We start from the raw sequence: 56972 nt of genomic DNA, 5'->3' as shown, positions 1-56972 counted from the left end.
GCCCGCATGCTCGGCGGTCGCGATGTGGCGCTCGTGGACGGGCCGGTGTTCCTGCTCGGCCTGTACTGCGCCGTATCCCCCTGGATACTCCACTACTCGACCAGCCAGCCCTCCCTGATGCCGCACAACCTGATCATCGGGCTCGCGATCTGCGTACTGGGCCTCGGCTTCACCCGGGCCCCCGAACGCATGTACGGCCTGAGCTGGGCGTGCTGCGCGCTGGGCGTGTGGATGATCATCTCGCCGTGGATCGTGGGCAGCAGCCCGGACGCGGGTGTCGTGTGGAACAACATCATCATCGGCGCGCTGGCCCTGATCCTGGGCATGGTCTGCGCCGGTACGGCGATGAAGAGCGCCCCCAGGCCGTGAACCGCCGCCGGAGGAGGCGGCGCGAGGAGCGGTGAGGCCGGTCGTTCGGACCGGCCTCACCACCGTTTTCGCCCCTTCACCCGCTTTGCCCCCGGAGTGGTCCGCGACCTGGCGGGCACCCGCACTCCAGCGGGCGACCCTTCACAAGACCCCGGCAATCGAAGGACTCGAAGGAGCGGACATGGAGATATCGGGCATCATCAGTGCCCTCGTCATCGGCATCGTCATCGGCGTGCTGGGCCGGCTCGTCGTGCCCGGCCGGCAGCGGATCGGGATCCTGTGGACCATCCTGGTCGGCATCGTGGCCGCGCTGATCGGCTCGGCGCTCGCCGCCGCGCTGGGCGTGGGTGACACCGACGGCGTCGACTGGGTGGAATGGCTCATCCAGATCGCCCTGGCCGCGCTGGGTGTGGCCGCCCTCGACCGGTCGAAGGTGGGGCGCTGACGGGCCCCGACGGGCGCTGACGCGGGCCGGCCGCGCGTAGGCTGGCAAGATCACGTCACGTTCGCGTCGCGGAGGAGACTCGTACACCATGGCCGTGAAGGACACCGAACTGCCGTATCTGCGGCGCTGTGTGGAGCTGGCGGAGGCGGCGCTGGAGGCCGGGGACGAGCCCTTCGGGTCGGTGCTGGTCGGCGCGGACGGCACGGTGCTCGCCGAGGACCACAACCGGGTGGCGTCCGGCGACCGCACCCGGCATCCGGAGTTCGAACTGGCCCGCTGGTCGGCGGCCAGGCTGTCGCCCGAGGAGCGGGCGGCGGCGACGGTGTACACCTCCGGCGAACACTGCCCGATGTGCGCGGCCGCGCACGCCTGGGTGGGTCTGGGACGGATCGTGTACGTGGCCTCCTCCGCACAGCTGACCGAGTGGCTGGCGGAGCTGGGGGTGCCCGGGGCGCCGGTGCGGGCGCTGCCCGTTCAGGAGGTGGCGCCCGGGGTGACAGTCGACGGCCCGGTGCCCGAACTGGCGGACGCGGTACGGCGGTTGCATCACCGTTTCCACGGCCGCTGATCCTCAGCCGAGGCGGTCGAGCAGCGCGTCCAGCCCGCCCGGCGGCGCGAGGACGCGGCGGCACCACATGACCCTGAGGCCCTGGGCATCCCTTGACGCAAGGGAACCACTGGCGCAGAGTCGCACATATACGCCGTAAACGTACGGCTTCGACGTACAGCGACTGGGACCGTCCCGACGCGGCGATTCCCTTGCTGCCGGTCGACCCCACGACCGGGCGGGGGCGCCGCACCCAGCGCATGCGGCGCCCCCGCCCGCGGCTCCGCCCGGCACGTCCGTCCGGCGTCCACGCAGGAGCGGTGGAACGGAGGAAGGCCCTGCCCGGCGGCTGCCGGCGGGGCCTTCCGTCGGTGGGGGTGCGGTCAGCGGGCGTTTCCCGGCCTGGCCCTGCGGTAGAGCGCGGCGCCGCCGAGGACGAGGGCCGTCGCGCCGACGGCCGCGGGCAGCATCGCATCGCTGCCCGTCACGGCGAGGGCAGGCGTCGTGGGCTGCTCCGGCGCGTGCGGGGCGGGCCTGGGGACGGGGGTGGTCTCGCCCGTGGGCGGCGACTCGGGCTCGGGGCGCGGCTCGGTGGGCTCTTCGGGAGTGACGGGCGGCTTCGGCTTGCCGGGCGCCTCCGGCTCCTCGCCCGGGGTGTTCACGGACTCGTTGCCGGTGACCGGGTTGCCGACGCCGACCACGTTCACGGAGTTGCCGCTGACGTTGACCGGCAGATCGACGGGGAGCTGCACTCCGTTGCCGGAGATCACCCCGGGCGAGTCCGTCGCGGCGCCTTCCGCGTGCGCCCCGCCGCCGGAGACGCTGGAGGCCTCCTCCGAGGTGCCGCCGCCCTTGTTGGCGCAGCCGTTGCCGACGGCGGGGTTGAGGAGCCCCACCACGTTCACCGTGTTCCCGCACGCGTTGACCGGTACGTGCACCGGGAGCTGGATGGTGTTCCCGGAGATCACCCCGGGCGAGCCGGCCGCGCCGCCGTCGGCCTCGGAGTCGGCGTGCGCCGGCAACGTCAGTGCCATCGCGCCGGACGCGGCGGCGACGGCGAACACACCGTTACGGGTAGCCCGTCTCATGGGTCTCTGCCTTCCAGACATGGTCACGGGCCCTCGCCCGCACCGGATCAGCGGGTGCTCACCCGCAACGGATAAAACGCGGGCGACCCGTCCGGGTTATGGCTTGTCCCCCGTTCACCCCATCGAGTGGGTCCGCGGTCGAACTGGCGACAGGACGTCCGCGCCGGAAGTGAGAGCGGGCGAAGGGTACTCCCTCCCGGCCGCCCGCGCCCGCCCGGAGGCGGCCCTTCCGGCAGCCGCCTATCGTGAGCGAGGGTGCTGGTCACCGGTCCGCGGCCTGGCGCCCGTGGAGGCATCGATGCCGGCAAAGCCGTCGACGTGGCCCGCACTGCGGCGCCGCGCACTCATGGGGGCCGTCTCCGTGTCGTTGCTGTGCGCGGGTCTTCCGGCCGCGGCGGCGGACGACGGCCGGCCCGATCTGTCCCGCTTCTACGACCAGAAGGTCGCGTGGGGCCCGTGCGAGGGCCTGCAGATGCCGCAGGACCTGCAGTGCGGCAAGGTCACGGTCCCCCTCGACTACGCGCGGCCCGAGGCCAAAACCCTCGACCTGGCGCTGGCCCGCTACCGGGCCAGCGGCGACAGACGCGGCTCGGTGGTGCTGAACTTCGGCGGTCCCGGCGGCGCGGGCGTCACCGAACTGGCCCACAGCGGCAAGGAGTTCATGGACCTCACCGACACCTACGACGTGGTGAGCTTCGACCCGCGCGGCGTCGGCCGGTCCTCCCCCGTCAGCTGCGGCGGCTCGTACGCGACGGCCGGCGACGACACCGACGACGTACTGCGCGATCCCCGGGACATGCTGAGCCGGCTGAAGCGGGCGGCCGACGCCTGCGCGGAGCACTCGGGGCCGGTCCTGCCGCACATCGGCACCGTGAACGCCTCCCGCGACCTGGACGTCATCCGGCAGGCGCTGGGCGACAAGAAGCTCAACTACCTCGGCTTCTCCTACGGGACGCGGCTCGGCGCGGTGTACGCGGCACAGTTCCCGGACCGGGTGGGCCGGCTCGCCCTGGACGGCGTGGACACCCTCACGGCACCCCTCACCGAGCAGGGGATCGCGGGGGCCCGGGGCCAGCAGACGGCCCTGGAGGACTTCCTGGACTGGTGTGTCGAGGACATCGCCTGCCCGTTCGGGCAGGACGCGCGCACCGCGCGGGAGGAGGTGCTGCGGCTGGTCCGCTCGCTGGACCAGGATCCGCTGCCGACCGACTTCGGCTACGAGTTCACCGGCCAGGACCTGGTGGGCGCCATCGGACAGGCGCTCTACAGCCGGGAGTTGTGGCCCATGCTGGAGCGGGCGCTGGCCTCGCTGGTCGAGGACGGCGACACCCGCCGCATCGAGGCGTTCGTGACGGGCGGCTACTCGGTGCCGGGCGTCCCGGGTGTGCCGGGCGTCCCGGGTGTGCCAGGTGTACCGGGCATCCCGGGCATCCCGGGTGCCGGGGAGCGCCCGGACGCCGAACGCCCGCGGGAGACCGGACCGGAGACCGACGGGGGCCTGACCGACGAGGAGGACATCCCCCTCGACAACCTCGCCGCGGCGCTGATGGCGATCAACTGCGCGGACGATCCCGATCGCCCCACGGCCGACCAGGTCACCCGTGACCTCGGCCGGCTGCGCGCCGCGTACGAGCAGGCCTCGCCGGTCTTCGGCCGGTACCGGCTCACCGAGGTGCTGCTGTGCTACGGCCGCCCCCGGGGCACCGATTACATCCGCGACGAGGTGAAGGACGTCGACACCCCGAAGCTGCTGCTGGTGGGCACCCGGGGCGACCCGGCGACGCCGTACCGCTGGACCGTGGAGACCGCGGAACGGCTCGGCTCGTCGGCCGTCGTCCTCGACAACAGGGCCGACGGGCACACCGGGTACGGCTCGTCGAAGTGCGTGCACCGCAAGGTCGACGACTTCCTGCGGTACGGCTCGCTGCCCGCGAACGGGAGTTCGTGCGGCGCTGAGGAGCGGCAATGAGCGTTGAATCCTCCCCGAATGCCCGAGATGCCGATCGGTCCTATGGTGCTGTCATGGAGCACGCACTCAGTCCCACGACCCTCGCCGAGCTGCGCCGCCCGCGCCCCTACCCCGCGGTGTCCGTGCTGACCCCGACGCACCGCCGCGAGCCGGAGAAGACCCAGGATCCGGTCCGGCTGCGCAATGTCGTCGCCGAGGCGAAACGGCAGCTGGAGCACGATCCCGCCATCCCCCGCGACCGGCGCGTCGACGTCGAGGCCCAGCTGGACCAGGCGCTCGCCGAGGTCGATCTGACGCACGCCGAGGACGGCTTGGTGATCTTCGCCGCGCCGGGTGAGCACCAGGTGTGGTCGGTGGCACGGAGCGTGCCCGAGCGCGTGGTGCTCTCGGACACCTTCCTGACCCGCAACCTGGTCTCCGCGCAGGCCGCCGAGCGGCCCTTCTGGGTGCTGTCGGTCGCGGCGGACCGCGTCACGCTGTGGAGCGGCGGCGCGGACCGGGTCGTCGAGGAACGTTCGGGCGGCTTCCCGCTGCTGCGCGCCAACCCCAACTTCGACCCCGAGCGGCAGGAACGCCTCGGCGACATGCCGAGCACCTACCGCGACGAGGGCACCCGGCACTTCCTGCGGGAGGCGGACCGGGCGATGGGCGCGGTGCTGCGCGGCAGCCCCCGCCCGCTGTACGTGACCGGCGAGCCCGCGGCGCTGTCCCTGCTCACCGATGTCGGAGAGGCCACCAAGGCCGCGACGCAGGTCCCGCGCGCGGGCCTGGCGCACGCCGGCCCGAACGAGGTCTGGCTGGCAGTGCGGCCGCTGATCGAGGCCGAGGAGGCGCGCGGCGTGGACAGCGTGGCCGACGAGCTCGAAACGGCGCGCGGGCACAAGGAGTTCGTGGCCGGTGTCGACGAGGTGTGGCAGAACGCCATGCAGGCCCGCGTCCGGCTGCTCGCCGTCGAGGAGAACTACCGGGTGACCGTGCGCGACGACGGCGCCCATCTGGTGCCGGCCGACAGCGGCGACCTCGACGCCCGCGAGGACATCGTCGACGAGATCGTGGAGAGGTGCCTGGACACCGGTGCCGAGGTGCGTTTCGTCCCCGACGGCACGCTGGGCGAGGCGGGCGGCATCGCCGGGGTGCTGCGCTACTGACGGCTGCGCCGCTGACCGGGCCCGCGGCCCGACCGTACGCTACGCCGGGAGAGTCGGCGACAAGGGAGTACGGGCGTGGGTGACCTGCTGGGCGTGGCGGTGCTGGGCGCGGGACACATGGGGGCCGATCACGTACGGCGGCTCGACCGGGTGGTGAGCGGCGCCAGGGTCGCCGCGGTGGCGGACCCCGACTCCGACCGTGCGAAGGAGGCGGTGGCCGGGCTGGACGGGGCCACGGCGCACACCGAGACCGAGGCGGCGCTCGACGCGCCCGGGGTGGACGCCGTACTGATCGCCTCGCCGGGCCCGGCGCACGAGGAGGCGCTGCGCGCGGCGTTCGCCCGCGGGCTGCCGGTGCTGTGCGAGAAGCCGACGGTGCCGGAGTCCGAGGGGGCGCTCCGGGTGGTCGAGGCGGAGGCGCGGCTCCGGCGGCGGCTGGCGCAGATCGGGTTCATGCGGCGCTACGACGCCGAGTACCGGCGGCTCAAGTCGGTGCTGGACGGCGGACGGCTGGGGCGGCCGCTGATGCTGCACTGCGTGCACCGCAACGTCTCCTCCCCGCCGGACTTCACCAGCGCGATGCTGGTCGACAGCTCGGTGTCGCACGAGATCGACGCGGCCCGCTGGCTGCTGGGGCAGGAGCTGACGGCCGTGACCGTGCTGCGGCCGCGCGCCTCGGACCTCGCCCCGCGGGGGCTGCAGGACCCGCAGTTCGTGCTGTTCGAGACGGACGCGGGCGCCCTGGTGGACGTGGAGGTGTTCGTCAACTGCGGCTTCGGCTACCAGGTCCGCTGCGAGGCGGTCTGCGAGGCGGGCAGCGCGCGGATCGGCGAGGAGCACACCATGGTCGTCACCTCCGGCGGGGAGGCGCGCGAGGAGGTGCCGCAGGACTATCTCGTGCGGTTCGCGGACGCCTACGACCGCGAGGTGCAGGCATGGGTCGACGCGACCCGGCGGGGGCGGGTCACGGGGCCGAGCGCCTGGGACGGGTACATGGCGTCCGTGGTCGCCGAGGCGGGCGTGCGGTCGCTGGCGGGCGGCGGCCGGGTGACCGTGGAGCCGGCCTCGCGTCCGGCGCTGTACGACGACTGCGGGGGCTGACTCACACCTCGTCGAACAGGCTGCTCAGCCCGCGTTCGACGGCCGCGCCGACGTCCTCCCGGCCGGGTGCCACCACGGCGTGGGTGCGCAGCAGGAAGCGGCGCAGGGCGGCCGTGTCGAACTTCAGCAGCGCGAGCCCGAACGGCGAGTGGAACTCCACGACCGTGTCCTCCTCGCCGCACGGCCACAGCTGCACGTCGCCGCCGCCGGCGGGCCCGCGCAGCCCTTCCTCGAGCAGGGCGCGGGCGAAGGTCCAGGTGACCGGCTCGCCGTCGAGGGCCGCCTGGGGCGGGAAGTCGAAGTACACCGCGAACGGGTCGTCGGCCCGGTACCGGAGGACGGCGGGCACGGGCTTCTCCCGCTCCTCCTCGGTGATCAGACAGGCGCGAGCGGACTGCCGGAGGGTGAGGTCCATGCTCGGTCTCCTTGCGGTGGGCGACTGGTCCGGTGTGCCAGTACGAGCACGCACCGGCCCCGCACATTCTGTGAGCTGCGTCACCCCTGAGAACACCTACCGACGGGTAGACGACGGGAGCCCCGGAAGGGCCGCCGCACCCACTGGAACAAAGGCGCGTCGAACAGGAGAATGAGTGCGACACGACAGGCCCGACGGTCCGTCAACTCACGTATGGCTTCTACGACTTGCCCCACCGGCGACGTACGTTTCAGGTACGCCGCAACCACTCCGGGAAGACTGTGGCATATGCCAGAAGCACCACCGTATCGTGTGTTGCCGAATCCCTTACGGGGCGTCTCGGGCTGTGCAACAGTCATAGCGGTCCCACCGTCCCGCCCTGGCCGAACCGTCCCCTCATCGGAGTGCGTCATGCCGTCCCATCTCTCCGCGGACCGCCCAGCCGCCCAGCCACCAGGACGCGGTCAGGTCGACGCGCTCATCACGCAGACGCGGCGGCTCAAAGGGGACGTGGACGCCGTACGACGGGACGCGCAGGACGCACAGGACGACGGTACGGACCCGCACGGCCGCTGGCAGCGCGCGCTCTACGACCTCGCGCTGCACCAGCTCAACGACCTCGACGAACACCTGGCCCAGCTGCGGGACGGCCCGCCGGCCCCGCCGGTGCCGCCCGCCCCCCGCACGGCACCCCGGGCGCGCGAGGGCGGCTCGCTGCTCAGCCGCGTCGGCAGCGCCGAGTGGAACCTCCTGACCGACGAGGCCAGTTGGTCCGGCGAGCTGTACGAGATCCTGGGCCGGGACCGGTCCGCTCCCCCGCTCACCCTGGACGAACTGCCGTCCCTGGTGTTCGACGAGGACCGGCCCAGGCTGACCGCGATGGTCACGGACTGCCTCATCGACGCCAAGCGCATCGACGGCGAGTTCCGGATCGTCCGCCCGGACGGCGAGGTCCGCACCGTGCACATGATGGGCGAGCCCGTGCTCGACGCCGACGGCGGCACCGCCTCGATGTGGGCCGTGCTGCGCGACGTCAGCGCACTGCGCCGCAGCCAGCAGGCGGTGAGCGAGACCCGTGACTCGCTCCAGCGCCACCGGCACCACGCGCAGACCGAGCACCGGCTTGCGGTCGAGCTGCAGGAGGCCGTGCTGCCGCCGTGGCGCGGCACCCTGCGGCTCCCGCACCAGGGCCCGCAGACCCTGGACCTGGCGGGCCGCTACCTGCCCGCGACGGCGAGCCGACTGGTCGGCGGCGACTGGTACGACGCGCTGGAACTCTCCGACGGCGAGACCCTGTTGAGCGCCGGCGGCCTCACCGGACACGGCCCCGCGGTCACCTCGGGCATGGCGATGCTGCTCGGCGCGCTGCGCGGCATGGCGATGGCCGGGACCAGCCCGGGCCCGCTGCTGGCCGGACTCAACCAGCTGCTGGACGCCACCGTCCAGCCGGCCCTCGGCAGCGCCGTCTGCTGCCGCTACCGGCCGCGGACCCGCACGCTCGTGTGGGCGCAGGCAGGACACCCCGCCCCGCTGCTGTTCCGCGACGGGACGGGGCGCAGGCTGAACACACCGGACGGCGTCCTGCTCGGCGCCACCTCGGGTGCCGCCTACGGCGAGGCCGAGGTGACCCTGGAGGTGGGCGACGTACTCCTGCTGCACACCGACGGACTGGTGCCCGCCGGCAAGGGAGGACCGGCCGTCGGCGAGCGCCTCCTCGGCCTGGCCCCGCGGTTCGCGGCGGCGCGCGGCGCGCAGGACTGCGTGCGGACGGTCGTGGAGGAGTTCGGTGACACCGAGCGCGAGGACGACGCCTGTGTGCTCGTGGCCAGGGTGACCGCGTGAGCCGCGAACGCTCTGACTCCCCCTCTGCCTGACTCTGCCGATTCCCGGTGCTACGCCTGGGCGGTACTGCCGCCGCCCAGCTTCCTGGCCTGCTCCTTGGGCAGCGCCAGCTTGATCTCCTCCCGCAACTGGTGGATCTTCGGGTAGGTGGCGTACTCGGCGGTGAGCCGGTACATCTGGCGCAGCCGGTCCCAGGTGCGGCGCGAGGAGTTCTGCCCCATCGACACCAGGGCGAGGCGCGCGAACCGGTCCGCCTGTTCGGGATCGTCGGCGATGAAGCAGGCGGAGGCCATGGACAGGAAGTCGAAGATCTTCGACCGCTCCTGGGCGTCGATGCGCAGGGCCAGCGCCTTGTCGGCGTAGTGCTGGGCGTGCGCGGCCGCACCCGGCTCGAACTCGGCGAGCGTGCGGTACGCCAGGGCCTGCATGCCGTACAGGTCCGCCTCGTTGAACAGCTGCATCCAGCTGGGCGGCGGCACGTCGCTCTTGTCGGAGACGAAGAGGTCCTCCGCCTGGCCGAGGGTGCGGCGCATCGCCTGGCCCTTGCCCATGGACGCCTGTGCCCAGGCCTCGATGGTGTGGAACATCGCCCTGGTGCGGGGCAGTACCTGCTCGCCGGAGCCGGACTGGGCGAGCTTCATCAGGTCCAGCGCGTCGTCGGGCCGGCCCAGGTGCACCATCTGGCGGGCCGCCCGGGAGAGCGCCTCGCCGGCCCGGGGCCGGTCGCCGCCCTCTCTCGCGGCATGGGCGGCGATCACGAAGTACTTCTGGGCCGTGGGCTCCAGGCCGACGTCGTGCGACATCCAGCCCGCGAGGACGGCGAGGTTGGCCGCGACGCCCCACAGGCGCCGCTGGAGGTGAGGTGGATGGTGGTAGGCGAGGATCCCGCCGACTTCGTTCAACTGGCCCACGACCGCCTTGCGCTGGAGCCCGCCGCCGCGGGCCGCGTCCCAGGCGCGGAACACCTCGACCGAGCGTTCCAGCTCCTCGATCTCCTGCGACCCGATGGGGGCGGCCTCGTAACGGTCGAACCCGGCGGGGTCGGCGTGCAGGGGGTCGTCGAAGTGCGGAGCGTCGGCCGCCAGGGCCGGGTCGGTGTGCAGCCAGTCGTGCATGGCGCTGCTGAGTGCGGATCCCGCGGCGAGCGCGGCGCCCGCGCCCACCAAGCCGCGTCGGTTGAGCATGAGGTCCATTCCCGTGAATTCGGTGAGGACCGCGGCGGTCCGCTCGGGCGCCCACGGCACTCCGTCGGGATGTTCCACATTCCCGCCGCCCTGCCGTTTCCCCGCACGCCCGTGCCGGACCAGACCGAGATCCTCAGTGGTCACGACGCGGCCGAGACGCTCGGTGAACAGAGCCGCCAGCACCCGCGGCACGGGATCGCGCGGGATCTCTCCCATGTCGATCCACCGCCGCACCCGCGAGGTGTCGGTCGCCAGCTGGGGGTGGCCCATGGCCGCCGCCTGCCGGTTGACCAGCCTCGCGAGCTCGCCCTTGGACCAGCCGGCCAGGCCGAACAGGTCCGCCAGGCGGGTGTTGGGTTGTCCGCTCACGTAAGCCCCCAGGTTCTCGGCTGACTTGACAGTAGCCCGGTGCGAGTTGCCGGGCGACTATTCGCCAGGGTTCGCCAGGGTCCGCCAGATGGTGTGCCACTGGGCATCGGGTGTCAGGTAGGAACGCGCCACCCCGACCCGGTCGCCCTGTGATCGAACCGGTGCATTCCCCAGGGTGTACCCGGGCGACCGGGACGGGCGGCGCGCTGACCTCGCAGGCACAGGAAGGGATCTGTCTCGCCCATGTACGCAGCATCGTCCTCCGTGTCCGCTCCGCCCCGGCCGCTGCACCCCCGCCCGGGCGGCGGCGGCCCCTACCTCGCCCCGGCGCGCCCGGCCTCCCCCGTGCTCGGTGCGGGCACGGCGCGGCGCGCCGGGGGGATCGGCACCCAACCGCTCAGCGGGAGACTCGACTTGTCCGGCCCTCAGGGCACCCAGCTGCGCACGGCGATCGCGTCGGTGCACCGGATCTGTCCGGAGTTCGCGCCGGTGCAGGTGCTCCGCCGCAGCGGGCGGTCCGTGCTCCTGGTCGGGACGACCGGTCGCAGCACGGCCGTCGCCAAGTGTTTACTGGACCACTCGCCGGTGTGGGCCGAGCAGTTCCGGCACGAAATAGCTGCATACCGCTCGTTCGTCCGGCACCGCCCTCCGGTGCGGGTGCCGAGGCTGATCGCGGCGGATCCGGACAACTGCACCCTGGTGATCGAGCGGATGCCGGGGCGGGCGGCGGCACTGCAGCGGCACCCGGTCGAGGCGCCGCCGCGGGCGGACATCAGGGCGGCGCTCGGCGCGATCTGCCGGCTGAACGCCTGGCGGCCGCCGGCGGGCACCTTCGACGCGCCGCTGGACTACGCGGCCCGCATCAACCGGTACCACGAGCTGGGCCTGCTGACCGACCGTGACCTGGGCGATCTGCAGAAGCTGCTGCACGGCATCGCGATGGCGGCCGGGCGGCAGGGCATGGGCCAGTTCTGCCACGGGGACGCGCTGCTGTCGAACATCCTGGTCTCACCGGCCGGTCCGGTGCTGGTGGACTGGGAGCACGCGGGCTGGTACCTGCCGGGCTACGACCTGGCCACCCTGTGGTCGGTGCTCGGCGACGCCCCGGCGGCGCGGCGGCAGATCAGCCAGATCGCGCAGTCCGCGGGACCGGCCTCGCGCGACGCCTTCCTGGTGAATCTGATGCTGGTGCTCACCCGGGAGATCCGTACCTACGAGACGGCCGTGCAGCGTTCGATGCAGGACACGACCCCGGCGGCACCGGGCATGGCCCACCCGGGTGCTGCGCCGTCCGGCGAGGAGCAGCGGCTGCTTCTGCGGCGGCTGCACGACGACTGCCACATGGCCCGCCGGGCCGTGCGCGCGGCGGTCGGCACTCGCTGACGGGGATGGCGGTCCGCGGCGCGCCGACGACGGCGGCGCGCCGCGGACCTTCCATGTCTCCCCACTTCGCTCCCCACTTTTCTCTCTCCTCTCTTCCCCTCATTGGTGTACGCCACTGACGCCCCGCAGGCCCCGCCCCCGCCGCCACGAAACTCCGGGAACCCCGCGCTGACGTGGGAAATCGCAGCCCGTCCCGCATGATTGACGGATCGTCGGAGAGCCGGTACCACTGTCACGCCCGGCCCCGCACGGCTCATCGCACCCGATCCGTCCCTGGAGGCTGCCTTGCCCGTCACCGATTCCAGTAGAGCCGCCGGGCCGAGACGCGGACGGCGTGTCGCCGGTGCCGTGGCCGGCGCGGCGCTGTTGCTGCCGCTGCTGGGTGCCGCCCCGCCCGAAGCGGCTGCCCCGGCCGATCTGCAGCAGGCGTTCGCGGCGGCAGCCGCCGAGTACGACGTGCCGCAGAGCGTGCTGCTCGGCGTCTCCTATCTCCAGTCCCGCTGGGACACCCATGCGGGCGCGCCGAGTGTGACCGGCGGCTACGGCCCGATGCACCTCACCGACGCCCGCACGGCCCTGGCGGCGGCGCCCCCGCATCACAGCGAGGGCACGGAGGACCCGCGCGGCGACGACTCCCGCGCACCGCTGATCCCGACGGCGCAGGCGCCGGAGTCCGCGCAGCTCCCGGCCCGTCTCACGACGCTGCCGAAGGCGGCCGCGCTGACCGGCCTGGCGCCCGAGCGGCTGCGCACCGACCCGGCCGCCAACATCGCGGGCGGCGCGGCGCTGCTCGCCGCCGCGCAGCGGGAGCTGGGCGCCCCGGCGAGCGACGACCCGGCGGACTGGTACGGCGCGGTGGCCCGCTTCTCGGGCGCGGACGACAGCGCGACGGCCGCCGCGTACGCGAACGACGTGTACGACGTGCTGCGGACCGGCGGCGAGCGGTTCACGGACTCCGGACAGCGGGTCGCCCTGGCCGCGCAGCCGGACCTCGTCCCGGACACCGGCCGGCTGCGGCAGGCGGGGTTGCGGACCGTCGACGCCGAGGGCACCGAGTGCCCGACGACGGTGTCCTGCGAGTGGATCCCGGCGCCGTACGAGGAGTTCGGGGGCAACGACTACGGCAACCACGACCTCGCCGACCGGCCCCGTTCGCAGGACATCGACTACATCGTCGTCCATGACACGGAGGGCCGCTGGGAGGGCGTCCTGGAGATGGTGCAGGACCCGACCTATGTGTCCTGGCACTACAGCCTGCGCTCCACCGACGGTCACATCGCCCAGCACGTGAAGGCGAAGGACGTGGCCTGGCACGCGGGCAACTGGTTCGTCAACGCGAAGTCGATCGGCCTGGAGCATGAAGGTTTCCTCGCCTCGCCGGACGCCTGGTACACGGAGGCGATGTACCGCTCGTCGGCGCGGCTGGTGAAGTACCTGGCGAAGAAGTACGACATCCCGCTGGACCGGCAGCACATCCTGGGCCACGACACCGTGCCGGGCCCGACCACGTCGACCGTGCCGGGCATGCACACCGACCCGGGCCCGTACTGGGACTGGCGGCACTACTTCACCCTGCTCGGCCGCCCCTTCGAGCCGGCGGCGGGCCCGGGCTCCGGGGTCGTGACCATCCGCCCGGACTACGCCGGGAACCGTCCGGAGTTCACCGGCTGCACCGCCCCGGGCGAGCCGTGCCCGGTGCACGGCTCCAGCGCGGTCCGGCTGTACTCCGGTCCCGGTGAGGACTACCCGCTGGTCAAGGACATCGGCACGCATCCGGGCAGCGGCGACTCGACGACCGGCGTCAACGATCTCGGCTCACGTGTCTCCACCGGTCAGCAGTACGCGGTGGCGGGCCGTGACGGCGACTGGACGGCGATCTGGTACCTCGGTCAGAAGGCGTGGTTCAAGAACCCGAAGAAGAGCCCGGCCGCCGTCCCGGCCAAGGGGGTCGTCGTGACTCCGAAGAAGGGTCTGACCAGCATCCCGGTGTACGGCCGCGCCTACCCCGAGGCCGCCGCCTACCCGGCGGGCGTGCCCGCGCAGCCGGTGTCGCCGCTGCCGTACCGGCTGCCGGAGGGACAGAAGTACGTCGCCGGGGACCGGCTGCCCGGCCAGTACTACTACGCGGTCACCTTCGACACCGCCTCGCACCGGGTCGTGACCGGTGAGGATCTCTACTACGAGATCCAGTACGGGCACCGGGTGGCGTTCGTCCGCGCGGCCGACGTCGATGTGGTGCCGTCGGCCGGTTAGGACCGCGGGGGGCCTCAGCCCTGCTGGAACAGTTCCGCCGGGAGCGGCTTCAGCAGGGCGTACAGGTCGTCGGTGATGGGGCGGTCCCAGGCCGCGATGGTGACCAGGACGTTGTCGCTGCGGTCGAACTGGACGCAGGAGATCCGGCTCTCGGAGAGCTTGATGCGGCGCACGATCAGCAGGTTGTCGCCCTGCATCACCGGCACGTCCTCGGTGCCGACGACGGTCACCTCCTCGTCGTTCTCCAGCGCCAGCAGCAGCTGGGCCACCTCGAAGGGGACCTGGCCCTCGGCGACCTCGCGGGCCGGGGAGCCCTCGGGGAGGTTGCCGATGATCATCGCGGGGCCGCGGCCGCCGAACAGGTCGTAACGGAGGAAGACGCCCTGGCAGCTGCCGTCGGGGGCGGGCAGCAGGCCCGCGCCCAGGTTGCCGGGCCAGTCGCCCGGGTCCATGGCCAGTACGTCGAAGTCGGGCCCGGCGGGAGTGGCGCTGCGGCGGCGGAGGAACGACATGTCGCCATGGTACGTGTCCCGGGGGCGTCGGCGCCGGGCGGGAGGCGTCGTGCGAGCCCTACGCCGTCCCGCGGTGCCGTTCGTGGTGGCGGGCGACGCGGGCGCGGTTGCCGCAGGACGGTTTGCACCACTCCTGGCGGGGATGCTCCTTGAGGAAGTACCGCACGCAGCGGGGCGCGTGGCAGGCCCGCAGCCGGTGCCGCTCGGGGCTTGCGAGGAAGGCGATCGCGGCCTGTGCGAGGACGGCGGTCAGCGGCCCCGCGCCGTCCGTGGCCCGCCGTCCGGCGACGGGCTCGGCGCCCTCCGGCCAGTCCAGCCGGGGCACGGTGGGCATGCGGGCGGCCGCGGCGTTGAGGCGGGCCAGGGCTTCCGGCACCGGCAGCAGACGGGCCGCGTCGGCGGGGCTCGGCTCGGCGGGCCGTACCGCGCGGGCGAAGAGGGCGCGGACGGCGGCCCGCAGCTCACGGACGGCGGTGAGGGCGGCGGCGTCGGCGGTGAACCCGGCGGGGTCCGGGACGGTCGCGGGGTGCGCGTGGACCCAGGCGGTGAGTCCGGCGGGCTCGGTCAGGTCGTCGGCGACCCCGCCGTCGCCGTCGTGGCGGATGGTGAGGGCGAGGTCGAGGGCGAGCCGGGCTTCCGGGCTGATCGGGTCCTGCGTGGGCATGCGCTAATGATACGAGCGCACGTTTCCATTAGGTTCACCGCGTTCACCGCTCCGGCGGCGCGGGTGGGACCACCGCGACGGGGCTCGCCGCGTGCAGCAGGACTGCGTGCGTGACCGAGCCGATCATCCGGGCCGGGGCGAGGAGGCGGCGGCGGTGGCGGCCCACCACGGTCAGCTCGGCACCCCGGGCGGCGTCGACGAGCCGGCCGGCCGCGTCTCCCGGGGCGACCGACGGTTCCGCCCGGACCTCGGGGTGACGTGCGCGGTGCGGTTCCATGAGGCCTTCCGCGAGGACGCGGACCTCGTGTTCGACGGCGTTCTGGTCGATCCCGGGGGGCGCCAGCCCGCCCGGCGCCTCCGCCCACAGATGCACCGGCCACGGATAGGCGGCGACCACCTGGAGGCGGGCGCCGCGCGCGGCGGCCTCGGCGAAGGCGAAGCCGAGCACGGCGTCGTCGGCGCTGTCCACGTCGAGGCCGACGACCACCCGCGGTCCGGGCGGAGCCGCCGGGCCTCCTTCCCCCTCCCGTCCGGGGCGGGGCACCACGACGACCGGGCAGTCGGCGTCGCGTGCGGTGGACAGTCCGGTGGAGCCCAGCAGCAGGCTGGCGAAGCCGCCCCGACCGCGCGAGCCGAGCACCAACAGCTGGGCCTCGGAGCCCAGTTCGGGCAGCGCCGCGCCGGGCGCGCCCTCCGTGGCCACGTACTCCACGTCGGCGGAGACGGCGCGTTCGGTGACGTGGAGGCGTGCCTGGCCGAGCACCGGGTCCTCCGCGGCGAGCGGGGGCACCGGCACCGGGACGCCGGCCGGTGCCCAGGCCGCGTACTGCCGCACATGGACCACGCGCAGCGGCGCCCGGCGCCTGCGGGCGGCGTCGAGGGCCCAGTCCAGGGCGCGCAGGCTGTCGTCGGAACCGTCGAACGCCGCGATGACCGGCAGGGTACTCATGGGGTCCTCACCTCCGGAATGCGATGCACCGCTTCCCGGGCCCAGCCTGACTCAGGCGGTGGCCGCGGGACGCCGTACGCCATCGCGTGTCCGGAAAAACGGGCGGTAACCCCCCGGATCGGCTGCCGGGCCCGCCGCGCGCCGCCCCGTCAGGTCAGGTCGAACTCCCCTTCTCGGGCCCCCGACACGAACGCTCCCCACTCCGCGGGCGTGAAGATCAGGGACGGGCTCTCCGGGCGGTCGCTGTTGCGCATGGCGACGAACCCCTCGACAAAGGCGATCTGTACATCCCCCAGTCCTCGGCTGCTGGACTGCCACTGGGCCCGGCTCAGGTCCAGCTCAGGCTTGTCCCAGCCGGTGAGCGGCTTCTGCTGGGTGGTGCTCTCGGCCACGTCCGTGCTCCTCCCGATTCGTCGTCCGCGGCCAGCCTAGCGACCGGTTCCCATGGCCGACAGGCCACGTGTGGGGGACCTTTCAGGAGTCGGGTGGCCGGTCTCCGACGAGCCACATGCCGAAGAACTGCGAGCCGCCGCCGTAGGCGTGGCCGAGGACCCGGCGGGCGCCGTCCACCCGGTGCTCGCCGGCCTGGCCGCGCACCTGGAGCGCGGCCTCGGCGAACCGGATCATGCCGGAGGCGCCGATGGGGTTGGCGGACAGCACTCCGCCGGACATGTCGACGGGCAGGTCGCCGTCGAGTTCGGTCACCCCGGACTCGGTGAGCTTCCAGCCCTCGCCCTCGGCGGCGCAGCCCAGGTTCTCCAGCCACATCGGCTCGTACCAGGAGAACGGCACGTACATCTCGACGGCGTCGATCTCCCGCCGCGGGTCGGTGATCCCGGCCTGCCGGTAGACGTCGGCGGCGCGGTCCCGGCCGGCGCGCGGGGAGACGAAGTCCTTGCCCGCGAAGAGGGTCGGTTCGCTGCGCATGGCCCCGCCGTGCATCCAGGCGGGCGGGCGCGGCGCGCGGGCGGCTCCGGCGCGGTCGGTGAGGACCATCGCGCAGGCGCCGTCGGAGGAGGGGCAGGTCTCGGAGTAGCGGACGGGGTCCCAGAGCATGGGCGAGGCCTGCACCTTGGCCAGGGTGATGTCGTGCTCGTGGAGGTGTGCGTACGGGTTCCGCAGGGCGTTGCGGCGGTCCTTGCAGGCCACGAGCGAGCCGATGGTGTCGGGCGCGCCGCTGCGCCGCATGCAGGCGCGGACGTGGGGGGCGAAGAGGCCGCCGGCACCGGCCGGCAGGGGCTGCTGGAAGGGGATCGGCAGGGACAGGCCCCACATGGCGTTGGACTCGGACTGCTTTTCGAAGGCGAGGGTGAGGACCGTGCGGTGGACGCGGGAGGCGACGAGGCTCGCCGCGACCAGGGCGGTGGAGCCGCCGACGGAGCCGGCGGTGTGCACGCGCAGGAGGGGTTTGCCGACGGCGCCGAGCGCGTCGGCGGGGTAGAGCTCCGGCATCATGACGCCCTCGAAGAAGTCCGGCGCCTTGCCGATGACGACGGCGTCCACGTCCGCCCAGTCCGACTCGGCGTCGGCGAGGGCGCGCCGTGCGGCCTCGCGGACCAGTCCGGCGATCGAGACGTCCGGGCGGGCCGCCACATGCCTGGTCTGGCCGATCCCGACGACGGCCACCGGTTCCTTGCTCATCGTGGATCCCCTTCGAGTACGGCGACCAGGTTCTGCTGCAGGCAGGGGCCGGAGGTGGCGTGGGCGAGGGCGCGGTCGGAGGCGCCGCGGTGGATCCGGGCGGCCGCCTCCCCGACACGGATCAGCCCGGCGGCCATCATGGGGTGGGCGGCGAGGGCGCCGCCGGAGGGGTTCACGCACACGGTGTCGTCGATCCGCAGCGCCTTGCGCAGGACGAACTCCTGGGCGGTGAACGGCGCGTGCAGTTCGGCGGTGTCGACGGGCCGTTCGAAGGCACCGGCGCGTTCGGCGGCCAGGCGGGTGGACGGCGAGTCGGTGAGGTCGCGCACGCCGAGGGAGTGGGCCTCGACGCGGTGGTCGACGCCGGTGATCCAGGCGGGCCGCTCGCACAGCTCGCGGGCCCTGTCCCCGGCGGCGAGGATCACGGCGGCGGCGCCGTCCCCGATCGGCGGGCAGTCACCGGTGCGCAGGGGCCGTACGACGTAGTCGCCGTGCGGGACGGGACCGCTCAGCTGGGCGTGGGGGTTGGCGCGGGCGTCGGCCCGGCTGCGGGCGGCGACCGCGGCGAGGGCGGGTTCGTCGGTGTCGCCCGCGTGTCGCCGGTGTGCCCGACGCGCGCTGGGGCAGCCGGGTGGCGGCGGTGGTGCAGCTGCGCGAGGGCGCGCCGGGGCTGACCCTGGAGGACGTGCAGGCCCACTGCCGGTCCCGGCTCGCCGGGTACAAGATCCCCCGTCTGCCGGTGCTCACGGACGCCGTCCGCCGCTCGCCGAGCGGCAAGGCGGACTACCGGTGGGCGCGGGCGGCGGCGGCATCGGGGGCGGAGAGGAACGCGTCGACCCGGTCCGTGAACCACTCCGGGTCGTCCAGCCACGGATAGTGCCCGGCGCCCGGCTGCACCACGCACTCCGCGTGCGGGAAGACGGCGCCGGCGCGGTGGGCGAGGGCGGGGCGGGGGCCGCCGTCGAGTTCGCCGGCGAGGACGAGCACGGGCGCGGTCAGCCGGGCGAGGGCGGCGCGGGTCGCGGGCGGGTCGTAGGCGCCCTCCGAGTGGTACCGGTCGGCGGCCTCCTCGTTGGTCTCCGTCTCGTCGCGGGCGGCGTGCGCGGCGGCCGCCGCGTCCCAGCGGCCGTAGAAGAACGGCAGGACGGCGGGGTCGTGGTCGCGCTCGCCCGCCAGCCAGCCGGCGAACGCGGGGAACGCCTCCGGGAACCAGGGCTCGTCCGCGCGCAGGCGGGCCGCCGCGAGTCGGTCCTCGGGGGTCGCGGGCATGCCGAGGGCCCAGGGCGTGGCGGTGATCAGGGCGAGCCGCGCCACCCGTTCGGGGTGGCGGGCGGCGTACAGCATGGCCAGGCTGCCGCCGGCCGAGTGCCCGAGCAGATCGACGCGGTCGGCTCCCAGTTCGCGCCGCAGTGCCTCGACGTCGTCGACCAGCCGGTCGCAGCGGTACGACGCCGGGGCGGCGGGCGCCTCGGACGCCCCGGTCCCCCGCAGGTCGAGCAGGACCAGCCGCCGGCGGCGGTCGAGACCGCCCAGGTCGCCGAGGTAGGCGGAGGCGCGCATGGGACCGCCGGGGAGGACGACGAGGGGGGCGCCTTCGCCGCGCAGGTGGTAGGCGAGGCGGGTGCCGTCGGGGGCGCTGAAGGTCGGCATGACGCCGATCATGGAACGGGCCGGTCACGGGCCGCAAGGGAATTGGCGGAGGTCCAGAAAGTGCGGGCCGACCCCTTGCGGTCGTCCCGGCGGAGCTGGATTACTGATCTCCGAGGAATCGACCGAATGATCGGTCGCCCGGATTGATGCGGTTGGCGAGGGAGTAGTCCGCATGGCGGAAGCGACGGAGTGGCTGGACGCGGGGGAACGGCTCGACCCGGAGGCGCTACGGGCGCTCCAGCTCGAACGGCTGCGCGCCTCGCTGCGGCACGCGTACGCCAACGTGCCGTTCTACCGGCAGGCCTTCGACAAGGCCGGGGTGCACCCCGACGACTGCCGCTCGCTCGCCGACCTGGCCCGCTTCCCCTTCACCACCAAGGCGGACCTGCGGGAGAACTATCCGTACGGCATGTTCGCCGTGCCGCAGGACCGCGTCCGGCGCATCCACGCGTCGAGCGGGACCACCGGACGGCCCACCGTCGTCGGATACACCGAGCACGACCTGTCGATGTGGTCCGACATGGTGGCGCGGTCCCTGCGCGCGGCGGGCGCCAGACCCGGCGACCGCGTCCATGTGGCCTACGGGTACGGGCTGTTCACCGGCGGGCTCGGCGCCCACTACGGCGCCGAACGGCTCGGCTGTACGGTCATCCCCGCGTCCGGCGGGATGACCGCCCGTCAGGTGCAGCTGATCCAGGACCTCGGGCCCGGCGTGATCATGGTGACCCCGTCGTACATGCTCACGCTGCTGGACGAGTTCGAACGGCAGGGCGTCGACGCGCGCGCCACCTCGCTGCGCGTCGGTGTGTTCGGTGCCGAGCCGTGGACCGAGCGGATGCGCCGGGAGATCGAGGAGCGGTTCGCGATCGACGCGGTCGACATATACGGCCTGTCGGAGGTGGTCGGGCCGGGAGTCGCCCAGGAGTGCGTGGAGACCAAGGACGGCCTGCACATCTGGGAGGACCACTTCTACCCGGAGGTCGTGGACCCGGTCACCGGCGAGGTGCTGCCGGAGGGCGCGGAGGGGGAACTGGTCTTCACCTCGCTCACCAAGGAGGCGATGCCGGTCGTGCGTTACCGCACGCGGGATCTGACCACGCTGCTGCCGGGCACCGCCCGGGTGTTCCGGCGGATGCGGAAGGTCACCGGACGCAGCGACGACATGGTGATCCTGCGCGGGGTGAACCTCTTCCCCACCCAGATCGAGGAGATCGTGCTGCGCACCCCGGGCGTGGCCCCGCACTTCCAGCTGCGGCTCACCCGCGAGGGCCGCCTGGACGCCCTCGCGGTGCTGGCCGAGGCCCGGCCCGACGCGGGCCCCGAGGTGCGGGCGGCCGCCGCCCGGTCGATCGCGGCGGCCGTGAAGGACGGGATCGGGGTGTCGGTCACGGTGGAGATCGTCGACCCGGAGTCACTGGAGCGGTCGGTGGGGAAGATCCGCCGGATCGTGGACCTGCGTCCGCGCTGACGTGCTCGGTCAGTCGCTCTCCTTCCAGACGAGCGCGGTCAGTACGGCCGTCGAGACCGTGACCGGGGTGTCCTGGGCGTTGAGCAGCCGCACGCGCATCCCGCGCCCGGCTCCGATGCGCTTCACCAGGGGCAGCACGCCGAAGGTGTCGCCGCCGGTGCCGACGAGTTCGTGGACCGGGTGGTCCTGCACCAGTGTGTCGCCCGCGTACTCCGACATGCGGGCCTGCACGGTCTGCCCGGGCCGCAGGCCGGCGACGCGCAGGCTCAGGGAGCCGGAGAAGCGGCACGCGCCGCGCGCCCACACGCTGCCGTCGGTGGCGTGGTCGCCGGTCTCGTCGGTCCACTCGCGGGAGAACTCGATCGAGTCCCAGCCGCCGGGGTCGAGGCGGTAGGCCCGGCCGATACCGAGGTTGACGTACTGCGGCATGGGGTCGTCCCCTTCCCACTGTCCCGCCCGGAGTGCCAGGCAGGCCGCCAGGTCACGGCGGAAGTCCTTCATGTCGAAACCGCGGGGGTCCGGCTTCCAGTCGGACCACTCCAGGTGGCCGATCGCGCTCTTCGCGCTCCAGCCGTGAGCGCGGCAGACCGCGGCGGTGGCCTTGACGATGGCCACGTACTGGACGCGCGGCCACGGGTCGGTGCCGTCGCCCTTGTTGGCGCACTCCCAGCCGTAGAACCGGGCGTTGCCGTCGATGGCTCCGGAGGAGTCCTGGTGTTCGTGTGTCGGGGGCGGGTAGTCGCCGTAGGACTCGTTGACGACCGCGTCGAGGACGTCCGGGTCGCCGCCGCCCGCGTGGTTTGCGCGGCCGTTGGCGGTGAGGTGGACCCTGCCGTCCTTGGTGATGCAGCCCGTGGCGAGCGGGCCGGGGAGGGTGGAGTGTCCGTCGTAGATCAGGTCGACGACGTCGACGGCGGGGCCGGTCGCGGTGTGATGGACCATCACACCGTGCACGGGCCCCCAGGCGCCCGCGTGGTTGCGGTTGTGGGTGCGCCAGGAGCGGACCTCCCGGACGGCGCAGCCCTCGGCGCGCAGCGCGGCCAGCAGCCGGTCGGCGGCGAGCGGCGCCGCCATCACACTGGCTCCGGTGGCCGGTACGGGACGGTTCTGCCAGGGGTGGGGACCATGGTCAGCCTCCGATCGGTGCTGGGCGGGCCACGCACAGAAGCGCTGATGGTGCGATACCCAGGAGGCGGCATGGCGTACAGGCTGTTTTCGGTCAGAGTCTCACTCGCCGCCGAAGCGGTCCCGCAGCTCGCGCTTGAGGATCTTGCCGCTGGCGTTGCGGGGCAGGGTGTCGACGAAGACGATCCGTTTCGGCACCTTGAAGGGCGTCAGCCGTTCGCGGGCGTGGGTGATCAGCTCCGCCTCGGTGACCTCGCCGCGCCGGACGACGAAGGCGGTGATCGCCTCGATCCACTTGTCGTCCGGCAGGCCGACGACGGCGGCCTCGGCGACCGACTCGTGCGTGTACAGGGCGTCCTCGACCTGGCGTGAGGCGACCAGGACGCCACCGGAGTTGATGACGTCCTTGACCCGGTCGACGATGGTGAAGTAGCCGTCCGCGTCGCGGACCGCGAGGTCCCCGGAGTGGAACCAGCCGTCGCGGAAGGCGTCGGCGGTCTCCTCGGGCTTGTCCCAGTAGCCCTCGCACAGCTGCGGCGAGCGGTAGACGATCTCGCCGGGGGTGCCGTCGGGCACGTCCTTGCCGTCCTCGTCGACCACGCGCGCGTCGACGAAGAGCACCGGCCGGCCGCAGGAGTCCAGGCGTCCCTCGTGCTCGTCGGGGCCGAGCACGGTGGCGAGGGGGCCGATCTCGCTCTGTCCGAAGCAGTTGTAGAAGGCGAGTCCGGGCAGCCGGGCGCGCAGGCGTTCCAGTACGGGCACCGGCATGATCGACGCGCCGTAGTACGCCTTGCGCAGGCCGCTCAGGTCGCGGGTGGCGAAGTCGGGGCGGCCCGCGAGGCCGATCCACACGGTGGGCGGGGCGAACAGGCTGTCCACGCGGCCGGCCTCGACCAGGTCGAAGAGCCGGTCGCCGTCGGGCGCGTCGAGGACGATGTTCGTCGCGCCGACCGCCAGGTACGGCAGCAGGAACACGTGCATCTGCGCGGCGTGGTAGAGCGGCAGCGCGTGCGCCGGCCGGTCCCCGGCGCTCAGGTCGAGGGCGGTGATGGCGCTCAGGTACTCGTGCACCAGCGCCCGGTGGGTCATCATCGCGCCCTTCGGGAGCGCGGTGGTGCCCGAGGTGTAGAGCAGCTGCACCAGGTCCTCACCGGCCGCCTCGGGGCCGTCGTACGGCGCGGTCGTGGCCAGCAGGTCGAGCAGTGAGCCGTCGGTGTCCCGCAGCGGCAGCGCGGGGGTGCCGGCGGGCAGCCGGTCCGCGAGGCCGGGGTCGGCGAGGACCAGGGAGCTGCCGGACTGGCGGACGAGGTACGCGAGGTCGTCGCCGGTGAGGTTCTGGTTGACGGGCACGTGCACCAGGCCGGCGCGGGCGCAGGCGAGGAAGCCGATGAGGTAGGCGTCGGAGTTCCGGCCGTAGGCGCCGACACGGTCGCCGGGGGCGAGGCCGCGGTCGAGCAGCGCGCTCGCGGCGCGGGAGACGGCGTCGTCCAGCTCCTCGTAGGTCCAGCGCCGGTCGCGGTACTCGACCGCGACGCGTGCCGGGGTGCGGCGGGCGCTGCGCCGCAGCACCCCGTCGACCGTGCTGCCGTGTCCGGGCGTCATGGCTCCCGATCCTGGATCGGCGGGAGGCCCGGGTCAAGACGCCTCACCACACCGGTGCCCTGGACACATACCCGTTGGTACGCTCAACCGCCCCTTCCCCCAATGATGTTGGGAGGCACCATGCGCATCCGCTGGAGACGGCTCGCCGTCACGGCCGTCGCCCTGTTCACCGCCGCCGCCACGCTGCCCGCGGCCGCCGCCGAGCGGCACGGCCGCGAGGACCGTCCCTCGCACGGCGGTCTGTCCGCGGTCATCCGCTACACCGAGTACGGCATCCCGCACATCACCGCGCGCGATTACGCCGGCCTGGGTTTCGGCACCGGCTGGGCGCAGGCCGCCGACCAGGTCTGCGTTCTCGCCGACGGCTTCGTGACCGTGCGCGGCGAGCGGTCCAGGTTCTTCGGAGCGGACGGCCCGTCCGACGCCGCGCTGTCCTCGGCGGGCACGAACCTCGCCGGCGACCTGTACTTCCGCGGGGTGCGGGAGGCCGGCACGGTGGAGAAGCTGCTCGCCGAGCGCGCGCCGGCGGGCCCGAGCCGGCCGGCGATGGACCTGATGCGGGGTTACGCGGCCGGGTACAACGCCTGGCTGCGCCAGAACCGGATCACCGACCCGGCGTGCGCGGGCGCCGCCTGGGTGCGGCCGGTGACGACGCTGGACGTGGCGGCGCGCGGGTACGCGCTGGCCGTGCTCGGCGGCCAGGGCCGGGCGGTCGACGGCATCACGGCCGCGCAGCCGCCCACGGCGTCCACCGCCACCACGGCACCGGACCCCGAGGACACCGCCCGTGCCGCCCGTGCGCTGTTCGCGGCGCACGACTCGGACATGGGCTCCAACGCCGTCGCGTTCGGCGGCGCGACCACCGCGAACGGGCGGGGGCTGCTGCTGGGCAACCCGCACTACCCGTGGCAGGGCGGCCGCCGGTTCTGGCAGTCGCAGCAGACCATCCCCGGCCGGCTGAACGTGGCGGGCGGCTCGCTGCTCGGCGCGGCGACGGTCTCCATAGGCCACAACGCGCATGTGGCGTGGAGCCACACCGTGGCGACCGGCGTGCCCCTCAGCCTGCACCAGCTGACCCTGGACCCGGCGGACCCGACGGTCTACGTCGTCGACGGCGAGCGGCACCGGATGACGAAACGTACCGTCACCGTCGCGGTGAAGGGCGGCGCGCCCGTCACCCGCACCCAGTGGTGGACCCGCTACGGCCCGGTCGTCACCTCGCTCGGCGCCGGTCTGCCGCTGCCGTGGACCGCGACGACGGCGTACGCGCTGAACGACCCGAACGCCGCCAACCTGCGCGCCTCCGACACCGCGCTCGGCTTCTCCACCGCCCGCGGCACGGACGACGTCCTCGACGCGCTGCGCCGCACCCAGGGCCTGCCGTGGGTGAACACCGTCGCCGCCGACTCGGCGGGACACACCCTGTTCACCCAGTCGCAGGTCCTTCCGCGTATCACCGACGACCTGGCCCAGCGCTGTTCCACCCCGCTCGGCAGGGTCACCTACCCGGCGTCGGGGGTAGCCGTGCTGGACGGTGCGCGCGGCGACTGCGCCCTCGGCCGGGACGCCGACGCCGTGCAGGAGGGTGTGTTCGGGCCCGCGCGGATGCCGACGCTGAAGGACGCGCCGTACGCGGAGAACTCCAACGACAGCGCGTGGCTGGCCAACGCGGACCGGCCGCTGACCGGGTACGAGCGGATCTTCGGCAACGTGGGCACCCAGCGTTCGATGCGGACCCGCGGGGCGCTCGAGGACGTGGCGGCGATGGCCGAGCGGGGTGAGCTGACCGTGCGGGACCTCCAGCGGCAGCAGTTCGCCAACCGGGTCCCGGCCGGTGACCTGGCGGCGGCCGACGCGGCTAAGGCCTGCGCCGGCCTGCCCGGCGGCACGGCGACGAGCGGCAAGGGCACGCCGGTCGACGTGACGGAGGCCTGTGAAGTGCTCGCGGCCTGGGACCGCACCATGGACACCGGCAGCCGGGGCGCGCTGCTCTTCGACCGGTTCTGGCGGAAGCTGACGGCGTCGGTGCCGGCGGTGCAGCTGTGGAAGGTGCCGTTCTCCGCGGCCGACCCGGTCCGCACGCCGCACACCCTGAACACGGCGGCGCCGGGCTTCGCCACGGCTCTCGCGGACGCGGTCGCCGAGCTGCGCGCGGCGGGCATCGCGCTCGACGCGCCGCTCGGCGAGGACCAGTTCGTGGTGCGCGGCGGTGAGCGCATCGCGGTGCCCGGCGGCACCGAGTCCCTCGGCGTGTGGAACAAGATCGAGCCGGTGTGGGACCCGGCACGCGGGGGCTACACGCAGGTGACCACGGGGTCCAGCTACATCCAGGCGGTGGGCTGGGACGGCGGCCGGTGCCCGGTGGCCCGGACCCTGCTGACCTACTCGCAGTCCTCTGACCCCGACTCGCCGCATCTCGCCGACCAGACCCGGCTGTTCTCCGGCGAGCGGTGGGTGACGTCGCGGTTCTGCGAGAAGGACATCCTGTCCTCGCCCGCGCTGCGAGTGGTCCGGGTGCGGGAGCGCTGAGCCGTCGCCGGGCGCGTCACACCGGGCGCGTCCGGCCCGCCCGGTAGGGGTCCCGCAGCCGCCGCTTGCAGAGCTTGCCGTTGGGGTCGCGGGGCAGCTCGGTGACGAAGTCGACGCTCCTGGGCCGCTTGTAGCCGGCCAGGTGTTCGGCGCAGTGGTCGAGGAGGGCGGCGGCGAGGGCCGGCCCCGGCCGGCGGCCGGGCGCCGGTTCGACGACCGCCTTCACCTCCTCACCCCAGTCGTCGTGCGGGACGCCGAACACGGCGGCGTCGGCAACGGCGGGGTGGGCGAGCAGGACGGACTCGATCTCGGCCCCGTCGTCGTCGAAGATCGCGAGTTCGCTGATCGGCCAGGCCTTGCCGACCGTGCCGGGTCTCTTCAGGCAGTCCTCGGCGGTGGCGAAGGCGCCGCCGCCCTCGCCGGCCGCGTAGTACTCCTCCACGCAGGGCCCCACCAGTCGAGCATGGCGCGTTTGACGTGGTCGGGGCAGGGGGCGGCGCCGTGGATCGCGTGTCGCATGGACGACACGTCGTACGCCTCCCTGACGGCCCGCGGCAGGGCGAGCAGGCGGTGGAACTGGGTCGGGACCATGCGGGTGTGGGTGCAGCGGTGGGTGTCGATCAGGCGCAGCATGTCCTCGGGCGTCCACTTGTCCATGACGACCAGCCGGTGCCCGATGTGCAGGGACGCGCCCGCGAACTGGAGCACCGCCGTTCGACGTCGGCCTCGGTGACGCCCTCGACCTTCTTCGCGGGCATGACGACGTCCAGGCCGTAGGGGCGGCCCTCGGTGTGCGCCTCGATCCAGTCGAGGTCGCGTCTCAGCTCGCCGGGGGCGGTGTAGCGGACCGCGCCGAGCACTCCGAGGCCGCCGGCCCGGCTGATGGCCGCGGCGACGGCGGGGAACGGCGTGAAGCCGAAGACGGCGTGCTCGGCTCCCAGGGTGTTGCTCAGCTCCGTCTGCATGGGCGCAGGATGCCGGAGTCCTCCGGAGGACGGAAGGCATTGTCTGACGGTTCGTCAGGCCAGTTGGCCGGGAGCCGCGGACGAGCCTTCCGGAGGGAGCGCCTGTTCGGCCCAGATGGTCTTCCCGGTGCCGCTCGGCCGGGTGCCCCAGCGCTGGGTGAGCTGGGCGACGAGAAGCAGTCCGCGGCCGCCCTCGTCGAAGGTGCGGGCCCGGCGCAGATGCGGGGAGGTGCTGCTGGCGTCGGAGACCTCGCAGATCAGGGCGGCCTGGTCGCGGATCAGACGGAGCTGGATGGGGGCGCCGCCGTACCGGATGGCGTTGGTGACCAGTTCGCTGACCACCAGCTCGGTGACGAACACGGACTCCTCCAGCCCCCACCGCTCAAGCTGTTCGGTGGCCTCCTGCCGGGCGGTGGCGACCACCGCGGGGTCGGCGGGCAGGTCCCACACGGCCACCCGGTCGGCGTCCAGGGCCCGGGTGCGGGCGATCAGCAGGGCCACGTCGTCGACGGGGGTGTCGGGGAGCAGCGACGCGAGGACGCGGTCGCACAGCAGGTCGATCGTGTCGGCGGGTTCGGCGAGCGCGGCGCACAGCGCGGCGGTGCCCGCGTCCACGTCCTGGTCGCGGCCCTCGATCAGCCCGTCCGTGTAGAGGGCCAGCACGGCGCCCTCGGGCAGCTCCCGCTCCGTGGCCTCGAACGGCAGCCCGCCGACGCCGAGCATCGGCCCGGCGGTCATGCCGACCACCTCGACGGTGCCGTCGGGCAGGCGCACGACGGGCGGCGGGTGGCCGGCGGCGGCCGTCGTGCACCGCCGGGTCACCGGGTCGTACACCGTGTACAGGCAGGTCGCCGCGATCTCCCCGGGTGCCCGCTGCCCGTCGCCCGCCAGATGGCCGACCAGGTCGTCGAGATGGGTGAGGAGTTCGTCCGGCGGCAGGTCCACGTCGGCGAGCGTCCACACCGCCGTACGGAGCCGTCCCATGGTCACCGAGGCGTGGATGCCGTGGCCGACGACGTCCCCGACGACCAGCGCCACCCGGGTGCCGGAGAGCGGGATGACGTCGAACCAGTCGCCGCCCACGCCCGCCTGGGAGATCGCCGGCAGATAGCGGGAGGCGCACTCCACCGCCGCCTGTCCGGCCACCGCCTGCGGCAGCAGGCTGCGTTGCAGGCCGAGCGCGGTGGCGCGTTCCCGGGTGTAGCGGCGGGCGTGGTCGACGCAGACGGCGGCGCGGCCGACCAGCTCTGTGGCCAGGGAGAGGTCGTCGTGGTCGAACGGGTCGGGGTGGTCCGGGCTGAGCCGGCGGACGAGGACGGCGACGCCGAGCGTGGTGCCGCGCACCGCCAGCGGGACGGCCATCAGGGACAGTTCACGGGTGCCGGACGCGTGCAGGGCCGCCGCGCGGGCGTCGTGCCGGTCCAGCCAGCGGTCCAGGGCGGGGTCCCCGGTGCGGGTGAGCACGGGCTCGCCGGTGGCGAGGGCGCGGGCCGGTGGTGACTGGGGCGGGTAGGCGTCGTCGGCGCCGAGGTGGATCGTGGTCTCCGGCACGCCCGGCGTCAGGGAGTGGTGGGCGACCCGGCGCAGCGTCAGAACCCCGTCGGACAGGCCCACGACGGGCTCCTCGCCCTCGATGACCGAGTCCAGCAGGTCCACGCTGGCGAAGTCGGCGAGCCGGGGCACCACCAGCTCGGCCAGTTCCCGGGCGGTGTGGACGACGTCGAGCTTGGAGCCGACGCCGACGGCGGCCTCGTTCAGCATCGCCAGCCGCTGCCGCGCCCAGTGCTGCTCGCTGCTGTCGAACGCGGCGAGCGCGGTGCCGATCAGCTCCCCGGACGCCTCACGCACCGGCCACATCTCCATGTTCCAGGCGTGCGCGCGCCGCCCGGACGGGGAGCGGGTCCAGCTCTCGTACCGGGCGGGCCGCCCGGTCTCCGCGACCTGTCCGAGGTGGTGCAGGAAGCCGCGGCCGTGCTCGGCGTCCGCCGCGGTCTCCGGGTGGTGGCGGTGCCGGAGCTCGTCCTCCGGCCGGCCCATCACCCGGTACGCCTCGCCGTTCATGCGCAGGCAGCGCTGTTCGGTGTCGAAGACGGACATCGGCACGGAGGCCTGCCGGAACGCCAGCTCGCACAGCAGTCCGTCCCGGGCGTCCGGGGCGGTGCTGATCACCCACCCCTGGGGCCGCCCCTCGGCGCCGGCCAGCGGACAGGCCCGCAGGGTCAGGTCCAGCCGGCGGCCGTCCTTGTGCCGGAGCGGCACGACGGCGGTGCCGGTGCCGGTCAGCCGGTGCCGGGCGGTGCCGGGGTCGCCGTCGACGAGGTCGGCGGCGCGGCGGCCGGTGACCTCCTCGGCGGCGTAGCCCGTGAGGACGCGGGCACGGTCCGTCCACCCCGTGACGATCCCTCGCGCATCGACCACCGCCAGCGCGTCACCGGCCGTGGCCGCTCGCACGTCATCGCGCGGCGCCGTCACCATGTGTACGAGCATCGCGCGCGCGGCGAGCGGCATCAACCGGAGGCCGTCTCGCCCTCCAGCACGGCCATCGCGGCGTTGTGGCCGGGCACTCCGCTGACTCCGCCGCCGCGCACGGCGCCCGCGCCGCACAGCAGGACGTTGCGGTGCCGGGTCTCGACGCCCCAGCGGCCGGTGCCGTCCTGGGCGTGGGGCCAGGACAGGGCGCGGTGGAAGATGTTGCCGCCGGGCAGCCCGAGGTCGCGCTCGAGGTCCAGCGGGGTCTTCGCCTCGATGCAGGGGCGGCCGTCGGCGTCCTCGGCGAGGCAGTCGGCGAGCGGTTCGGCGAGGTGGGCGTCGAGCTGGGCGAGGGTGAGTTTCAGCAGTTCGTCGCGGACGGTGTCGTGGTCGTGGGCGAAGAGCCGGGCGGGGGTGTGCAGGCCGAACAGGGTGAGCGTCTGGTAGCCCTGCTCGGCGAGGGCGGGGGCGAGGATCGTCGGGTCGGTCAGCGAGTGGCAGTAGATCTCGGAGGGCGGCGCGGCGGGCAGTTCGCCGGCGGCGGCCTGGGCATGCGCGGCGGCCAGTTGCCGGTAGCCCTCCGCGATGTGGAAGGTGCCGGCGAACGCCTCACGCGGGTCGACGTCGGGGTCGCGGAGCCTGGGCAGCCGCTTCAGCAGCATGTTGACCTTGAGCTGGGCGCCCTTGGCGGGTTCCGGCGGGGCGTCGCCGGTGAGGGCGGCCAGCTCGCGCGGCGCGGCGTTCACCAGGACGTGCCGGGCGGCGGCGACGCCCTCGCCGTCGGCGGTGCGGTAGGTGACCTCGGCGGTCCGGCCGTCGGTGGCGATGCGCACCGCCTCGTGCCCGGTGGCCAGGACGGCGCCGGCCGCGCGGGCGGTGGCCGCCAGCGCGTCGGTCAGGGCGCCCATGCCGCCGACCGGGACGTCCCAGGCGCCGGTGCCGCCGCCGATCACGTGGTACAGGAAGCAGCGGTTCTGGGCCAGGCCGGGATCGTGGGCGTCGGCGAAGGTGCCGATCAGCGCGTCGGTGAGGACCACGCCGCGCACCAGGTCGTCCGCGAAGTCGTCCTCGATGGCCCGGCCGATGGGCTCCTCGAAGAGCATCCGCCAGGCGTCCTCGTCGTCGACGCGGCGGCGCAGCTCCGCCCGGCTGGGCAGCGGTTCGGTCAGGGTCGGGAACACCCGCTCGGCGACCCGCCCGGTCATGCCGTAGAAACGCTGCCAGGCCGCGTACTCCCGGTCGTCGCCGGTCAGCCGGGCGAACGCCTCCCGGGTGCGCCGCTCGCCGCCGCCGACGAGCAGGCCGGTGGGGCGTCCGCCGCGTTCGGCCGGGGTGTACGAGGAGACGGTACGGGTGCGTACCCGGAAGTCCAGGTCGAGGTCCCGGACGATCTTCCGGGGCAGCAGGCTGACCAGGTACGAGTAGCGGGACAGACGGGCGTCGACGCCGGCGAAAGGACGGGTGGAGACGGCGGCGCCCCCGGTGTGGCCGAGGCGTTCCAGCACCAGGACGGAGCGTCCGGCGCGGGCCAGGTAGGCGGCGGCGACCAGGCCGTTGTGACCACCGCCGACGATCACGGCGTCGTAGGCGCGCTGCGGCGCGGGTGCGGGCATGGTTCTTGGTAACACGGGTGATCCGCCGCCGCCAGAGCCCCGCCGCGGGCTCCGCTCCGCCCCCGCCTCAGACGCCCTGCCCGCGCAGTTCGGCCGCTCGGCGGTACAGCTCCACCGCCTCCGGGCCGCGGCCGAGCTGTTCCAGGCAGTGGGCCTCGTCGTTGCGGCTGGTGAGGGTGTCGGGGTGGTCGGGGCCGAGGACGCGCTCGCGGACGGCGGCGACGGTGCGGTACTCGGCGAGGGCGTCCTGCCAGCGGCCGAGCCAGCCGAGGCCGACCGCGACCTCGCGGCGGCTGACCAGGGTGTCCGGGTGCTCGGGGCCGAGGACGCGCTCGCGGATCGCGCACACGTCGCGGGCCTCCGTCAGGGCCTCCTCCCAGCGGCCGAGGCGGCCGAGGTTGACGCCGAGGCCGTGGCGGGCGCGCAGGGTCTCGGGGTGGGCGGGGCCGTGCACACGGACGCGGTCCTCGACGAGGGCGCGGTAGAGCCGCAGGGCGTCCGCGCTGCGGCCGAGCCGGCCGAGGCTGATGCCGACCTCGTAGCGGGCGGCGAGGGTGTCGGGGTGGTCGGGGCCGAGTGCCCGGGTGCGGGCCTCGGTGACCTCGCGGTAGACGGTCAGCGCCTCCGGCCAGCGGCCCAGCTGGCCCAGGGCGTAGGCGACTTCGTACCGGGTGACCAGGGTGTCGGGGTGCTCCGGTCCGAGCACCCGGGCGCGGTCCCCGGCGACCTCGCAGGCCATCCGGTAGGAGTCCTCCAGCCGGCCCAGCCGGCCGAGGTTGAAGGCGAGGTTGTGGCGGCAGCGCAGGGTGTCGGGGTGGTCGGGGCCCATGGTGCGCTCGCGGACCGCGAGCACCGCCCGGTACACCCGGTCGGCGTCCAGCGGACGCCCCAACTGGCCGAGCACGTACGCCATCTCCTGCCGGGCGGCGAGGGTGTCCGGGTGGTCGGTGCCGAGCAGCCGGGTCCGCACCCGGGCCACGTGGGTGTACTCGCGCAGCGCGTCGGCGGCGCGGCCGGTGCGGCTGAGGGCGAAGGCCACCTGGTGGCGGCTGTCGAGGGTGTCCGGGTGTTCGGATCCGAGCAGGTGCTCGCGTTCGGCGGCGACCGCCCGGTGCACCTCGCCCGCCTCCGCCCAGCGGCCGAGCCGGCCCAGGCTGAGGCCCGCGTTGTGGCGTGAGGCGAGGGTGGCGAGCACCGCGGGCGGCGGCACCGACCGCTCCCGCGGCGCGGGTTCCGGGACCTGGCCGGTGACGGGCCGCGCGGTCCAGCGGCCGGAGAGCCCGGCCCCGGCGTCCGGGGGTGTGCCGCGCGGCCCGGTGCCGGCCGCCTTGTGGCCGGTGGTCATGCCGCGGGTCCAGTCCGGCAGCCGCGGCTCGGCGGCCGCCGCGGTGGTCCCGGCGTACGGTGCCGGCCGGGGCGCCAGGACGGTCGTCACGTACGACGGGGTCGCCCGGGCCGCGCTGATCCGCCGCCCCACCTCGCGGGCGTCGCCGGGCCGTTCCTCGGGCTGCTTGGCGAGCAGGTCGAGGATGATCCGCTCCAGGTAGGCGGGCAGTTCGGGCCGGTGGCCGCGCGGGGGCGGCGGGGGTGTGTCCCGGTGGCCGACGAGGATCGCCCAGGCGTCGTCGAGGTCGAACGGCGGTACGCCGGTGGCGATCTCGTACAGCACGCAGCCCAGCGAGTAGAGGTCGCTGCGCTGGTCGACGCCGTCCCCGCCGATCTGTTCCGGTGACATGTAGTGCGGGGTGCCCATCGCGATGCCGGTGCCGGTCAGCCGGGACGTGAAGCCGATGTCGTGGCCGAGGCGGGCGATGCCGAAGTCGCAGATCTTCACCGTGCCGTCGGTGAGCCGCACGATGTTCGCGGGCTTCAGGTCGCGGTGCACGATGCCCTGCTGGTGGGTGTAGGCGAGGGCCGCGGACACCTGGTCGGCGATCTCGACGACGTCGTCGACGGGGAGCGGGTGGTGCTTGTTGTCCTCCAGGAGCCGGCTGAGGTCGCGGCCCTGAAGCAGCTCCATGACGAGGAAGAGCACCCCGTCGGACTCCCCGAAGTCGTGCACGACGGTGATCCCGCGGTGCTGGAGGGCCGCGGCGGCTCTCGCCTCCCGCCGGAACCGCTCGCGCAGCACCCGGGTGAACGACTGGTCGTGCTGCTCGCGGAGCGGCTTGAGGCACTTCACGGCGACCTGCCGCCCCAGCGACTCGTCGCGCGCCCGCCACACCTCGCCCATGCCGCCGCGCCCGATCAGATCCAGCAGCCGGTAGCGGCCCTGGATCAGTCTCGTCTCCCCCATCGCTCGCCGTCGCCCCCGTCGGTGGTCCGCGCCCTCCCCTGGCCGGGTCCAGTATGGCGGGCTATGGGCCGACTTTGTACGGTGCCGGGCGTGCGCCCCCACCGCGCCCCGCCATCGCCCGAAGGATGCGTTTGGGCGGCGGTCGCCGCCGTGGACGTGCGGGAACGGCGCGCGGGACGGTGCCCGTCAGGCACGGCCGCCGGGTGCCGGCGGCGGATGCGGGGACCGGTCTGCCGTACGGCGTATGGGCGCACGGGGGCAGGCGGGCGTACGCCGACTGCGCCACGCGCCGTCACCGCGCGGCGCGCGCCCGTACGAGTCGGGGGTGCGTCCGCGGGCGAGCCCGGTCCCGGCGTGCCTCGGAGCCGTACACCTTGACGGCGGAGGCGTCCTGCGGGGTGAGGGTGCCGTGCTGGAGGGCGGCGACCATCTGCCGGTTGAGCAGCTTCAGCGCCTCCAGCCGGGCGTGCGTCCGCGCCAAGCGGTGGCGTACCCAGGGCAGGTCGACGACGCGGCGGCCGTCGGCGAGCTTGGTGCCGGCGGCCCAGCGCTGGACGTCGTGGAGGGCGCGGATCGCCATGGTGCCGTGGGCGGCGAGGGTGCGGATGACGGTGCACGAGTAGCCGGGGTCGGAGGTCGGCACCAGCAGCATGGTGATGCCCCGGTGCGGCGGGGCGGCGGGGTCGGTGCGGACGGCCGGCCAGACCCAGTCGGCGGTGTCTCCGTTGGTGGTCCAGATCTTGTGGCCGTCGACCACGTAGTCGTCGCCGTCGCGCACCGCGCGCGTCTTGAGGGCGGCGAGGTCGGTGCCCGCGTCGGGCTCGCTGTAGCCGATGGCGAAGTCGGTCTCGCCGGCGAGGATCCGGGGCAGGAAGCGCGTCTTCTGCTCCTCGGTGCCGTACCGCATGAGCGTCGGGCCGACCGTGTTGAGCGCCATGAGCGGCAGCGGGACGCCCGCCTCACCCCGAGCCAGCCGTCCGCGCCGAGGCGTCGGATGGTGCGTCGGTAGAACCGCTTCTGCTCGGCCGGGTCGGCGTGCCGGGCGGACGCGCCGTCCGGCACCAGACCGGCGAAGTAGGCGCGCAGTTCGCTGCGCAGCCGCTGCTGCTCGGCGTGCAGTCGAGGTGCACGGCGCCTCCAGGCTCCCCAAGGGCGGTCCTGACGGCGCACACGGTAGAACGTGTTACAGAAATAGGGAATGCCGGGTGCGGCAGCGCCGGGCCGGGGTTCGCGGTCCGGCCCGGCGCCGGTTCGCGGTCCGGCTCAGCCGAGGCTGCCGAGGAAGTCCGTGCAGGCGCGGGCGCAGCCACGGCAGGCCTCGGCGGCCTCCTCCGCGCCGGCCCGCTTGTCGAAGACGTGCGCGGACTCCAGGCAGACCGTCCGGCACCACTCCAGCTGGACCCGCAGGCCGGCCTCGTCCAGCTGGCTCTGCTCGGCCAGCATCCGGCAGGTGGCGTCGCACACCTCGGCGCACATGATCCCCTTGCGGCGGACGAGCTCCTGCTCCGGCGTACCGTCCGGATCCACCAGGCTCGCGCGCAGCGCACAGGCCCGCGCACAGTCCGTGCACGCCTGCGCGCAGACGAACCGGTCCTCCAGGAACCGGATGAGTTCTGCTTGCGATGGCGTCGTAGTCACATCGCTCCGGGTAGCCGCCGGGCGGTCCGCGAAACCCCCCGGGGGGGCCGGGCCGCGGCCGGTTTTCCGCCCTCCGCCCCGGGCACTCGTGCGGCGCCGGACACACCCGCGCCGAAGGAGGTGGGACACATGCCGGGACGAGAGGAACTGCCGTCGACGCTGGAGCGTTCGCCGCGGGACGCCCAGCGCACCTGGATCAAGGCGCACGACTCGGCGGTCGAGCAGTACGGCGAGGGCGAGCGGGCGCACCGCGTCGCCTACGGCGCGCTGAAGCACTCGTACGAGAAGGTCGGCGACCACTGGGAGCGCAAGGAGGGCGGCCGCAGGGGTCCCTCGGACCCGCGGTCGGCACGGCCGCGGCAGGTCGGCGGACGCAGCGGCGAGGGCGTCGACGAGAACGCCTCGAAGGAGCATCTGTACGACCTGGCCAGGCGGCTCGACGTGGACGGACGGTCCCGGATGTCGAAGGCCGAGCTGCTGGAGGCGATCCGCAAGGCCAACCGTTCCAGGACGCGCGAGGCCCGCTCGGAATGAAACCGCAGCCGACGGTGAGACCCGGAGCGATCGGGTTCATGTCCGTTTTGGGGGGTATTCGCACCGTATGAGTACCGCAATGATGCAGTTGGCCCAGCCGAGCGGACTGCTCAGCATCGCGATGTTCGTCGTGGGCATCGCCGTACTGGCGCTCCTGCTGGGCGGCTTCTGGCTAGGCACGCGTATCAGGCTCCGCGAATCGCCGCGTCCGCGGCCCGAGGAGCAGCCGCACCTGCCGCCGGGCGGCGCGGTGCATGAGGTCAGGGAGACCCGGGAACCCCTCGAAGTGCCCAAGATGCCGAAGGGCGGCCGCCCGCTCCTGCCGCACGAGATGGGCAGCTTCGGCAACGCGCGCACACGGACCGGTTCCGACCAGTCGCGGCCGCGCTGGTCCAAGGGTTCCAGCGGTTCCTGGGGCGGAGGCGGCCCCGGCTGACCACCCGCACACCTACGGAGGAAGTGAGATCCATGGCCGACGGCCGCAGCGCACTGCCCCTGCCCGACTACGACCACCTGCCCATCGGCGGGCTCGAGAGCCGGGTGCGCTCGCTGAGCGCCGAGGAGGTGGAGGAGCTGATCGCCTACGAGCGGACGCACGCCGACCGGCTACCGGTGACCGAGCTGCTGACCGCGCGCCTGGAACAGCTGCACGCGGGCGCCGAGCCGACGGGCGGCGATCCGACGGCGCTCCGCCCCGAGCAGGGCCAGGGCCACGCCGGTTCACCGGTGTCCCCGGCAACCGCGGGCGAGCCGCTCAGCCCGCCGCCGCACGGCACCCCCGACCAGCGGGGCAAGCCGAAGGGCGACCGGATGTAGACCGATCTCCGACCGACATGCCGGTGCGCAGGACCAGGACGTGGTCCTGCGCACCGGCATGTCGTCGTCTACCGGCTGCTGCGGTCGTCGTCCAGGCCGGCGACGCGGGACACGTTGCCGCGGTCCTCGGGGTCCTCGCTGGGCGTGCCCGTGAACCACGCGTCGAGGATCTCCTTCAGCAGCGGTTCCGAGGTCAGTCGCAGGCTGAGGGCCAGCACGTTGGCGTCGTTCCAGCGGCGGGCGCCGTCGGCCGTGTAGGCGTCCGTGCACAGGGCGGCCCGGACGCCGGGCACCTTGTTCGCGGCGATCGACGCGCCCGTGCCGGTCCAGCAGCAGACCACGGCCTGGTCCGCCGCCCCGTCGGCCACGTCCCGGGCCGCCGCGGCGGAGCAGACCGCCCACTGGGGGTCGTCCCCGGGGCGCAGCGCGCCGTGGGTCAGCACCTCGTGGCCGCGGCCGCGGAGTTCGGCCACCAGCAGTCGGGCCACGGGTTCGTCCATGTCGGAGGAGACGGCAATCCGCATGTCCTGGAGACTACCCCCGCGCCCGGAGCCCGGGCGCGGACGCGGTCCGGGTAGGGGTTGGGGCGGCGCAGGAGCCCCTGGGCCGCGGGCGGCAGCGGGGGCTTGGACATGCGGGTCTTCCTCTCGGGTCAGGCGTCGGGCTGCTCGTCGAAGCTGGCGAAGTACGCGGCGGCCATGTCCTCGTGGGCGTGGCCCTGCGCGGCGGCGCGTTCCAGCCGGGCGGCGCTCGCGGCGGCCACGTCCAGGCGGACGCCGTGCCGCTCGCCGGCCTCGACGATGAGCCGGGCGTCCTTGGCCGCGGTGCCGACCGCGAACTGCGCGGGCGAGAGCCGGTCCTCCAGGATCAGGCCCGCCTTGGCGTGCAGATAGCCCATGTCGAGCGGGCCGCCCGCTATGGCGTCGAAGAAGCCCTGCGGGTCCACGCCGAGTGCCTGCGCCAGGGCTAGGACCTCGCCGGTCGCGGCCGTGGCCGCGAGGACCCAGCTGTTGGCGACCAGCTTCAGCCGGGTCGCGGTGGCGGCGGCGCTGTCGTCGCCGGTCCACACCGTGCGGGCGCCGACCGCGTCGAAGACGGGGACGACCCGCTCGCGGTGCTCGACGGGTCCGGCGGCGAGCACCAGGAGCTGTCCGGCCTCGGCGGGCGCGCGGGTGCCGAGCACGGGGGCGTCGTAGAGCACGAGACCGTGCTCGTCGGCGAATCCGGCCAGGCCGGCCATGGCCTCCAGGCCCGCGGTGGTCGACTGCGCCCAGACGGTGCCGGGGCGCAGGGCGGGCGCGGCCTGGTCCATCGTCTCCAGGACGGCGGCACCGTCGTGGAGCATGGTGAGGACCACGTCGGCGTCCCGCACCGCGTCGGCGGGGGTGCCGGCGATGTGCACGCCGTCGGCAGCGAGGGGTTCGGCCTTGGCGCGGGTGCGGTTCCAGGCGTGGACGGTGTGTCCGGCGCGGGCGAGGTTGCGGGCCATCGCGGCGCCCATGATGCCGGTGCCGAGGACGCTCACGGTGAGCTTGGTGGTCATGACGTCGACTTCCTGATCCATGCGGTCTTGACGGGCGAGGCTGTGTGACGGGTGGTCCGAAAGATCGTCGTTCCGACGATGCCACCCGGCGGGCACGGCCCGCACGGCGGGGGCGGCGGTCAGGCGGTGAGCTCGCCGGAGGCGGCGCGGATCAGCCCGTCCAGCCGAGTACAGCGTGCTCCCCCGGTCCCTGTGCGCGGAGCGCCCCGACCCCGACGTGCTGCGCGTCCGGGACCGTCTGCGGCGGGCCGCCCGGTCCTGGTGAGGCGGCGGGTCTCGCTCAGTCCGGCAGCACCAGCCTTCCCGTCTCCCCCGGCTGGAGCCGTACCGAGCGGTCCGGGAGGCGGACGTCGATCGGGGTGGTGTCGGAGGCGGGGAGGGTGATCTCCAGCTGGGAGTGGCGCAGCCGCAGCCGCACGCCCCAGTTGCCCTGGTAGCGCAGGGAGAAGCCGTAGGTGGACAGTTCGGGGAGCGGGACGGGGTCCAGCCAGAGGGCGCCCTGGCGGGTGGTGAGGCCGGTGAGGCCGCGCTGGACGAGGTCCAGGGTGCCGGCCATGGCGCCGAGGTGGATGCCCTCGCCGGTGGTGCCGCCCTGCACGTCGGCGATGTCGCCGCGCAGCGCCTCCTGGCAGAACTGCCAGGCCTCGGCGCGCCGGGCGCGGGCCAGCACCCAGCCGTGGACCAGGCCGCTGAGGGTGGAGCCGTGGCTGGTGCGGTGCAGGTAGTAGTCGACGGTGCGGTGCCAGGTCTCGTCGTCCAGCCGCAGTCCCAGCCGGTCGAAGAGGCCCTGGAGTTCGGGCGGTGAGAAGAGGTAGCCGAGCATCAGGACGTCGGCCTGCTTGGAGGCCTGGTAGCGGTTGACGGTGTCGTCCTCCGCCTCCAGGATCCGGTCCAGGCGGCGGATGTCGCCGTACTGCGCCCGGTAGCCGGCCCAGTCGAGTTCGGCCAGCTCGCCGTAGCCCTCGAACTGGCTGATCACCCCTTCGTGGAAGGGCACGTGCAGGGTGCGGGACACCTCCTCCCAGCGCTCCGTCTCGTGCCTGTCGAGGCGGGCGCGTTCGGTGAGTTCGCGGCGGCGCGGCTCGGGCAGGGAGGCCAGCAGTTCCAGGGTGCGGGTGAGCACCCAGGCGGCCATGACGTTGGTGTACGCGTTGTCGTCGAGGCCGGGTTCGATCGCGTCCGGGTAGGCGTCGTGGTATTCGTCGGGTCCCATCACGCCCTTGATCCGGTGGCGTCCGAGGTGCTCGTCCCAGGTGGCCGAGTCGGCCCAGAACCGGGCGATCTGGAGCAGCATCTCGGCGCCCTTGGTGTGCCGGAACTCGGTGTCGCCGCTGGCCTCGCAGTACTCCCACACGTTGTAGGCGATGGCCGATCCGACGTGGTACTGGAGGTGCGAGTGGTCCGGCAGCCAGCGCCCGGAGCGCGGGTTGAGATGCAGTTGCTGGGTCTCCTCGCGGCCGTCGCTGCCGCTCTGCCACGGGTACATCGCGCCGCGCCGGCCCACCTCGCGCGCGGCGGTGCAGGCCTGCTCCAGGCGCCGGTGCCGGTAGTGCAGCAGGGCCCGGGAGACCTCCGGGAAACGCAGGTTGAGATACGGCAGCACGAACAGCTCGTCCCAGAAGACGTGCCCGCGGTAGGCCTCGCCGTGCAGCCCGCGCGCCGGGACGCCGACGTCGAGGTCGGCGGTGTGCGGCGAGAGGGTCTGCAGGACGTGGAAGAGGTGCAGGCGCAGGATGCGGCCCGCCTCCCCCGGCACGTCCAGGTCGGCCCGCCGCCACAGGTGGGACCAGGCGGTGCGGTGGGCGGCGAGCAGGTCGTCGAAGTCGGGGGCCCGGCCGACCCGGGCGATCGCGGCGTGCAGCGGGTCACTGATCGCCGGGTCGCGGGAGGTGTGCAGGGCGATGGTCTTGTCGACGGTGACGGGGGCGCCGGGTGCCAGCCGCAGCCGGATCCGCTGGGTGGTGCGGGGGCGGGCGTGCCGGACGGTGATGCTCCCCTCGCCGGTGAGGCGGGAGGCCATGCCGACCCGGATGTCGGAGGTGCGGGTGCGGCAGCGCAGCCAGGCCGTGTCGCCGGCGGCGGTGCCGGTGTGCGCGTGGGTGAGGTGCCTGCCGTCCAGGTCGCGGTAGCGGGGGACGCCGGCGTTGGTGACGCCGGCGTCGAGGGCGGCCTCGACGTGGAGTTCGCCGCCGAAGCCCTCGGCGGTGAACTCGGTGCGCAGCGCGGCCAGATGCGGGTCGGCCATGTGCACCAGGCGCTGCTGGCGCACCGTCAGGGAGCGGCCGTTGCCGAGGCCGTAGCGGGTGACGCGTTCGAGGGTGCCGACGTCCATGCGGAGGACCTGTCGGTGTTCGAGGACGTTGGCGGTCTCGGGGGTGAGCCAGGGCCGGCCGCGCAGCCGGAACCGCAGCGGCAGCCAGTTGGGCAGGTTGACCAGGTCCTCGTTGTCGACGCTGCGGCCCGCCACATGGGAGGTGAGCCGGTTGTAGCAGCCCGCCACATAGGTGCCCGGGTAGTGCACGTCGTCCGCGACGCACTCCGGGAGGGCGCCGCGGGTGGCGAAGTAGCCGTTGCCGAGTGTGCACAGCGACTCCCGCAGTCGCTCGTCGGCGGGCTCGTAGCCCTCGTACGTCCAGGTCCAGCCCGTCACTTCGGTGCTCCTCCCGCGTGCGGCGCGCCGACCCGCGGGGTACGACGGGTCGGCGCCGTGCGGCAGCAGTCTCTCCCCGCGGGCGGGTCCGGCCGTGCGGTCCACGCCGGGCGGGGGGCGAAGCGGCGGATTCGCCGGGACTCAGCAGGGTGCGGCGGTGCCCGCCGGGTCGCGTGGGAGGACGGTGACCCGGCGGAAGTTGCAGCCGCCGGGTGGCAGGTCCTCGGGGGCTGGGCCGCCCTGATGGGCCTTCAGGGCGACGCTGACCAGGCTCTGCAGCAGGTCGACGTCCGCGTCGCAGTCGAGGTGGACGGTCACCCAGCGGGAGCCGGGCACCAGGCGGATCGCCGTCGACTCCCCGAGGTCGGCGGCGAAGCGCCGCAGGGACCGGCTGGTGAGGTGGAGGTCCACGTCGTGGTCGGAGTGGAAGTGGGCGATCTCGCTGTGGACGGTGCGAAGTGCCCGCCCTGTGCCGCAACTGGCCGGTGCCGACGTGAGGTCGGGCCAGGCCTCGAGTTGCTCCAGGGCGCGCTGGGCCAGAGTCATGGGCCCATCGTCACCTCCTCACCGCGCTGATACCAGGGGTTGCGCGTTTCGTAACCCAGGCGTGAGGTTCGGCTCCCGGTCTGCCCTGGGGGGTGTCTGGTCCCCTAGGCAGGCAGCCGCCGTTCGGGTGCCGGGTCGCGGCGGGCGGCCAGGGCGTCGAGGTGGGCCTGGATGTACGGCACGGCGACGAGCGGGAGTTCGCCGTCGACGAAGGCCGGCTGCACGTTGACCTCGAAGACCACCCCGCCGTGCTCGATCGCCAGGTCGACGCCGGCGAACGGCAGGCCGACGGAGGCGGTGGCGTCGACGGCGAGCCGGGTGAGGGACGCGGGCAGGTCGGCGGGGGCGATGGGGACCGGGGTGGCGCCCCGGCAGGTGTTGCAGGGGGTGTCGGGCTCGTCCTGGATGTGCTCGCGCGCGTGGACGACCCGGCCGTGCAGGACGAAGACGCGGAACTGGTGGCGGCGGCCGTCGGGCAGGACGTTGCCCGCGTCCCGGGACAGCAGCCAGTCGGTGCCGCGTTCGGCGTAGTAGGCGGTGGCCCGCTCCAGCTGCTCCTCGGTGGTGACGTGGAAGGTGTCGTCGCCGCCGGTGCCGACGACGGGCCGGGCCCAGGTGTCCCGGCCGAGCTTGTCGAAGGCGGCGGCGGCCTCGTGCGGGGCGGGCCGGGACAGCACGGCGGTCTCCATGTGGGCGATGCCGTCGCGGCGGAAGCGCTCCACGGTGCGGTCCTTCTCGGTCGCGGTGCGCCAGGCGGCCGTGCCGGTGCCGAGGGTGACGACGTCGTACTGCTGGAGCAGCCGCTGGAAGGCGGCGAGGGAGCCGCGGCGGTGCGGCGGGATCTCGTACAGCACGACCACGTCGGGCACCACGTCCAGCCGTTCCTCGGGCACCCACAGCCGTAACCGGTCCCCGGCGCGGGTGGCGCGGCCGGAGCCGCCGTCCGCGAAGTGCCGGGAGTCGATCCGCACCGGCGGTGCGCCGGTGAGCAGTTCGACGGCGCGGGCGAGGTAGTCGGCGCAGCCCTCGGGCGAGCTGGGATCGGCGATCAGGGCTATGCGGGGTCGGGACACGGCGGCCTCCAGTGGTTCTCGACGCGCACGGTGCCGCGCGCACTCGGTCGCGCGGCACCGAGCGAACTCACGGGGTGGTGTCAGGCGTACGGGCGGTCGTCGGCCCGTCGCTGATGCTGCCGGCTGCTCCGCCCGTGCCGGACGGGCGGAGCGAGGCCGTGGCGCCACACTGTAGGCGCCGGGCGGACGGCCGGGACAGGGCGCATGCGTCAGCGGTCCCCTGCTCCGGTCTCTGCGCCCTCCGCCCCCGAGCGTGCGCCGTCCCACGCCTCGCGGCGGGTCAGGGCCGGGGCGCCGGTCCCGTGCTGCGGCGGACGACGAGTTCCACCGGTACGACGGGCTCGGTCCGGGGTTCCGCGACCTCGTCGATACGGTCCAGGAGCAGCCGGAGCGCGCGGCGGCCGATCTCGCCGAAGTCGGTGCGCACGGTGGTCAGCGGGGGCAGCAGATGGGCGGCCTCGGGGATGTCGTCGTAGCCGATCACGCTGACGTGGTCGGGGACCCGGCGGCCGGCCTCGTGCAGGGCGCGCAGCAGGCCGAGGGCCATCTGGTCGTTGGACGCGAACACGGCCGTGACGTCGGGCCGTTCGGCGAGGCGGCGGCCGAGCCGGTAGCCGGAGTCGGCGCTCCAGTCGCCGAGGAGCGGGTCGGGCACCTCGGCGCCCGCCTCGGTCAGGGTGGCGCGCCAGCTGTCCAGCCGTACCTCGGCGGACGTCCATCCGGTGGGGCCGGCGATGTGGTGGACGGTGGCGTGGCCGAGCCGCAGCAGATGGCCGGTGGCGGCGCGGGCGCCCGCCCGGGAGTCGGCGGTGACCAGCGGGGCGCGGCCGCCGAGGTCGTTCTCCAGCACCACCATGGGGGTGTCGAGGCGGGTCTCGGCGAGGGCGCCCGCGACGCCTCGTTGCGGGGCGATGGCGATGACGCCGTCGGCGCCCTCGGCGGACAGCGTGTCAAGGGCCCGCAGGACGGTGTCCCGGTCGGCGGTGCCGAGGGCGATGGAGCTGACCAGGTAACCGGCGCTCTGGGCGGCGGTGTTGATCGCGGTGAGGATGGAGGCGGGCCCGTAGCGGGCGGCGTCGAAGGAGATCACGCCGAGCATCCGGGTGCGTCCGCTGGCCAGCGAGCGGGCGCTGCGGCTGGGGCGGTAGCCGAGGGTGCGCATGGCCTCGACGACGGCGGCGCGGGTCTCGGCGCGGACCGCCGGATGGTCGTTGAGGACCCGGGACACGGTCTGCTTGGACACTCCGGCCAGCCGGGCCACGTCGTCCATGACGGGGCGGGTGCCCGCGAAGCTGCGCCGGCTGCGTGCGCGCTGGGCCGGACCGTCGGCGGGCTTGCGGGTCATGGCGGGGGGGTGGTCCTTCGGTGTGGGTCGGGGCGGTGCGGTCCCGCCCGGCGGATCCACAGGATAGGCCGGGCGGGCGGGGGCGGCGTCATGCGGTGCCGACGGTCCAGGTGCGGCTGGTGCGGGCGCCGGCGCCCCGGATCGCGGCCGCGACGGCCTCGCCGGGGGCTCGCCCCGGCAGGTGCACCGGGGCGTCGGCGGCCAGCGGCAGCACCTTCAGCCGCAGGCCGTGGGCGCGCAGCGCCTCCCGCGGGAGCCGGTCGAGGGCGATCTCCCAGGGGCGTCCGTGGAAGAACTGGTCGGCGACGAGGACGTCCCCGACGTAGGCGCGGGCCACGTCCCCGGTCCAGTCGAGGCGCAGGATCGTCCGCCCCTCGCGGGCGAGGAGGTCGTCCGGTACGTCGACGCGGTACTCGGCGGCGACCGTGTCGAAGTACTCGTCCGCGGGGACGCTCGCCCGCCCCTGGACGCCGGTGACGGGCCGGGGCGCGGGGCCCGCGGCGCGGAGCGGGGTGACCGGTACGGCGGTCTCCGTCTCCGGCTCTGATTCGGCGGCTTCACCGAGGCGTGTGTAGCGGGTGAAGACCCCGTCCTGCGTGGCCTTCGTGCCCGTCGGCGCCCGTTCGGGTGCCGGGAGTACGGCGAACGACGGCTGGGCGGCGGTGCCGTGCACCCTGATGCCGTCGCCGTCGAAGACCACGCCGTCGGCGCAGAGAACCAGCCGCTCGGCGCCCCAGGCGGCGCCCCGGTAGGCGGTGCGGGCGGTCACCGCGTCCAGGACCAGCAGCCCGACCCGGCCGCCGTCCGCCGTGACCGCCTCGACCAGCGCGTCGGTACCGGGGCGCAGCCCGGTGACCAGGACGCGGTCGCCGGTGGTGACGGTCTCGCCGGTGGGCGTGCGCACGGACGTCACCGTCGTCGCGTCGAAGGCGAGTTCGGGGGTGATGCCGTCGGTGGCGGCGAGCACGAGGACCGTTCGGCCCGCGTCGTCGACCGTGCACACCGGCTGGGCGGTGGCCCAGTCGAGCCGCAGTCCGCCGGCCTCCAGGCGCAGCGGCCAGCAGAAGTAGGCGCCGGAGGGGACGGTGACGGGAGTGCTGGGCAGGGTGAGGGCGGGCGCGTCGGGGAACTCCACGGTGAACGTGGTGTCCGGGTGGGCGGGCAGCGGCTCGTGCGGCTGGTGGTTGTTGACGAACAGGAAGCCGCAGTCGCCGTCGGCGCGCACGGCCCAGCGCAGGGTGTCGCGGTCGTGCCGGCCGGCCGGCTGCCGGTCGGGCAGCACGGACCGCATGGGGGCGATGCGGTCGCCGAAGCCGGCCAGCAGCAGGTGCTGGAGGCGCAGTTCGTGGTACGAGGGCCGGATCTGGCCGTACTCGCCGAGCGGTGCCTGGAAGTCGTACGTCAGCGGCGGGAGGTCGTTGGGGTAGCCGGTGGCGTGCGACTCCTGGAGGGTGGTCAGGTCGCCGGTGGGGTTGGTGCCGCCGTGGAACATGTAGTAGCCCTGCCACACCGAGCCGCAGCCGATCTTGGTCAGGCCGAGGGCGCCGATGTCGGCCGCGTCGAGCCGTGGTCGCCGGTGGTAGGCGACAGCCATGCCGCCGCCGAGTTCGCAGGTGGCCCAGGGGAAGCGGTCGGTGGGGGCGGGGTCGCCGCCCCGGACGGTGGTGGGGCGCAGGTCGGCGCCGATGCCCTCGTCGTCGCGCTGGTGGGTGAAGAAGTAGTGCTTGCGGCAGGTGTCGGGCCAGCCGCCGTCCCACTCGGTCCAGAACGCCTCGGGGTAGCCGCCGTACAGGGGCAGCAGTTCGTCGGGCGGGAGCCGGACGCCGCCCCAGGCCGTCGACGTCCACAGCGGGGCGCCGAGTCCGGCGGCCTGCGCCGTCCGCTTGAGGGTGAGCAGGTGGCCGGGCTGGTCGTACAGCTCGTTCTCGATCTGGATCGCGACGATCGGGCCGCCGTGCGCCCGGTCCAGGCCGCGCAGCTGTCCGGCGATCGCCGCGTACCAGGCGCGTACGGGTTCCAGGTAGGCCGGGTCGTCGGTGCGGGGCGCGCAGTCGCGGGCGAGCAGCCAGTCGGGCAGGCCGCCGTTCCGGACCTCGGCGTGCACCCAGGGGCCGATGCGGGGGATGAAGCCGAGGCCGTGGCGGGCGCACAGCTCGGCGAAGCGGCGCAGGTCGAGGTCGCCGTCGAAGCGGACGCGGCCCTCGGTCTCCTCGTGGTGGATCCAGATGACGTAGGAGGCGACCACCGTCACTCCGCCGGCCTTCATCTTCAGCAGTTCCTCCTCCCACTCCCCCGCCGGGTGGCGGGAGTAGTGGAACTCGCCGGAGACGGGGAACCAGGGGCGCCCGCCGCGGGTGAGCCAGCGGCTGGTCACCTCGATCGGGTCGGGGACGCCGGGCGCGTCGGTGAAGGGCAGATGGCCGGCGCGGGGCGGTGCGGCGGGGGCGGGGACGCGGAGCCGGTGCGGGTGGGTCATCAGGGCTTCTCCGGTCCGAGGTCGGGGGTGTCGGTGAGCCGGGCGCGGCCGGTGGTGGTGGCGTGCAGTTCGAGGAGGAGCAGTTCGTTGCGGCCGGGGCGCAGGACGGGGGCGGGGACGTACAGGGTGCGCTGGGGGCCGCGGTTCCAGTAGCGGCCGAGGTGGAAGCCGTTGATCCAGGCCTGGCCCTTGGTCCAGCCGGGCAGGGCGAGGAAGGCGTCGGCGGGGCCGGCGAGCTCGAAGGTGCCGTGGTGGAAGGCGGGGCCGGCGACCGGGGCGGTGCCGAGGGGCAGGTCGTGGAGGTCGTTCAGGGGCAGCGGGTGGCAGTCCCAGCCGTCGAGGTCGGTGCCGTCGAGGGCGACCGGGCCGAGCAGGCCCTTGGGGGCGCCGATGCGGGGACCGTAGTTGACACCGCCCATGTTCTCCACCAGCACCTCCAGCGTGGCGCCGGGGCGGGGCACGCGGACGGGCAGGCTCTCCTCGTGGCGTTCGCGTTCCAGTACGCCGGCGGGGGCGCCGTCCAGGAAGACCTGGGCGCGGTCGCCGACGCCGCCCGCGAAGTGCAGCACGCCGTCTCCGGCGGTGGGGACGGTGGTGCGGTAGAGGACGTACCCGGCGCGCAGGCCCAGCTCGTGCAGCGTGCGCGGGGCGCCGGGGGCGGCCACGGGCTCGGTGCGGGCGGTGGCGTACGGCAGGAGCGCGGCCCGGCGGTCCAGTGCCACCTCCGTGGGGGCGAGCTTGCGGCTCGGGGCGGGGGCGGGCTCGTCGGGGACCGGGGCGTGTCGGGCGATGACCTCGCGGAAGGCGTGGTACTTCGGGCCGGGGTCGCCGTGCTCGGTGAGGGGGGCGTCGTAGTCGTAGGAGGTGACGACGGGGGCGTAGGCGTGGTCGTGGTTGGCGCCGTTGGTGAAGGCGAAGTTGGTGCCGCCGTGGAACATGTAGATGTTCACCGACGCGCCGGCGGCGAGCAGCCGGTCGAGGTCGGCGGCGGCGTCGGCCGCGTCCCGGGTGTGGTGCGGCTCGCCCCAGTGGTCGAACCAGCCGACCCAGAACTCGGTGCACATCAGCGGCCCTTCGCTCTGGTGGGCGCGCAGCCGGGACAGGTTCTCCTCGATGCGGCTGCCGAAGGTGCCGGTGGCGAGGGTGCCGGGCAGGCTGCCGGCCGCCAGGTGCTCCGGGTCGGCCTGGTCGCAGGTGAACAGCAGTTCCTCGACACCGCGCGAGCGGAAGCCCTGGTGCAGGTGCTTGAGGTAGGCGGTGTCGTCGCCGTAGGCGCCGTACTCGTTCTCCACCTGCACGGCGATCACGGGCCCACCGGCGGCGGCCATGTGCGGCAGCAGCGGGGGCAGCAGCTCGTCGAGGTAGCGGTCGACGGCGTCGGTGAACCGCGGGTCGCTGCTGCGCAGCCGGATGTCCGGGTCGGCGGTGAGCCAGGAGGGCAGGCCGCCGCCGTCCCACTCGGCGCAGATGAACGGGCCGGGCCGGAGCAGCACGTGCAGGCCTTCGGCCCGGGCGAGTTCCAGGTAGCGGGGCAGGTCGAGGATGCCGTCGAGGACGACGGGGCCGTGCGGGTCGGGCTGGTGGAGGTTCCAGGGGACGTACGTCTCCACCGTGTTCAGGCCCATGAGGCGGGCCTTGCGCAGGCGGTCCGCCCACAGGTCGGGGTGGACGCGGAAGTAGTGCATCGCGCCGGAGATGATCCGCAGCGGCGCGCCGTGCAGCAGGAAGCCGTCGGCCGTGGTCGTCAGGGCGGGCATGGGGCGGGTCCTTTCAGGCGGGGCGGTCGTGGGTGGGGCGGGGCCGGGTGGCGTGGATCAGCCGGAGCGTGACGGCCAGGCACACGGCCGAGACGCCCGCGAGCAGCAGGGGGACCGCGCGGGTGCCGGCCTCTTCGATGGCCTTGCCGAGGGCGGGGCCCATGGGCGGGAACGAGGGTCACGACGAGTGTTACCGGTAACATCGCACGCGTCAAGATCCACGCACACCTTTGTGAAAGGGCTTTCCCAGGGGCCGGGACGTGCCCCGAACGGGCCAGCGCGGGCAGCGGCCCGGCGGTGAGGGGGTACGGATAGCGCACCCGTCCCGAGGAGGAGGCCGACCTTGCAGCACCCGAACCAGCCCTCCGGTCCGCAGCGGCTGCCCTACGGCGCGGGCTCCGCCACGGACGCCCCGCCGGCCGCTCCCCGGCTCGACACCGCCCGGCTGTGGGCGGGAGGCATCATGACCGCCGGAGTCGCCGGACTCACGGCCGTGGTCACCCTGCTGCTGGTGCGCGGAGTGCTGGACATCCCGCTGTTCGCGCCGGAGCGCGAAGGCGCCGTGGGCGACGTCTCGACCGGGATGCTGGCGGGCGGCGCGGCGGTCGTCACGCTGGCCGCGACCGCGCTGCTGCACGGGCTGATCCTCAGCACCCCGCAGCCCGGCCGGTTCTTCAGCTGGATCGTCGCGCTGGTCACGGCGGCGATGGTGCTGCTGCCGTTCCGTACGGGCGCGGCGATGGACGCCAAAGTGGGCACCGGAGTGGTGTATCTGGCGGTCGGCGCCGTCATCGGCTCCCTGCTCTCGGCGGTCGCTCGGGGGGCCACCCGGCGTGTCCGCTGAGACGGGCGCCGCGGCGCCCGCCGCCGCCGAGCGCACCCTGCGGGCCACCCTGCTCACCCCCGGCTACGCCCGGCTGCTGCTGCTCAGTCTGCTGCTCGGCATCCCCATCGCGGCGTTCTGCTTCTTCTTCGTCGGCCTTCAGCACCAACTCGAGCACTGGGTGTGGGAGTCGCTGCCCAAGGCCGTCGGACACGACAGCGCGCCCTGGTGGTGGCCGCTGCCCGCCCTGCTGCTCGCCGGGCTGATCCTGGCGCCGATCGTGACGCGGATGCCGGGCGCCGGAGGCCATGTCCCGGTGCACGGGCTGAGCGGCAAGCCGGTCCGTCCGCGGGAGGTGCCGAGCGTGGTGCTGGCGGCGCTGGGCACCCTGCCGCTGGGCGTGGTGCTCGGCCCCGAGGCGCCGCTCATCGCCGTGGGCAGCGGGCTCGCCCTGCTCGCCCTGCGCCGGAGCGCGGCGGCCAGGGATCCCCAGATCGTCGCCGTGGTCTCCACGGCCGGCTCCACCACCGCGATCTCCACGATCCTCGGGGGACCGCTCGTCGCGGCGGTCATGGTCGTCGAGGCGGCGGGACTGGGCGGCACCCGGCTGGTGATCCTGCTGCTGCCCACGCTGCTCGCCAGCGCGGCGGGCTCCCTGGTCTTCACCGGGTTCGGCGGCTGGACCGGGCTGAACGCCGGCGGACTCACCCTGCCGACCGTCCCACCCGCCGCCACGCTGGACGCGGGCGACTTCCTGTGGGGCGTGCCCGCCGCGGCGCTGATCGCCGTGCTCGCCTCCCTGGCGCACGAGCTCGGCCTGCGCACCGAGCGGTGGACCCAGCGGCACACCGCGGTCCGTACCGTCGCCTGCGCCGTCGCGGTCGGCGTCTGCCTGACGGCGTACGCGCTGCTGACCGGACGTTCCCCCGAGGAGGCGGCGCTCTCCGGTGAGGCCACGCTCGTCCGGCTCGCCGCGGATCCGCAGGCCTGGCCGGTGGCGGCGCTGATCGCGCTGGTGGTGTGCAAGGGGCTGGCCTGGGGCATCGCGCTGGGCAGTCTGCGCGGCGGCCCCATCTTCCCCGCGGTGCTGCTCGGCGCGGCCGCCGCGCTGGCCTGCTCCGGGCTGCCGGGCCTCGGCACCACTTCGGCCCTCGCCCTGGGCGTCGCGGCGGCCACGGCCTCGGTGACGGGCCTGCCGCTGACCAGCGGGGTGCTGACGGCGCTGCTGCTGGGCAAGGACGCGTACCAGCAGATGCCGCTGATCGTGACCGCGTCGGTGGTCGCGTTCATCGTGACCCAGTTGCTGCGGCGTGACGGGGCGAAGAAGCGCTGAGCCGGACGCGGCCGCCGGGAGACACCGGGGCACGGGGAGGGCTCCCCGGGGGAGGCGGGGAGCCCTCGGCTCGGTCAGTCGGCCCGGTCGGCCGCCGACCCGGCCCGTGCGCGCCGGTGGACGAACCAGCCGGTCGCGATGAGCAGCGCGGCCGGCGCGGCTGCGGTGCCGACGGTGGCGCCGGTCGCGGCGAGGCTGCCGCCGCCCGCGGTGGTGGCCGTGGTACCGGTGGCGCCGGTCGCGCCCGAGGTGCCGCCGGAGGTGCTGGTGCCGCCCGACGTGTTTCCGCCGGTCCCGGAACCGCCCGTGCCGCCCCCGGTCTCGTCGTCGGTGTCCACCGGGTCCTGGCCGACGAAGCTGACGGGGACCTTTACGTCCTGGGAGCGGTCGCCGGAGAGGGTGTGGTCGGCGCGGGTGGCCAGGACGCACTCGGCCTTGAAGCAGTCGGTGAACTCGTCCTTGGCGTCGACGGTCAGCTCGACCTCGAAGCTGCCCTTCCTCCCGTACGGGATCGCCAGGTCCTTGCCGTAGTCGGGCGGGTTGGAGGAGATCCACGCGGAGGAGTGGGACGTGCCGGTCATGTCGACGCCGCCGACGCAGGGCGTGGGCAGTTCGCCGTCGCCGTTGTCGACGCACAGGGCGACGTAGACGCCCTTGTCGACGTCGTACCCGGAGCCGGTGACCTTCAGGGTCTGGTCCTCGGTGGCGAGGTGGTTGACCGGGGTGACGGTGAGCTTCTGGCCCTCGGGTCCGGTGACGGTCTTGCTGCCGGACGGCTCGGCGTCCGCGCCGCCGTCGCCGCCTCCGTCACCGCTGCCGTCGCCGTCGCCGTCGGGCTCCGTGACCGTGAGGGTGACGGGCGTCGTACGGGTCGTGCCGACGGCGTTGGTGAACTCGGCGCGGTAGGCGTAGCCGTCCTGGGAGGTTCTGGCGGTGAAGGAGTACGCGTTCCCGGTCGCGCCCCCGATCCGGGACCAGGTCTGGCCGCCGTCGGGGCTGACCTGCCAGCGCACGGCCGGCTGCGGGGTGCCCTCGGCCGCGGCGACGAAGGTGACCTCGTCGCCGGGGGCGGCGGACCGGTCGGTGGGCGCCTGGGTCACCCTGGGGGACATCCGGAGGTCGTACTTGACGACCTTGCTCTCCGCGGCCTTGGTGAGGTAGACGGACGTGGCGCCGGGGGTGACGGCGACCCCCGCGTAGGTGCCCACGCGGACGCTGCCCGGCAGGGCGACCGGTTCCGCGGCGGGCCGGAAGGTCGTGCCGTCGAGGATCTGCAGGGAACCGGTGTTGTCCGTGGTGCCGTCGGAGACGTCCTCGCGCAGCACGAAGGCCCGCCCGGTGGTCCTGTCGAAGGCCGCCGCCATGGCCCGGTCCTCCCCCGTCAGGGTGGCGACCGGCTTGGCGTCCTTGTCGAAGACGAGCACCGAGTCGCCGTTGCCCACCCAGACGTTGCCGGTCGCCGGGTCCGGTTCGACGAAGGTGAGGACGTCGGCGGGGAGTCCGGCGGTGGCGGTGACCTCGAAGGTCCGGGTGTCCACCCGGCGCAGCACCGGCTTGCCCCCGGCGGTGCCGACGGACCAGGCGGTGTCGTGGGCGGCGTCCACGCCGAGTTCGCCGGCGCCCTCCAGGGCGGCCGTCCGTTCGACGGCGCCGGTCGTGAAGTCGGTCCGGCGCAGCTCGCCGCCCGCCGCGACCAGGACGGTGGAGGCGTCGGAGTCCTGGCCGATCCCGGTGAAGGAGGCGCCGTTGAACCAGACGCCCCGCGCGACCGTGTCGCCGTCCTTCGCCGTGCCGATGCCGCGCAGCGGGTAGTGGAAGACCACACCGTCGCCGGGCAGCGCGGCGGCGATCCGGCGGACCACGCGCGGCCCCATCGCCCCGTTCAGCGCGGGGGCCTGGGCGATGTGGCTGAGCACCTTCCCGTCCTCGGGGTCCAGGGCGTACAGGCCCTGCTCGGCCACGTCGGCGGTGTCGGGGATGTTGTCCGAACCGACGTAGAGCTTCCCGGAGCCGGGGTGCAGCAGCAGGTCGAGAGGACGGCCGGCGGTGGTGAACTCGGCGGCCCGTACGTAGCTGAGGGTGCCCGGCGGTACGTCCACGCCGTCGCCGCCGTCGCCCGGGTCCTGGCCCTCGAAGGTGATCGGTATGCGGACGTCCTGGGAGCGGTCGCCGCTGCCGTTGTGGTCGACCCGGGTGACGACCGAGCAGGCCACCTCGAAGCAGTCGAGGCCGCTGTCCTTGGCCTTGACGTTCAGTCGGACGTCGAAGGTGCCGCCCTCGCCCCACGGGACGGCGACCGCCCCCGCGCCCTCGTCGGGGGCGCCCTCGGGGACGATCCACGCCGAGGAGCCGCTGCTGCCGCTCTGGTCGGCCCCGCCGAGGCACGGGGTGGGGACGCGGTTGTCGCCGTTGTCCTTGCAGACGGCGACGTAGACGCCCTTGGTGTCGTCGTAGCCCTCGCCGGTGACGCGCAGGGTCTCGCCGTCCGGGTCGAGGTTCGCGGAGGCGGAGACGGTGAGTTTCTGACCGTCCTTGCCGAGCGCCGTCTTCGGCGTGTCGGCGGCCTGGGCGGGCGCGCCGGCGGTCACGGCGGTGGCTCCGGCGGCCACCAGGGCGGCGGCGCCGAGCAGGGCCGCCGCGGGGCGTCTGGTCCGGCGTGCGGCCGGGGCGTGCGGCCGCTCCGGGCGGTTCGTGTCGTCTGTCATGGCGGGTTCCTCGGTGGGCGGAGGGTCACGGGACGCGCCGGAACGGGCCGGCCGGACGGATGGCCGGCCCGTGGACCCGTCGGAGCTGCGGGCGCTTACTGGAAGGTGACGGGGACGTGCACGTCGTACTTGCGGTCGCCGCTGTCGAAGTGGTCGGCGCGGGTGACGATCGCGCAGTCCACGTCCTGGCCGCAGACGCTGCCGTCCTCCAGCGTGGCCTTGACGTAGATGTTCACGCTGAAGGTGCCGCCGGAGCCGAACCTGGAGCTGTTGGCGAAGAGGCCGCCGAAGGTGTTGTTCACCCAGTGCGAGGCACCGGTGGAGCCGCTTTCGTCCTGGCCCCCGAGGCAGGGGGTCGGCTTGTTGGCGCCCTGGGTGCCCTCGACCACGCAGAGGCCGACGTAGACGCCCTGGGAGGGGTTGTATCCGGAGCCGGAGACCGTGATGACCTGGCCGGCCGCGGCGGCGGTGCCGGGTGCGGTCAGCGACAGGTTGTAGGTGGTGCCGCCGTCGGTCACGGTGCGGGTCGAGGTGGCGGCGGAGGCGGAGCCCGCCAGGCCGACGGTCAGCGCGGCGGAGGCCGCGAGGGCGAGGGCGGTACGGGCGGTGTTCCGGGCGGAGAGGACGGATCTCATGTGGGAGAAGCCTTTCTCTAATTATGATCTTCGTGTTTTTGTCAACGAGTGGCCGGCGAGTTCAATCGCCTTGAAGCACCGAGAAGCGCGCCTCGGCGCCACCCCGCCCACCGGCCACGGTGTACAGCTCCACCGTGTGCTCGCCCTCCGTGGCGTTGGCGTACACGGGGAACGTCCGGGCGACCCGGCCCCGCGCGTCGGCGACCACCTGGTAGCGGGTGTCGCCGTCGACGGCCACCAGCACGACCGCGCCGGGCTCGAAACCCTCGCCGGTCACCTCCTGTTCACTCCCGGCGGTCAGCACGGGACGGGCGACCGTCGCGGCGGGGGCGGATTTCTCCGCGCCGGTGGGCTGTTGGGCGTCGGCGGGCCCTTGCTCGCCCGCGGCACCGCCCTGCTCCTGTGACGGTTCGGCCCCGGTCCCCACCGTCACGTCCAGCACGCCCAGCGCGTCCCCCGCCGCGAACTCCTGACCGCTCCAGGCGGACAGCAGCCGGGCACCCTCGTCGGTGAGCGTGGCCCGCAGCCCGGTCCAGGTCACCCCGGCCGCGCGTACGGCGGGGGCGGCGCCGTCGGCCCCGAGGCCGGCCAGCTCGATGTCCCGTCGTTCCCCGCCGAGTTCGGTACGGACGTGCAGCGTGCCGCCCGCGTCCGTCAGGCGCAGCCGGAGCGCGTCGAGGAGCAGCGGCTCGGCGGGATTCGCGGCGCGGGTCAGACGGGCGGTGCCGTCGAACGCGACGTCCGCCTCGCGCGTTCCCGGGTCGGCGCCGCCGCCGGAGGCCGGGAACCAGGTGCGGTGCGCGCCGCCTTGAACGGCCCCCTCCCCCGCACTCAACTCGACCCCGCGCTCGGCCGGTTCGTCGGAGCCGGTCGTCCAGCTCGCGTAGCCGCCGGTCACCTCACGGGGCGGCTCCCGCCCGTCCTGCGCGACCGCCGCCCCGGGGGACAGCAGCGCGACCAGGGCGCTGCCCGCGAGCACGGCGGCCGCGGGTCTTCTTCTCGCCTTCACTTCACGCCTCTCGTCGAACGTCTCTCATGTCAGCGGAGTTGTCAGGGCACTTCGGTCTCAGCCCGGCTGCCCCGCCCGCCTGCGGCGCGCCCAGAGCCAGACGCCGGTACCGGCGGCGACCAGCCCCGCCGAGGCGAGTCCGAGCGGCAGCGCGGCCTCGGATCCGGTACTGGCGAGCGGACCGCCCGAGGACTGCCGGGTCTCACCGGCCGAGCCGGTGCCGCCGGTGGTGGAGCCCGCCGCCGGGGTGGCGGCCGGCGCGCCGGGGGCCGCGGACGCGGTCGCGGTCGCGGTCACGCCGGACGACGCACCGCTGCCGCCGTCGCCGTCACCGCCGCCGAAGGTCACCGGGATGCGGACGGTCTGGCTCTGGTCGCCGCCGCGGGTGTGGTCGTTGCGCGTGATGACGGCGCACGTCACGCCGGACTTGGTGCAGTCGGTGTCGGCGTCCTTGGCGCGTACCTTGACGCGCACGGAGAACGAGCCCTTGTGCCCGGTGCCCTGGTAGGGCTCGGCCAGCCCTTCGCCGTACGACGGCGGGTTGGACGAGACCCACGCGGACGCCCCGGACTCCCCCGACATGTCCACTCCACCGACACAGGGCGTGGGTGTTCTGCCGGGTCCGTTGTCGACGCAGAAGGCGACGTAGATGCCCTTCTCCGTGTTGTAGCCGGTGCCGGACACGGTCACCGTCTCGCCCGCCGGATCGAGGCCGGACGCCTTGGAGACGGTGAGTTTCTGCCCTTCGGGTCCGGTCGCCGACGCGCCCGCGGCGACGGCCGGGGGCTGGGCCGCCAGGACCAGCGCGACCGCCAGCGCGGCCGACGCCGCCGCCGCGCCGGCTACGGCAACTCCTCGAACACGTACGCCACTTGGCAACAGCATGGGAACACCCCCACCACGGATAACTTAGGGAAGGCTAACCTAAGATACAGATCAACTGAGTGCCAATCCGCGCCAACCTGAGGGAGACAGCGAGCATGCGCCCACCGGAGAGACCGCGTCGTCGCGGTGTCGTCGTCCTTGCCCTGGCCGTGGCACTGCTGACCGGTGCCTGCGGCAGCGCCGACGGCGGCGGGCCGGACCGGGCGCCGGTCTCCACGAGCGAACGGGCCGCCGCGGCGGAGAAACGGCTCGCGGCGAACACCCTCGTACCGCTCGAGGGCGAGGCTCCGAAGCCGAAACTGCCGGTCACCGTCGACTCCTCCGACGGACGCCGGGTCACCGTGCGGGACGCCTCGCGCATCCTGCCGCTCAACGGCGGCGTCGCGGAGATCGTCTTCACGCTGGGGCTCGGCGACCGGGTCGTGGGCCGGGACGTCACCGCCACCTTCGAGGAGGCGAAGAAGCTGCCCCTGGTCACCAAGGCGCACGACGTGAGCGCGGAGAGCGTGCTCTCCCTGCGCCCCACCGTGGTGCTCGCCGACACCGACACCGGACCGTCGGAGGCCATCGACCAGATCCGCGGCGCCGGGATCCCGGTCGTCGTCCTCGACCCGGCCACCGAACTCGCCGACGTCTCCACCCGGACCACCCGGATCGCCGACGCCCTGGGCGTCCCCGCCGCCGGGAAGGCCCTGAACGCGCGGATCGCGAAGGACCTGAAGGCCGCCCGCGCCGCGGTGCCCGAGGGCAGCCGCCCCAGAGTGGCCTTCCTCTACATGCGGGGCAGCGCGGCCGTCTACCTGATGGGCGGCGACGGATCGGGCGCCGACTCGCTGATCGCGGCGGCGGGCGCGGTGGACGCCGGAGTCGAGGCGGGCCTGGACAAGCCCTTCACCCCCCTCACCAGCGAAGCCCTCGTCAGAGCACAGCCGGAGGTGATCCTGATGATGAGCAAGGGCCTGGAATCCGTCGGCGGCGTGGAGGGCCTGATGGACGTACCGGGCATCCGCGAGACCCCGGCCGGGGCGGACCGCCGGATCGTCGCCCTGGAGGACGGCGTACTCCTCGGCTTCGGCCCGCGGACGCCCCTCGTCATCGACATCCTGGTGGACCGTGTCCACCGGGTCTGACGGACCGCCCCCGGTGCCCCGTCCGGCGCGCGCTCCTCCCCCTAGGGGGCGTCTCGTCGATCATGCCGGGCTCGCGGCGCCTGGCACCGCGCCTCGCCGCGTTGTCGTCACTCGCCGATGCTCCGCATCGACTCCCTCCTCCGCCTTGCGATGCACGGCACCAGACGCCGCTCCCTGATCCGGCCTGATCGACGAGACACCCCCTAGGTGTATTGGCCTGGAGCGTTGTTCACTCGGCTGATTGGCGATTGGCCTGCGAGTGCGGTGTGGCAGCGGTGGTGGTTGTAGGTGTGCAGGAAGTCTGCCAGGGCTGCCGTGCGTTCGGTGTTGCTGGTGTAGGGCCGCTGGTAGGCCCACTCGTCGAGCAGGGTGCGGTTGAAGCGTTCGACCTTGCCGTTGGTCTGTGGCCGGTAGGCGCGGGTCAGCTTGCGGCTCGCGCCCAGGTCGGCCAGGGCCTGCTGCCAGGCGAAGCTCTTGC

46 protein-coding genes and 5 pseudogenes (1 of these 51 running past the window's edge) are annotated in these 56972 nt (G+C 74.1%); 18 read left to right on the top strand and 33 right to left on the bottom strand.

Features of this window, described 5'->3' with window-relative positions; all coding sequences use genetic code 11:
- From AMK31_RS29455 to AMK31_RS29445, 3 genes are all read left to right on the top strand, one after another.
- A protein-coding gene (locus AMK31_RS29455) for an SPW repeat protein (protein WP_073943731.1) crosses the window boundary here: on the top strand, positions 1–369 show its 3' portion. Its footprint begins 72 nt before the window's first position; only the last 369 of its 441 coding nucleotides appear in the window; its start codon lies off the left edge, out of view; its stop codon occupies positions 367–369.
- A 181-nt stretch (positions 370–550) separates the two neighbouring features.
- On the top strand, positions 551–814 hold the full coding sequence (locus AMK31_RS29450; RefSeq protein ID WP_073943730.1) for a GlsB/YeaQ/YmgE family stress response membrane protein: 264 nt from the start codon (positions 551–553) through the stop codon (positions 812–814).
- A gap of 88 nt (positions 815–902) precedes the next feature.
- Positions 903–1382 carry a nucleoside deaminase gene (locus tag AMK31_RS29445; RefSeq protein ID WP_073943729.1) on the top strand — a complete coding sequence of 160 codons (480 nt, stop codon included), beginning with the start codon at positions 903–905 and terminating at the stop codon, positions 1380–1382.
- Between the two features lie 362 nt (positions 1383–1744).
- Here the strand turns inward: AMK31_RS29445 and AMK31_RS29440 are convergent, their stop codons facing one another.
- On the bottom strand, positions 1745–2449 hold the full coding sequence (locus AMK31_RS29440; RefSeq protein ID WP_107468762.1) for a chaplin: 705 nt from the start codon (positions 2447–2449) through the stop codon (positions 1745–1747).
- 298 nt (positions 2450–2747) lie between these two features.
- On the opposite strand from AMK31_RS29440, the gene AMK31_RS29435 reads away from it, so the two are divergent.
- The 3 genes from AMK31_RS29435 to AMK31_RS29425 all read left to right on the top strand — a co-directional run bounded on the left by AMK31_RS29435 (position 2748) and on the right by AMK31_RS29425 (position 6667).
- Positions 2748–4418: an alpha/beta hydrolase gene (locus tag AMK31_RS29435; protein WP_073943727.1), complete on the top strand. Its 1671-nt coding sequence runs from the start codon at positions 2748–2750 to the stop codon at positions 4416–4418.
- A 53-nt stretch (positions 4419–4471) separates the two neighbouring features.
- Complete coding sequence (locus tag AMK31_RS29430; protein WP_073943726.1) at positions 4472–5566, top strand: baeRF3 domain-containing protein; 1095 nt, start codon at positions 4472–4474, stop codon at positions 5564–5566.
- Between the two features lie 75 nt (positions 5567–5641).
- A complete protein-coding gene (locus AMK31_RS29425) occupies positions 5642–6667 on the top strand; it encodes a Gfo/Idh/MocA family protein (protein ID WP_073943725.1) in 1026 nt (341 codons plus the stop codon).
- A 1-nt stretch (position 6668) separates the two neighbouring features.
- On the opposite strand, the gene AMK31_RS29420 is transcribed toward AMK31_RS29425, so the two are convergent.
- Entirely contained in the window at positions 6669–7082 is a 414-nt protein-coding gene (locus AMK31_RS29420; protein WP_073943724.1) for an SsgA family sporulation/cell division regulator, read from the bottom strand.
- A gap of 411 nt (positions 7083–7493) precedes the next feature.
- Between AMK31_RS29420 and AMK31_RS29415 the strand changes: the two genes are divergently transcribed.
- Positions 7494–8924, top strand: coding sequence for a PP2C family protein-serine/threonine phosphatase (locus tag AMK31_RS29415; RefSeq protein WP_073943723.1), 1431 nt, complete (start codon positions 7494–7496; stop codon positions 8922–8924).
- A gap of 50 nt (positions 8925–8974) precedes the next feature.
- On the opposite strand, the gene AMK31_RS29410 is transcribed toward AMK31_RS29415, so the two are convergent.
- On the bottom strand, positions 8975–10477 hold the full coding sequence (locus tag AMK31_RS29410) for a DNA-binding protein NsdB (RefSeq protein ID WP_073943722.1): 1503 nt from the start codon (positions 10475–10477) through the stop codon (positions 8975–8977).
- Between the two features lie 243 nt (positions 10478–10720).
- Between AMK31_RS29410 and AMK31_RS29405 the strand changes: the two genes are divergently transcribed.
- Positions 10721–11860 carry an aminoglycoside phosphotransferase family protein gene (locus tag AMK31_RS29405; RefSeq protein ID WP_073943721.1) on the top strand — a complete coding sequence of 380 codons (1140 nt, stop codon included), beginning with the start codon at positions 10721–10723 and terminating at the stop codon, positions 11858–11860.
- A gap of 285 nt (positions 11861–12145) precedes the next feature.
- Positions 12146–14113, top strand: a complete 1968-nt coding sequence (locus tag AMK31_RS29400; protein ID WP_073943720.1) for an N-acetylmuramoyl-L-alanine amidase — start codon at positions 12146–12148, stop codon at positions 14111–14113.
- Between the two features lie 14 nt (positions 14114–14127).
- Here AMK31_RS29400 and AMK31_RS29395 read toward each other — a convergent pair whose 3' ends face one another.
- From AMK31_RS29395 to AMK31_RS29370, 6 genes and pseudogenes are all read right to left on the bottom strand, one after another.
- Positions 14128–14625, bottom strand: a complete 498-nt coding sequence (locus AMK31_RS29395) for a hypothetical protein (RefSeq protein ID WP_073943719.1) — start codon at positions 14623–14625, stop codon at positions 14128–14130.
- 58 nt (positions 14626–14683) lie between these two features.
- A complete protein-coding gene (locus AMK31_RS29390; RefSeq protein WP_073943718.1) occupies positions 14684–15289 on the bottom strand; it encodes a CGNR zinc finger domain-containing protein in 606 nt (201 codons plus the stop codon).
- Between the two features lie 43 nt (positions 15290–15332).
- Positions 15333–16238: a universal stress protein gene (locus AMK31_RS29385; protein ID WP_073943717.1), complete on the bottom strand. Its 906-nt coding sequence runs from the start codon at positions 16236–16238 to the stop codon at positions 15333–15335.
- Positions 16239–16387: 149 nt separating this feature from the next.
- Positions 16388–16630 carry a DUF397 domain-containing protein gene (locus tag AMK31_RS29380; protein ID WP_073943716.1) on the bottom strand — a complete coding sequence of 81 codons (243 nt, stop codon included), beginning with the start codon at positions 16628–16630 and terminating at the stop codon, positions 16388–16390.
- An 82-nt stretch (positions 16631–16712) separates the two neighbouring features.
- Positions 16713–17879: a thiolase domain-containing protein gene (locus AMK31_RS29375; protein ID WP_073943715.1), complete on the bottom strand. Its 1167-nt coding sequence runs from the start codon at positions 17877–17879 to the stop codon at positions 16713–16715.
- A pseudogene (locus tag AMK31_RS29370) lies at positions 17876–18472 on the bottom strand (lipid-transfer protein); the annotation flags it as partial. The pseudogene AMK31_RS29370 and the gene AMK31_RS29375, both read right to left, overlap by 4 nt.
- Before the next feature lie 2 nt (positions 18473–18474).
- On the opposite strand from AMK31_RS29370, the pseudogene AMK31_RS29365 reads away from it, so the two are divergent.
- Positions 18475–18756, top strand: a pseudogene (locus AMK31_RS29365) (AMP-binding enzyme); the annotation flags it as partial.
- Here the strand turns inward: AMK31_RS29365 and AMK31_RS29360 are convergent.
- Positions 18663–19529: an alpha/beta fold hydrolase gene (locus AMK31_RS29360; RefSeq protein WP_079186992.1), complete on the bottom strand. Its 867-nt coding sequence runs from the start codon at positions 19527–19529 to the stop codon at positions 18663–18665. The pseudogene AMK31_RS29365 and the gene AMK31_RS29360 sit on opposite strands and share 94 nt — an antisense overlap.
- Positions 19530–19701: 172 nt before the next feature.
- Here AMK31_RS29360 and paaK point away from each other — a divergent pair, with 172 nt between their 5' ends.
- Positions 19702–20997 carry a phenylacetate--CoA ligase PaaK gene (gene paaK, locus AMK31_RS29355; RefSeq protein ID WP_073943713.1) on the top strand — a complete coding sequence of 432 codons (1296 nt, stop codon included), beginning with the start codon at positions 19702–19704 and terminating at the stop codon, positions 20995–20997.
- Between the two features lie 9 nt (positions 20998–21006).
- Here paaK and AMK31_RS29350 read toward each other — a convergent pair whose 3' ends face one another.
- Positions 21007–22071 (bottom strand): peptidoglycan recognition protein family protein, encoded by a 1065-nt coding sequence (locus AMK31_RS29350; RefSeq protein WP_073943712.1) that lies wholly within the window; start codon positions 22069–22071, stop codon positions 21007–21009.
- 153 nt (positions 22072–22224) lie between these two features.
- Positions 22225–23724 (bottom strand): acyl-CoA synthetase, encoded by a 1500-nt coding sequence (locus AMK31_RS29345; RefSeq protein ID WP_073943711.1) that lies wholly within the window; start codon positions 23722–23724, stop codon positions 22225–22227.
- Between the two features lie 120 nt (positions 23725–23844).
- On the opposite strand from AMK31_RS29345, the gene AMK31_RS29340 reads away from it, so the two are divergent.
- A complete protein-coding gene (locus tag AMK31_RS29340; protein ID WP_073943710.1) occupies positions 23845–26253 on the top strand; it encodes a penicillin acylase family protein in 2409 nt (802 codons plus the stop codon).
- A 16-nt stretch (positions 26254–26269) separates the two neighbouring features.
- Here AMK31_RS29340 and AMK31_RS39295 read toward each other — a convergent pair.
- The 7 genes and pseudogenes from AMK31_RS39295 to AMK31_RS29300 all read right to left on the bottom strand — a co-directional run.
- Positions 26270–26967 (bottom strand): annotated as a pseudogene (locus AMK31_RS39295) (AMP-binding enzyme); the annotation flags it as partial.
- Positions 26967–27218, bottom strand: a pseudogene (locus tag AMK31_RS29325) (nitronate monooxygenase); the annotation flags it as partial. The pseudogenes AMK31_RS29325 and AMK31_RS39295, both read right to left, overlap by 1 nt.
- Before the next feature lie 54 nt (positions 27219–27272).
- Positions 27273–29693 (bottom strand): SpoIIE family protein phosphatase, encoded by a 2421-nt coding sequence (locus AMK31_RS29320; protein ID WP_073943946.1) that lies wholly within the window; start codon positions 29691–29693, stop codon positions 27273–27275.
- 32 nt (positions 29694–29725) lie between these two features.
- Entirely contained in the window at positions 29726–31300 is a 1575-nt protein-coding gene (locus AMK31_RS29315) for a phytoene desaturase family protein (RefSeq protein ID WP_073943707.1), read from the bottom strand.
- A gap of 67 nt (positions 31301–31367) precedes the next feature.
- Positions 31368–33596, bottom strand: coding sequence for a serine/threonine-protein kinase (locus tag AMK31_RS29310; protein WP_073943706.1), 2229 nt, complete (start codon positions 33594–33596; stop codon positions 31368–31370).
- 346 nt (positions 33597–33942) lie between these two features.
- Positions 33943–34726: pseudogene (locus AMK31_RS29305) on the bottom strand (acyl-CoA dehydrogenase family protein); the annotation flags it as partial.
- 133 nt (positions 34727–34859) lie between these two features.
- On the bottom strand, positions 34860–35234 hold the full coding sequence (locus tag AMK31_RS29300; RefSeq protein ID WP_073943704.1) for a ferredoxin: 375 nt from the start codon (positions 35232–35234) through the stop codon (positions 34860–34862).
- Between the two features lie 129 nt (positions 35235–35363).
- Here AMK31_RS29300 and AMK31_RS29295 point away from each other — a divergent pair, with 129 nt between their 5' ends.
- The 3 genes from AMK31_RS29295 to AMK31_RS29285 all read left to right on the top strand — a co-directional run bounded on the left by AMK31_RS29295 (position 35364) and on the right by AMK31_RS29285 (position 36584).
- On the top strand, positions 35364–35768 hold the full coding sequence (locus tag AMK31_RS29295; RefSeq protein ID WP_073943703.1) for a ChaB family protein: 405 nt from the start codon (positions 35364–35366) through the stop codon (positions 35766–35768).
- A gap of 67 nt (positions 35769–35835) precedes the next feature.
- Positions 35836–36204 carry a DUF6479 family protein gene (locus AMK31_RS29290; protein WP_107468761.1) on the top strand — a complete coding sequence of 123 codons (369 nt, stop codon included), beginning with the start codon at positions 35836–35838 and terminating at the stop codon, positions 36202–36204.
- A 32-nt stretch (positions 36205–36236) separates the two neighbouring features.
- Positions 36237–36584 (top strand): hypothetical protein, encoded by a 348-nt coding sequence (locus tag AMK31_RS29285; RefSeq protein WP_073943702.1) that lies wholly within the window; start codon positions 36237–36239, stop codon positions 36582–36584.
- A 68-nt stretch (positions 36585–36652) separates the two neighbouring features.
- On the opposite strand, the gene AMK31_RS29280 is transcribed toward AMK31_RS29285, so the two are convergent.
- The 9 genes from AMK31_RS29280 to AMK31_RS29240 all read right to left on the bottom strand — a co-directional run bounded on the left by AMK31_RS29280 (position 36653) and on the right by AMK31_RS29240 (position 48137).
- Entirely contained in the window at positions 36653–37108 is a 456-nt protein-coding gene (locus AMK31_RS29280; RefSeq protein ID WP_073943701.1) for an RpiB/LacA/LacB family sugar-phosphate isomerase, read from the bottom strand.
- A 128-nt stretch (positions 37109–37236) separates the two neighbouring features.
- Positions 37237–38127, bottom strand: coding sequence for an NAD(P)-dependent oxidoreductase (locus AMK31_RS29275; RefSeq protein WP_073943700.1), 891 nt, complete (start codon positions 38125–38127; stop codon positions 37237–37239).
- Between the two features lie 280 nt (positions 38128–38407).
- The gene (locus AMK31_RS29270) at positions 38408–40777 is read right to left on the bottom strand and encodes a glycoside hydrolase family 65 protein (RefSeq protein WP_073943699.1); all 2370 of its coding nucleotides are present in this window, start codon (positions 40775–40777) and stop codon (positions 38408–38410) included.
- Positions 40778–40918: 141 nt separating this feature from the next.
- A complete protein-coding gene (locus AMK31_RS29265; protein ID WP_073943698.1) occupies positions 40919–41323 on the bottom strand; it encodes a luciferase domain-containing protein in 405 nt (134 codons plus the stop codon).
- A gap of 104 nt (positions 41324–41427) precedes the next feature.
- Complete coding sequence (locus AMK31_RS29260; RefSeq protein ID WP_073943697.1) at positions 41428–42396, bottom strand: ATP-grasp domain-containing protein; 969 nt, start codon at positions 42394–42396, stop codon at positions 41428–41430.
- Between the two features lie 280 nt (positions 42397–42676).
- Positions 42677–43741 carry a LacI family DNA-binding transcriptional regulator gene (locus AMK31_RS29255; protein WP_073943696.1) on the bottom strand — a complete coding sequence of 355 codons (1065 nt, stop codon included), beginning with the start codon at positions 43739–43741 and terminating at the stop codon, positions 42677–42679.
- Between the two features lie 88 nt (positions 43742–43829).
- Positions 43830–46217: a beta-galactosidase gene (locus AMK31_RS29250; RefSeq protein WP_073943695.1), complete on the bottom strand. Its 2388-nt coding sequence runs from the start codon at positions 46215–46217 to the stop codon at positions 43830–43832.
- On the bottom strand, positions 46217–47974 hold the full coding sequence (locus AMK31_RS29245) for a glycoside hydrolase family 35 protein (protein WP_073943694.1): 1758 nt from the start codon (positions 47972–47974) through the stop codon (positions 46217–46219). The genes AMK31_RS29250 and AMK31_RS29245 overlap by 1 nt, the downstream gene beginning before the upstream one ends.
- A gap of 13 nt (positions 47975–47987) precedes the next feature.
- A complete protein-coding gene (locus AMK31_RS29240; protein ID WP_241842752.1) occupies positions 47988–48137 on the bottom strand; it encodes a hypothetical protein in 150 nt (49 codons plus the stop codon).
- 180 nt (positions 48138–48317) lie between these two features.
- On the opposite strand from AMK31_RS29240, the gene AMK31_RS29235 reads away from it, so the two are divergent.
- Together AMK31_RS29235 and AMK31_RS29230 are read left to right on the top strand one after the other, a co-directional pair.
- The gene (locus tag AMK31_RS29235) at positions 48318–48818 is read left to right on the top strand and encodes a DUF6069 family protein (protein ID WP_198948593.1); all 501 of its coding nucleotides are present in this window, start codon (positions 48318–48320) and stop codon (positions 48816–48818) included.
- The gene (locus AMK31_RS29230) at positions 48808–50130 is read left to right on the top strand and encodes a chloride channel protein (RefSeq protein WP_073943693.1); all 1323 of its coding nucleotides are present in this window, start codon (positions 48808–48810) and stop codon (positions 50128–50130) included. Before AMK31_RS29235 ends, AMK31_RS29230 begins: the two co-directional genes overlap by 11 nt.
- A gap of 74 nt (positions 50131–50204) precedes the next feature.
- Here the strand turns inward: AMK31_RS29230 and AMK31_RS29225 are convergent, their stop codons facing one another.
- The 4 genes from AMK31_RS29225 to AMK31_RS29210 all read right to left on the bottom strand — a co-directional run bounded on the left by AMK31_RS29225 (position 50205) and on the right by AMK31_RS29210 (position 55364).
- The gene (locus tag AMK31_RS29225) at positions 50205–52835 is read right to left on the bottom strand and encodes an immunoglobulin domain-containing protein (protein ID WP_073943692.1); all 2631 of its coding nucleotides are present in this window, start codon (positions 52833–52835) and stop codon (positions 50205–50207) included.
- Between the two features lie 95 nt (positions 52836–52930).
- The gene (locus AMK31_RS29220) at positions 52931–53470 is read right to left on the bottom strand and encodes a hypothetical protein (protein ID WP_073943691.1); all 540 of its coding nucleotides are present in this window, start codon (positions 53468–53470) and stop codon (positions 52931–52933) included.
- 61 nt (positions 53471–53531) lie between these two features.
- Complete coding sequence (locus AMK31_RS29215; RefSeq protein ID WP_079186978.1) at positions 53532–54479, bottom strand: HtaA domain-containing protein; 948 nt, start codon at positions 54477–54479, stop codon at positions 53532–53534.
- Between the two features lie 57 nt (positions 54480–54536).
- Positions 54537–55364, bottom strand: coding sequence for a hypothetical protein (locus tag AMK31_RS29210; RefSeq protein ID WP_079186977.1), 828 nt, complete (start codon positions 55362–55364; stop codon positions 54537–54539).
- Between the two features lie 95 nt (positions 55365–55459).
- On the opposite strand from AMK31_RS29210, the gene AMK31_RS29205 reads away from it, so the two are divergent.
- Positions 55460–56494, top strand: coding sequence for a heme/hemin ABC transporter substrate-binding protein (locus AMK31_RS29205; RefSeq protein ID WP_073943689.1), 1035 nt, complete (start codon positions 55460–55462; stop codon positions 56492–56494).
- Positions 56495–56697: 203 nt separating this feature from the next.
- Here the strand turns inward: AMK31_RS29205 and AMK31_RS29200 are convergent.
- On the bottom strand, positions 56698–56972 hold a 275-nt coding region (locus AMK31_RS29200; protein ID WP_143204265.1), incomplete at its 5' end, for an integrase core domain-containing protein.

Source organism: Streptomyces sp. TSRI0107 (assembly GCF_001905845.1).
Classification (GTDB): Bacteria; Actinomycetota; Actinomycetes; order Streptomycetales; family Streptomycetaceae; genus Streptomyces.
This window is presented reverse-complemented; position numbering and strand designations above follow the sequence as displayed.

Coding starts and splice junctions, on each gene's coding strand:
- AMK31_RS29450 (WP_073943730.1), top strand. CDS start 551: ATGGAGATATCGGGCATCATCAGTGCCCTCGTCATCGGCATCGTCATC.
- AMK31_RS29445 (WP_073943729.1), top strand. CDS start 903: ATGGCCGTGAAGGACACCGAACTGCCGTATCTGCGGCGCTGTGTGGAG.
- AMK31_RS29440 (WP_107468762.1), bottom strand. CDS start 2,449: ATGAGACGGGCTACCCGTAACGGTGTGTTCGCCGTCGCCGCCGCGTCC.
- AMK31_RS29435 (WP_073943727.1), top strand. CDS start 2,748: ATGCCGGCAAAGCCGTCGACGTGGCCCGCACTGCGGCGCCGCGCACTC.
- AMK31_RS29430 (WP_073943726.1), top strand. CDS start 4,472: ATGGAGCACGCACTCAGTCCCACGACCCTCGCCGAGCTGCGCCGCCCG.
- AMK31_RS29420 (WP_073943724.1), bottom strand. CDS start 7,082: ATGGACCTCACCCTCCGGCAGTCCGCTCGCGCCTGTCTGATCACCGAG.
- AMK31_RS29415 (WP_073943723.1), top strand. CDS start 7,494: ATGCCGTCCCATCTCTCCGCGGACCGCCCAGCCGCCCAGCCACCAGGA.
- AMK31_RS29405 (WP_073943721.1), top strand. CDS start 10,721: ATGTACGCAGCATCGTCCTCCGTGTCCGCTCCGCCCCGGCCGCTGCAC.
- AMK31_RS29395 (WP_073943719.1), bottom strand. CDS start 14,625: ATGTCGTTCCTCCGCCGCCGCAGCGCCACTCCCGCCGGGCCCGACTTC.
- AMK31_RS29390 (WP_073943718.1), bottom strand. CDS start 15,289: ATGCCCACGCAGGACCCGATCAGCCCGGAAGCCCGGCTCGCCCTCGAC.
- AMK31_RS29385 (WP_073943717.1), bottom strand. CDS start 16,238: ATGAGTACCCTGCCGGTCATCGCGGCGTTCGACGGTTCCGACGACAGC.
- AMK31_RS29375 (WP_073943715.1), bottom strand. CDS start 17,879: ATGAGCAAGGAACCGGTGGCCGTCGTCGGGATCGGCCAGACCAGGCAT.
- AMK31_RS29360 (WP_079186992.1), bottom strand. CDS start 19,529: ATGCCGACCTTCAGCGCCCCCGACGGCACCCGCCTCGCCTACCACCTG.
- paaK (WP_073943713.1), top strand. CDS start 19,702: ATGGCGGAAGCGACGGAGTGGCTGGACGCGGGGGAACGGCTCGACCCG.
- AMK31_RS29350 (WP_073943712.1), bottom strand. CDS start 22,071: ATGGCGGCGCCGCTCGCCGCCGACCGGCTGCTGGCCGCGCTGCGCGCC.
- AMK31_RS29345 (WP_073943711.1), bottom strand. CDS start 23,724: ATGACGCCCGGACACGGCAGCACGGTCGACGGGGTGCTGCGGCGCAGC.
- AMK31_RS29340 (WP_073943710.1), top strand. CDS start 23,845: ATGCGCATCCGCTGGAGACGGCTCGCCGTCACGGCCGTCGCCCTGTTC.
- AMK31_RS29320 (WP_073943946.1), bottom strand. CDS start 29,693: ATGGTGACGGCGCCGCGCGATGACGTGCGAGCGGCCACGGCCGGTGAC.
- AMK31_RS29315 (WP_073943707.1), bottom strand. CDS start 31,300: ATGCCCGCACCCGCGCCGCAGCGCGCCTACGACGCCGTGATCGTCGGC.
- AMK31_RS29310 (WP_073943706.1), bottom strand. CDS start 33,596: ATGGGGGAGACGAGACTGATCCAGGGCCGCTACCGGCTGCTGGATCTG.
- AMK31_RS29295 (WP_073943703.1), top strand. CDS start 35,364: ATGCCGGGACGAGAGGAACTGCCGTCGACGCTGGAGCGTTCGCCGCGG.
- AMK31_RS29290 (WP_107468761.1), top strand. CDS start 35,836: ATGAGTACCGCAATGATGCAGTTGGCCCAGCCGAGCGGACTGCTCAGC.
- AMK31_RS29285 (WP_073943702.1), top strand. CDS start 36,237: ATGGCCGACGGCCGCAGCGCACTGCCCCTGCCCGACTACGACCACCTG.
- AMK31_RS29280 (WP_073943701.1), bottom strand. CDS start 37,108: ATGCGGATTGCCGTCTCCTCCGACATGGACGAACCCGTGGCCCGACTG.
- AMK31_RS29275 (WP_073943700.1), bottom strand. CDS start 38,127: ATGACCACCAAGCTCACCGTGAGCGTCCTCGGCACCGGCATCATGGGC.
- AMK31_RS29265 (WP_073943698.1), bottom strand. CDS start 41,323: ATGACTCTGGCCCAGCGCGCCCTGGAGCAACTCGAGGCCTGGCCCGAC.
- AMK31_RS29255 (WP_073943696.1), bottom strand. CDS start 43,741: ATGACCCGCAAGCCCGCCGACGGTCCGGCCCAGCGCGCACGCAGCCGG.
- AMK31_RS29250 (WP_073943695.1), bottom strand. CDS start 46,217: ATGACCCACCCGCACCGGCTCCGCGTCCCCGCCCCCGCCGCACCGCCC.
- AMK31_RS29245 (WP_073943694.1), bottom strand. CDS start 47,974: ATGCCCGCCCTGACGACCACGGCCGACGGCTTCCTGCTGCACGGCGCG.
- AMK31_RS29240 (WP_241842752.1), bottom strand. CDS start 48,137: ATGGGCCCCGCCCTCGGCAAGGCCATCGAAGAGGCCGGCACCCGCGCG.
- AMK31_RS29225 (WP_073943692.1), bottom strand. CDS start 52,835: ATGACAGACGACACGAACCGCCCGGAGCGGCCGCACGCCCCGGCCGCA.
- AMK31_RS29220 (WP_073943691.1), bottom strand. CDS start 53,470: ATGAGATCCGTCCTCTCCGCCCGGAACACCGCCCGTACCGCCCTCGCC.
- AMK31_RS29210 (WP_079186977.1), bottom strand. CDS start 55,364: ATGCTGTTGCCAAGTGGCGTACGTGTTCGAGGAGTTGCCGTAGCCGGC.
- AMK31_RS29205 (WP_073943689.1), top strand. CDS start 55,460: ATGCGCCCACCGGAGAGACCGCGTCGTCGCGGTGTCGTCGTCCTTGCC.